This window comes from Rhizobium sp. 10N427 (assembly GCF_056394605.1).
In genome coordinates, this window is the sequence record NZ_JBFTID010000025.1 from 1 (window position 1) to 50,808 (window position 50,808).

The following is a 50,808-nucleotide window of genomic DNA, read 5'->3' on the forward strand; positions in this document are numbered from 1 at the left end:
GCGACCGGCTCGTCGCAGCCGGCAAGCCGAAGATCGTCGCCCTCGTCGCAACCATGCGAAAGCTCCTCACCATCCTCAACGCTATCATCCGGGACGCAAAACCATGGCAAAACGCTTGACGCCGAAGACAGTCGCTCTCCCCGAGGGGAGAAGGGAAGTGTTGCGGCGCCTCCGTCTCTTCTCCCCCTGGGGAGAAAGTGGGCCGGTAGGGCCGGATGAGGGGGCTCCGGTGAGACGGCAACTAAAGGATCAATCGTCCTTCTTGGACCCGACCAAATTCGATGCCACAAGCGCCATCAAGATCCCAGCGGTCAGAAGCGGCTGCGAGCGGATCAGGCCGATGCCGGCGGCGGCGGCGGACTCAAGCGCCAGGCGGCGATCCCTGGCCTGGCGCTTTTCCTGCGCATTCATGATCACCATGGCGATCAGCGCCACCACGGCGATGAACACGGCGCATGCGGCCAGGAACAGGGCTGCCCCGACCGGGCCATAGATTCCCGCAAGCCAGATTGCGCCTGCGGTGACCGCAAGCGCATAGGCCGTCAGCAGGAAAAGCGCGGCAATGGCAATGAAAATACCGTTGCGCTTGGTCCGCGCAACGGTACGGTGAACGCCGTTTCCTACCAGCATACTGAGTAGAGGAAAGAGCATCGAGCCTCCTAGCGGCGGGCGAGGAGGGCAAGGACGAGGCCGAATGCGGCCGCGGCCCCAATCGTCGCAACCGGATGCTTGCGCACCGTGTCGCGCACTTCGGATGCGCCGCGCAGGTAGCCGTCCTGCAGATCGCGCAGCAGGTCTTCACCACGGCCGACGATCTCGTCATAACCTGCAGAGGCCTGATAGCGCAGCTTGTCGGACTGGCGGCGCGAGCTCTTGGCGGCCAGCTTTGTCAGGGCGTCGATCTCGTCGCGAAGGTGCTCGATCTGATCTTCGATCGTGCTTTCGATGCTGTGAAGCGTGCCATTGCCCTTGCGGCTGCCGCGAACGGATTGGAGGATGGATGAAGCCATGATTTTCTCCATGTTTTTGGGCGTGCACATGCGCCGCCTGTTTGAAATCACAGGCCGTCACCGTTGCTGTCTTGAAGAAGCGCCCGGCAATGACCCAAATCATCGACACGGAGAACGCGAAAGACTGGGAAAGGTTCCCGGAAAAGCCTCAGAGCGCGCTGTGGGCAAGCACGAAGGGCGTGCCGTCTGATGGCACCTGATTGATGCGCAGCGGGCAGCCGAAGACCGATTGCATGTTTTGATCCGTCAGCACCTCGCGAACGCTGCCAGCTGCTGCCAGCCGGCCCGACTTCATCAATACGATCTGATCGGCGAAGAGTGCTGTCAGGTTGAGGTCGTGCATGACGGCGATGACGCCGCCGCCGGCTTCGCAGAACTGGCGGGCGAGCCGCATGATCGTCAGCTGGTGGCTGATGTCGAGGCTTGAGACGGGTTCGTCGAGCAACAGCCAGCAGGGCTTTCCGTGGGCCACCGGTTCGGCGATCTGGCAGAGAACGCGGGCAAGCTGGACGCGCTGCTGCTCGCCGCCCGACAGTTCCTGATAGTAGCGGCCCTCGAAACCGTGGAGATCGACGGCACCGAGCGCGCGGGCGGCGGTTTCCTCGGCGCGTTCCGGGTGAAGGTTGACGCCTGTCGTCAGGCCCATGCGGACGATTTCGCGGACGGTGAAGGGAAAGGAGATGGCGTTTGCCTGCGGAAGCACGCCGCGGATGGCCGCGAGCTTCCAGGGCGCCATGCCGCTGACCTCGGCACCGTTGATCTTGACCGACCCCGATGACGGGAGCTCGCCCGATACCGCCTTCATCGTCGTCGTCTTGCCCGAACCATTGGGGCCGGCGATCGCCGTCAGCTCGCCGGCGCAGGCGGTGAAGCTGACGCCGTGGACGATGGTCTTGCCCGACAGATCGACGGAGACGTTGGAAAGCTCGATCATGGAAATGCTCTCAAAGGGCGAGCCGCGAGCGTTGGCGCAGCAGGATCCAGAGGAAGAAGGGACCGCCGACGGCCGCGGTGATGATGCCGATCGGCAGTTCGGCCGGGGCGACGATGGTGCGCGCCAGAACATCGGCAAAGATCAGCAGCGAACCGCCGAGCAGGGCGGAGGCGGGCAGCAGATAGCGGTGGTCGGGGCCGATCACCATGCGCAGCACATGCGGCACGACGATGCCGACGAAGCCGATGCCGCCGCTGACGGCAACTGAGGCGCCGGTTGCGGCTGCGACCGTGACGATGGCGATATTCTTCAGCCGCTGGACCGGCACGCCCATGTGGAAGGCGGCTGCCTCGCCAAGCGTGATGGCGTTCAGGCCGCGGGCCATGAAGGGAAGCACGATATAGGAGGCTAGGATGATCGGCGCGGCTGCGGCGATCTTCATCCAGGTGGCGCCCGCCAACGAGCCCATGCCCCAGAATGTAAGGTCGCGGAGTTGCTGGTCGTTGGCCATGTATGTCAGAAGGCCGGTCAGGGCGCCGGTCAGAGCGCCGAGCGCGATGCCGGCGAGCAGCATGGTGCCGATCGAGGTCTGGCCGTTGCTAGTGGCGACCCTGTAGAGCAGCAACGTCGTGACGAGGCCGCCGCCGAAGGCTGCGAGCGGTAGCGCATAGATGCCGAGCAGATTGAACACCGGCATGGCAATCGAGCCGCCGAGCACGATCATGATCACGGCACCAAAGCCTGCGCCCGAGGAGACGCCGACGAGGCCGGGATCGGCCAGCGGATTGCGGAACAGGCCCTGCATGACCGCTCCGGATACGGCGAGCGATCCGCCGACCAGGAAGCCGAGGATGGCACGCGGCATGCGGATATCGAAGATGATGATCCGGTCGCGCGTGGTCAGCGCATCGGCCTGGCCGCCGAGATTGGCCAGCACGTCGAACATCGAAGCATCCGACGCGCCTGTGGTGACCGAAAACAGCAGCGAAAAGACGGAACCGATGACGAGCAGGGCGATTACGAGGGCAGCGATCCGGGTACGATCGCCGACCCGGTGGCTTTCGCGTAATGCGGCGATCGAAAACATGGAACGCTTGCCGTCCGTCATCACATCCTGCACTGCCATATCAGCCGCCGTAGATCGCCGTGTTCAATTCGCGGACGGCACTTGCCGTGCGCGGGCCGAAGCCGAGCAGATGCAGGCCGTCCATGCGAATGACAGCCTTCTTCTCTGCCGCAGGTGTCAGCGCGATCGCCGGCTGCTTGAACAGATCGTCGTTGGCCGCCGCATGGCCGCCTTCGCGGTCCATCATCAGGATGACATCGGGCTTGGCCTCGATGATCGACTCGTCGGTCAGCGGCTTGTAGCCCGGGAAGGTGCCGACAGCATTGACGGCACCAGCGAGCTTGATGATGCCATCGGCAGCCGTGCCGGTGCCCGAAGCCATGATCTTGCCGCCCTGCATGCTGAGGATGAAGAGCACGCGTTTGCGCTCGCCCTCCGGACGCTTTTCGGCATCGGTGATCGCGGCATCGAGATCGGCGCCGACCTTGGCTTCCAGCGCCTTGGCCTTGTCCTCGACGCCGAGCAGCGAGCCGACGCGATCGATCTTCTTCAGGATGCCTTCGCGGTCGTAGGTGTTCGGCACCGTCTCGAAGGGAACGCTGGCATTCTTCAGAACTGTCAGCGCTTCCGGCGGACCGGCGCCTTCGACGGCGATGATCGCCGAGGGATTGACGGCGAGAATGCCTTCGGGCGACAGCGCCCGCATGTAACCGACGTCAGGCAGTTTCATCGCCGCTTCCGGATACATGCTGGTCGAGTCGCGGGCGATGATGCGGCCCTCTTCGCCGAGCGCGTAGATGATCTCGGTGACGTCGCCGCCGACGGAGACGACGCGCGAGGTGTCGAGCTTCTTCGGTTCAGCGGCATGAGCGGCGCGGACGAAAGAATAGCCGGGCGTGGCGACCGGCGAGGGGATGAGCGGCAGCGCCATGACTGCAGCCGTCAGCGCCAGTTCCCAGAGGCGGATGCGGCGCAGGCTTGAAGGCATTCTCATGATCGGCTCCTTATGCGGCGACGCTTGCCGCGCGCGGCAGGTTTTCCATGATCTCGCGCCAGTCACCGCGCTCATCCGTGCCTTCCTTCCGCTTGCCGAAGAACTGGATGATCATCTCGCCATTCGCGTCATAGGCTTCGAGCGAGGTGACATGGCCGTCCTTAGTCGGCTTGCGCACCGCCCAGGTCTCGGCGATGTGGTCCTGGCGCAGATGGAGGTGGAAGGTTTCGTCGAGAACGTTGATCCACGGACCCATTGGCTGGACGTTATGGATCGGGCCGGAATGGATCTGGACGATGCCGTTATTGGCGACGAAGCACATGATCGGCAGGCCTGATTTGACGGAGGCATGCATCATGTCGGCCGTCGCGGTGTTGTCGAGCTTCCAGGCATAGTCGTCGCCGACGGTGCGCACGGCGGCCTGGCGGCCGATCTTCAGGCGCTTCAGCATGCCGAAGAATTCGTGCGTGTCGGTGAGCTTGCTCCAGCTGTCGCGCAGTTCGCTCTGGTTGACGTCGCCGGTTTCATCGGCACTGAAACTTGCTTCCTGCTCGACGAATTCCTGCGACTGGTCCTCGAGCGTCAGCTCGGCGACGATGGCGCGATAGGCTTCGACATTGGAGGCCGGGCGCAGGTGGATCTTGTGGACGGCATTGCCAGTCTTGTCGAAATACTGGAGGCTGAGGCGCTCGGTGTCGCCGTCCTTCTTGGTGACGGCGAAGGCGTGGGCCCAACGGCTCGGGAAGACGCGCAGGTCGATGTTTTCGCCGAGAACGATGGCATTGTGCTGGCCGACGCTGATGTTCTCGTAAACGCCGATCTTCTCGTGCACGGCGCTTTCGTTGCGCGACAGGGCCATGACCTCGCCGAGTGTCGCCACGCGCTCCAGAAGCTTGGCGGCGCTGGCATCGATGCGGATGGCGGAAATGCCGACTTCGGCGGCAACGAGCGCTGCTTCCGAAATCTTCAGCTGAGCGGCGATATCGCGCTCGCGCATCTTCGGATTCTCGGCGCGGAACGCGCGAATTTCGGCCGGTGCCGGTCTGGTGTTCTCGGTCATGGTCTACCCTTACTTATTGAGAATGAGCTTGCCCTGGCGGGTAATTTTCATGCGATAGACCACGCCGTCATGCCGGATCATGATCTCGTTCGCGCCGCGGAAGATGTCTCCGCTTTCGATCGTGCGCACTTCCGCCGCGTCCTTGACGAACGGCGCATGCTTAAAGGTGTCAGGCTTTTCAACCATCATTTCGGCTGGCAATTTCCGCTTGTGCCGCGGCTTGTTTTCCGGCGGCCTAGATACATTTATCTTGACTTTCATAGTCACCATTTTTTAAAGACGCAATAGAAGAGTTATCAACTCAAGTTTTCGAAATCGCATGGAGAAGTGGTGATGGCGGCACGCAGTTTTGCATCGTTTGTGGCGGGCGGATTGATGATCGTCGGAAGCGTTCTTCCTGCCTATGCACAGGACGCTGCCGCTGCTGCTCCCGCAGCTCCGGCCAACGCTCTCGAAGTCGAGCTGAACGCGCTGGCGCCATCGCAGAAGGGCTGCATGATGACCTTCGTGGCGCTGAACAAGCTGGCTGCGCCCGTCAGCAAGATCTCCTTCGAATTGGCCTTTTTCAACGACAGGAACGCGGTCGACAAGATCACCGTTCTCGATTTCCGCGATCTGCCCGAGGGCAAGAAGCGCGTGCGCCAGTTCGACATGCCCAACATGAAATGCGAGGCGGTGACCCGGATCATCATCAACGACACGCCGGTTTGTGATGGCCCGGCTGCCGGTGCATGCATGAAGGGTCTCGTCACCCGCTCGCAGATTTCTGTGCCCTTCGAAGGGTAAGACATACCGCCGGAGATGATTTCCGGCAGGCTTCAGTTTCAAACTGGCCGAGGCAAGGCAGATGGTAGTTTCAGCGAAATCCACATCGCGGCACGCGTTCCTTGCCGAGCAGGATGCCGGCACGTCGAACGACAATCTGCCGGGGCTGCATCCCGGACACGAGATGCCGGAACTGCGCAACGCGCCGCGCCAGCCGGCCGCCGAAACCGTCGTCCACTATGCCCGCTTCGCCCATATCAGTTCCTTTCCGGAACATGCGCAGGGACCGAAGGCCGGTGCCGCCGACGCGCCGGCCATGGATACTTCGGCGATCGAAAAGCAGGAGGCGGGCGCCAAGCCTGCCAAGCGCAACGTCTTCGTCGCCTGCCTGACCTCCTTTGCCTTCCATGCGATTGTCTTCACCGCGCTGGCCATCGGCTTCGTGGTCGCGCCGCATGAGCCCGAAGAGGAAGCCGGCGAGGCGGTCAGCGTCATCATCCTTGGTGATTCCGAAGCCGACCAGGCTTCCGCCGGCGATCCCGATCTGCAGGTCGAGCCGCAGCCGGAGGAAGTGGTCGCCGAAAGCGTCCAGCCGGAAACCGTGCAGCCGACCGAGGTTCAGCCGGCCGAAGTGCAGCCCGAGATGGCGCAGCCGGTTGAAGCCCAGCCCGTTCCGTCAACTGAGGAAATCACACGCGTTTCGCCTGAAACGGTGACGGCCGCCGAGCCCGAGGTTCTGACCTCCAACGTTCCGGCCGAAACCGCTGTCGTGCAGCCGATGGCGACCGAGATCCCGGAAGAGGTGAAGCCGGTCGAGCCCGTCGAGGCGGCCGAGGCGCTCCCCGATCCGGTGCAGCCCGAGGAAGCGCCGACGCCGATCGCCAAGCCGAAGGCGGTGCAGCCAATCGAAAAGCCGAAGGTCGAGAAGAAAGAGCCGCCGAAGAAGGTGGTGAAAAAGGCTGCGGGATCGCAAGGCGAGAACAAGCAGGATTCACGCCGCGGCGCCAGCGACGGCGAGGAAGTCGCCAATGCCGACCGGAATTCGCGCTCGGCAGGTAGCTCGGGCGGGGCAGGCAGTGCTGCCGTCGCCAACTATCCGGGCAAGGTTCAATCGCGCATTCGCCGCGCCGTGAAGGTGCCGTCCGAATACAAGCGGATGAGCGCGTCGATGAGTGTCAGGGTTCGCCTGACGATCGGTGGTGACGGCTCGCTGAGCGGTCTGTCAGTCGCCCGCAGTTCCGGAATTCCCGAGCTCGATCAGGCGGTTGTCTCCGGCGTTCAGCGCGCTTCGCCATTCCCGCCGCTGCCGCCGGAATGGGGCAAGCCGAGCTGGACATTCACCCAGGAAGTCCAGGTCACTGGCCGCTGAAATAAATATGATCAGAATAGTCAACTTTATACTTTACTCTAAAAATCAAGTTTAATAAGGTCCCGCTTGCACACTGGAATCGTGTGACGATCAACGAGCGAACGGGTGGTAAATGGCTCGGAAGGCGAAGAAGGGATCTAACCGGGACATCCGCGTCAGCGCGGATGCGGCAGCGCAGGCGCAGCAGCCGTCCGGACGATCCAAATTGGATGGCCGCAGTTTTCTCTATGTCGGCGGCCGGGATTGCCAGGTGGCACATCTTCGCGAGATCGCCAGCAGCTTCGGCGCCGAACTGATCCACCACGATGGCGGGCTTCGCGAAGCGGTCTCGCGTATCGACACCGTTCTGCCCTCCGTCGACTGCGTGTTCTGCCCGATCGACTGTATCAGCCACGATGCCTGCGTGCGCGTGAAGACCGGCTGCAAGAAATTCGGCAAGGCCTTCATCCCGCTGCGCAGCGGCAGCAAGTCCAGCCTCGAGCGGGCCTTGAACACCATGAACGAACGAGACACCGCCCGATGAAAGACCAGCGCCCCGAAGGCTTCATGATGATCGGCCTGCACAAGCTGGCCGCACAGAACGGCGACGGCCTTGTGCCCGAACTCTACGAGCTCCTGATGAAGAATGCGGAACGCCAGGCCGATTATCCCAATGTCACCGAATTTCCCTACTGGGAAACGCGGATGCCGGGTGTGGAGCCGGAAAAGCCGCTTGGCCGTGAAGCGGCGAACGGCAATAATGTCGTTGCTTTCCCAAGCGGCAAGCGTGCCAAGGGCTGAGGACGGCGCAATGTATATCGCAATGAACCGCTTCAAGGTGACCGAGGGATCGGAGAGCGAATTCGAGGATGTCTGGCGCAACCGCGATTCCAGCCTGTCCACGGTTCCCGGTTTCGTAGAGTTCCGGCTGCTGCGCGGCAAGGCGAATGTGGAAGAGGGCTATACGCTGTTTTCCTCGCATACGCTTTGGGCGAGCGAAGAGGACTTTCTGAACTGGACGAAGTCCGAGAGCTTTCGCGCTGCGCATCGCAATGCCGGTGACCGCAAGGCGATGTACAAGGGGCCGCCGGTTTTCGAAGGTTTTACCGTCGTCGAGGGTATCTGATTGTCTGACGATCCCCAGCGCATCGAAGTTCTGCCGATCCTGCCGTCGCTGGATATCGCGGAGACGCTGGCCTTCTATCGTGACCAGCTGGGCTTTGCCGCGACCTATGAGACGCCAGACTATCTGATCGTTCGCCGGCAGGAGATGGAGCTGCATTTCCGGCTGACCGGCAATCGTGCATTTTGCGAAAGCAGCGCTGTCTATCTCCGAGGCGGCCGGATCGGCGCGCTGCACCGGGAATATTCCGAAAAAGCCGTGCCAACGCTGACGCCTCTTGAAGTCCGGCCGTGGAACATGGAGGAGTTCTTCATCCATGATCCGCATGGCAACCTGCTGCGGTTCGCCCGGATCCCGGGGCGCTAAGGCGTAAAACCGGCCCTGCGGCATGTTCGTCCCGGCAAGGGTTCGCTATGGCCGGGCCCACTTGCCGTGCTATCCTGTCACAATGACCAAGCCGACCCTCTCCCTGCAACTTTTCTCGCTGCGTGAACTCGGATCGCTCGATGCCCAGCTTTCGGCAGCCGCCAGAGCGGGTTTCCAATCGGTCGAGCCGCTCGGCCATCATCTGCGGGAGGCCGATGATCTCGGTGAGGCGCTTGCCCGGCACGCGCTGACGGCGCCGACGGCCCATATCGGCTTCGAATTCCTGCGCGACGAGCCTAGCCAGGTCACCGAGGCCTGTCAGGCCTGCGGCATCTCCCAGCTCTTCGTGCCGCAATCATCGAGTTTCCTGCCGCCGGAGACCACCGGCGGCTGGCAGCGGCTCGGCGCCGAACTCGGGCGTCTCGCCGAGCAATACAGGCCGCACGGCATTTCCATCGGCTATCACAACAAGATGGCCGGCTTCTCGTTGCTTTCCACCGCCCGCTACGGCTTCGAGGTGATGTTCGAAGCGGCCCGCGGCAGCCCGCTCGTCTGGCAGGCCGATATCGCCTGGATGTCCCGCGCCGGCGTCGATCCGGCAGAATGGTTGCAGCGCTATGCCAAGGTGCTGGTTTCGGCGCATGTGAAGGACAGGGCGCCTGAAGGGGCAAACCCCGATGAGGACGGCTGGGCCGATGTCGGCGCCGGCACGCTGATGTGGCCTTCGCTCTGGCGGCTGGCGCTGGCGAAGGGCGCGCGGACGCTAGTGGTCGAGCACGACAGCCCGCGCAAGCCGTTCGAATTTGCGCAGACGAGTTTTGCCTATCTCAGCCGGTTCATGGCGCATTCGGGGTGAGGGTTTCGCGCGATTATCGAGAAGTTGCGTTGGCAGTTTTATGTCGATTTTGGATGCCTCTGCTGCGAAACAGCCAGCGATGCAGCGTTGTAAAAAGCAGAACAACAAGTTTTGCCTCTATCGAGAGTGTTGAAGCTCCACCAAAACTATGCACTCTCTGAATGGTCATCAGGATCGGCTGGAGGAGACGGCAATGACTGATCAGCAAGGAAACAATCCCTTTGACGGCCCTCAAATGCAGGGGATGCGCTACGAGCGGGCAGATATGTCGGGCGCCAATTTCGATGGCGTTTATCTCGCTGACGCACGATTTTATGCTGTCCTGACGAAAGCAAAATTCATCGACACCAATTTAGGCGAAGCTGATTTCGACGACGTCAACCTTCAAGCCGCGCGCTTTAATAACGTCAATCTGTCTGGAGCGGCTGTCACCAATGCAAACCTGTCGCGATTGACCATAAGCGGTGCCACATTGGCCAATTCTGACATCAGAGACGCCGATTTGACTGGGATGCGCATCAACGGGATTCTGGTAACCGATCTCTTCGACGCCTATGAAAAGGCGAAATGACGAAGGTCCGTTGTCAGGTCTGAGATGCGTGTAACTCGTTGCGCCGGGGATGAGGGGCGCCGAGTTAAAATCAAATACCCGGAAGCCGCAGCACCATACCGGCACGCCTCTCCGGACCCATGCCGTTTGCGACCTCAGCGTCAAGGATCGCCCGCAGACCCGCAGGCATATGTTCGGCCTCAGGCTCCACGAAACCCAGCGACCGGTAGAACGGATAATTGAACACCACGAACCGGTCTGTCGTCAGCACGACGGCGGATAGGCCGCGGCTTCGCGCGGCATCGATCGCAGCCTGCATCAGCAACCGTCCGATGCCCTTGCCTTGCAATCGACGGAGCACATCGATCTCGGCGATGTAAAGCATGCCGCTGATCTCTTCCGCCGCGACGAAACCCACAGGCGTGTCGTCCTCGTCGACGGCCACCATCAGCAGACCATCCGCGCAGTAGGTGGCAAGCTGTTCAGACGACAGCGGATGCGGTTCGCCTGGGAAGGGGACGCCGGCGTCGATAAGGGCGATGACGGCGTCCATCTCAATGGCCCTGAGCGCGTCGAGTTCACCGCAGCGGGCGTTGCGGATGGTGACGCCGTTCACCGGACCGGCCGGCGAAGGAAACCGCCGACGGAAATGGTCAGCCAGCCGAGCATCATGGCCCAGCCGCCTGATGGCGCGGCATAGGGAAACAGGCCGGATCCGGCAAAGCGGAGAGACACGAGATCGCCGGCGAAGAGCGCGGTGCCGATGATCATCAGCGAACCGGCCAGCCAGGCGGTTTTGAGCTTCTCGCCTGCCAGCGCGAGGCCGAGAAGGGCGGGCGCATGCGCCAGGCACATGGCCGCCGCCGAGGCCGCGAGGCTGGCATCGCCGCCGCCATGGGCCGCGACGGCGGCAAGGCCGACGCCTGCGACGCCGAAGAGGCCGGCGAAAAGGAAGAAGAACGGCGCGATGCGTTCGTTGCTGATCATGGCGGCGCTAGTCCTTGTTCTGCATGTGGAAGGCCAGCCTTTCGATCGGCGGCCATATGAGGTCACGGAGTGTGGGATTGGCGATGGTCTCGTCCATCGCCTGGCGAAAGCAGAGCAGCCATTCGTCGCGCTCAACAGGGCCGATTTCGGCGACGAAATGGCGGCTGCGCAGGCGGGGGTGGCCGCGCTTGTCGGTATAAAGCGGCGGGCCGCCGAGATAGCCGGTCAGATATTCGTAGAATTTCTCTTCGCTGCCCGTGAGGCTCGGCGGATGGACGGCGCGCACGTGCCTGGCCTCCGGCAGCGTATCCATCAGCTGGTAAAAGCGATGAGCCAAAGCCTTGACCGTCTCGTCGCCACCGATCGCCTGATAAAGCGTGATCGTCTCTTCCGTCACTGAACCATCCCTCGATACCCCGCAGTCTTCATGCACCGGTGCGCATCGGCGCGCAACACGGCAAGTGCGTAGCGCGGCATTTCATCCAAACGGCTGCGATACCAGCGATTTAAAGTGATTTTAATTGACAAAACCGTCCAGACGGTATTTTTAGAATGCATGGCACTCGCACATCACCGCAAGAAACAACCCGAACTCGTCCGCCGGCAGCTGCTGGATGTCGCCGCACGTCTGGCGACGGAGAGCGGCATGGCGTCGGTGACGCTGGATGCGGTGTCTGGCGCCTCGGGCGTCAGCAAGGGTGGGCTGCTGCATCATTTCCCGACGAAGAATGCGCTGCTCGATGCATTGTTCGAAAGTCTGCTGGAACGCTTCGATGCCGATATCGAGGAGCTGATGCGCCGCGATGCGGTCTCGCACGGCCGCTTCACCCGCGCCTATCTGCTGGCCGTCGCCGATATCCAGAGCGATCGCGACGAATCGCGCCATTGGGCGCAGGTGACGATTGCCATGCTCGCCGAGCCGCGGCTTCGCCAGCGCTGGCGCGAATGGGTGCAGGCGCGCGCCGACGAATATGTCGGCACCGACTCGTCCGTCGATGCGCAGATCGTCCGCTTTGCGGCCGATGGCCTCTGGCTCTCCGATACGACCGAGAGCCACGATCTCGGGCTTGCCGAGCGGCGGGCGCTGATTGCGCGGCTGACCGAACTGACCAAGCGATAATTCCAGGGATAGAAGATCATGAGCCCGGCTGCCGTCTATGCGCTGCTTTTTCTCGCGATCGTGCTCGAAGTGATCGGCACGACGGCGCTGCAGATGTCGCAGCAGTTCACCAAGCTGCTGCCGAGCGCGGTGCTTGTCGTCTGCTATGCGACGGCCTTCTATCTGCTGTCGCTGACGCTGAAATCGATTCCCGTCGGCATCGCCTATGCCATTTGGAGCGCTTTGGGAATCGTGCTGATTTCGGCGGTCGGACTGATCTATTTCAAGCAACGCCTCGACCTGCCGGCGATGATCGGGCTTGGCCTCATCATATCGGGCGTTCTCGTCGTCAATCTGTTTTCCAAATCGGTTTCTCATTGATTTTCATGGGGTTGATTTGGCGTTCCGCGGCGTGCCCCGGCGGCTAATTTTCCCCTTTGTCAAATTGCGGCCAAAGGTCTATGTCTTCTTGTGACTTGGAGGAGGCGAGGCGCAGTTCTGATCATTTTCCCAAAGCGCTTTGAATTCTTCTCGACCCGCCAGTTTTGACAACCCCCGAAGCCTAGAGGAGCACCGGCAATGGCCATTCGTACCGTCGTCTGGGGAGAGAATATCCACGAGAATACCAACGAGATCGTCAGGGGTATCTACCCGGAGGGCATGCACACGACGATTGCCAAGGCGCTGAACAGCGACCCGGCGATCAGCGCGACGACGGCGACGCTGCAGGAAGCCGAACATGGATTGCCGCAGTCGCGTCTCGACGAGACCGACGTGCTGCTGTGGTGGGGCCACAAGGATCACGGCGCGGTGTCCGACGAAGTGGTCGAGCGCGTTGCCAAGCGCGTCTGGGAGGGCATGGGTCTTCTCGTTTTGCATTCCGGCCATTTCTCGAAGATCTTCAAGCGGTTGATGGGTACGCCCTGCGCGCTGAAATGGCGCGAGGCGGGTGAGCGCGAGCGGCTGTGGGTGATCAACCCGCGCCATCCGATCGCCGCCGGCCTCGACGAGAATTTCGTGCTTGAGAACGAGGAAATGTATGGCGAGCAGTTTTCCGTTCCGGAGCCGCTGGAAACGGTATTCATCTCCTGGTTCCAGGGCGGTGAAGTGTTCCGCTCCGGCATGACCTGGCGCCGCGGCGCCGGCAATATCTTCTATTTCCGCCCGGGCCACGAGACCTACCCGACCTATCATGACGCGAACGTCAAGAAGGTGCTGATCAATGGCGTAAAATGGGCGCATAACCCGGCTGGTGCGTTGACTGCCATCCACGATGCCCCAAATGTGCCGGTTGAGAAGGCCCTGGAGCCGATCGAAGAACGCGGCCCGAGACTGCACCAGGCCGGCGAAGCCGGTTACCGCTGAGGAACATCCATGCGACTACTCGTTCTCGGAACGGGCGTGATGGCGAAAAACCAGCTCGACCACTTCACCCGCATTGACGGCGTGACGGTGGTCGGCGCTGTCGATACCGACACCGTCCGCCTTGCGGCCTTCGCCGACAAGTTCAACATCGAAAAGCGTTTCCTGACCCTCGACGAAGCGATCGCCTGGGGCGAATTCGATGCGGCGACCAATGTGACGCCCGACAGAATCCACCACCCGACGACCATGGCGCTGATCGCCGCCGGAAAGCACGTCTTCTGCGAAAAGCCGCTGGCGGAGAATTATCCGAAGGCGCTGGAGATGACGGAGGCTGCGGAAGCCGCCGGCGTCATCAACATGGTGAACCTCACCTACCGCAATGTCGCGCCGCTGCAGCGCGCCCGCGAAATGGTGCTGGCTGGCGAGCTCGGCACTATCAAGCATGTCGAGGCGTCCTATCTGCAGAGCTGGCTGGTGTCGCGCGCCTGGGGCGACTGGCGCACGGAATCGACCTGGCTCTGGCGCCTTTCGACCGGCCACGGCTCGAACGGCGTGCTCGGCGATGTCGGCATCCACATTCTCGACTTCGCGGCCTATGGTGCGGCGACCGATATCGACCATGTCTTTGCCCGCCTGAAGACCTTCAACAAGGCGCCGGGCGGCCAGATCGGCGAATATATGCTCGATGCCAATGACAGTTTTACCATGTCGGTCGATTTCGCCAATGGCGCGCTCGGGGTCGTGCATGCCAGCCGCTGGGCGACCGGGCATCTGAATGAGCTGAAACTGCGTATCTACGGCGAGCGTGGCAGCCTCGAGGTCAATCACAATCCGAACGGCTCGTCGCTGCGCGGCTGCTTCGGAGACGATGTCGAGACGGCGACCTGGAAGGATATCGAGGTTCCCGCGGTTCCGACCAACTATCAGCGTTTCGCAGAAGCGGTGATGACCGGTGTCCAGCCGGATCCGAACTTCCGCCATGCCGCCAACCTGCAGAAGGTGATCGACCTGTCAGTCGTCACCGAGCGCGAGCGGCGGGAATTGAAGGTCTGATTTCCGCGCCACAAGCAAAAAAAGCCGCCCGGGGTGAGGGCGGCTTTTCTGTTTCCAGCTTAGGTCTTCGCGTTACTGGATCACCTGCACGACGCGGTGCGTCTCGGGCTCGACGATCACACGCTGGTTGTTGACCACCGTATAGGCATATTTCGGGTTCTCCGGCACCGGAACGACCTGTACTTCGGCCGGGAGCGGCTTGCCGACGACGATCGGCTGCTGAACGACGACAGCCTGCGGCGGAGCGGGCTGGGCCTCGACATAGGTCACGACTTCGCGCGGCGGCGGATCGATCACGGCACCAGCGACGGCGCCTGCGACACCACCCACGGCAGCGCCGATAGGGCCGCCGACAATCGCACCTGTCACGGCACCACCGGCAGCGCCGGTGACCGCACCATCAGCCAGCGCATTCGTGGCCAGGGACGACAGCGCCAGTGCGCTGGAGACAAGTAGAACCTTGTACATTGTATTTCTCCTTAGCTCGGTTTGCGGGGGAGAAACGGCGCATCCTATTTGTTGTTCCGCGCAGGGAGTCACGCTTTCCGTGCGGTGGTCATATGGCGTGAGGATCGGGATATGGGAGCCTAGTGCACCCGGTCGGTCTCCGGGGCGGGTACCGGGAAGACCGTGTCGAAGGGGAAGCGGCGGGCTTCGCCGTGGGGGGCGGGCTGCAGGGCGGCGGTCTTGCGGGCGCGCAGTTCCTCCTGGATGATCAGTTCCATGCCAAGCTTAAAATTGCGGGTGCTGAAGCGGGCGGCGTGGGCGCGGATGGCTTGCGGGTCGAACATCGCGGCCTGCGCCTCGAAGCTTTCCACGGCATCGATGATGGCTTCCGGTGTCTGTTCGTTAAAGAGCATGCCGCTCAGGCCCGGCACCACCGTTTCCAGCGCGCCGCCGCTGCCGAAGGCGATGACCGGCCTGCCACTGGCCATGGCTTCGACGGGAACAATGCCGAAATCCTCTTCGCCGGGGAAGATCAGGGCGCGGCAGCGGGCAAGTTTTTCCTTCATCACCGGGAAGGGCGTGCGGCCGAGGAAGGTGACGGTCGGGCCGGCAATCGCTTTCAGTGCCGCCAGCTCCTTGCCTTCGCCGATGACGACGAGGTTGCGGCCCATCTTGGTGAAGGCGCGCACGGCAAGGTCTATGCGCTTGTAGGAAACGAGCTGTCCTGCGCAGAGGTAGAAGTCGCCGATGTCGTCAGAGACGGCATAGTCGTCGACCGCAACGGGGGGGTGGATGACCGTGGCCGAGCGGCCGTAATATTTGCCGATACGCGCCTTGACGTGATGCGAGTTGGCGACGAAGCGATCGACGCGCAGGCTGGTGCTGACATCCCAGGACCGGAGCAGCGGCGCCATGACGGGCAGCATCATGCGCGAGGCGAGACCTGCGCGGGCGCGATAGACATGATAGTGGTCCCAGATATAGCGCATCGGCGAATGGCAGTAGCAGACATGAGTCGAGTGCGGCGGGGCGATGATGCCCTTGGCTGGGCCTGACTCGCTGGAGATGATCAGGTCGTAGCCGCTGAGATCGAGGCTTTCGAGCGCAAAGGGCATCAGCGGGAGCAGCGACTGGTAATGCTTCACGGCGCCGGGGATCTTCTGCAGGAAGGAGGAGGTGACCTTATGGCGCTTGATCGTTTCCGACATCCGGCTTTCATCATAGACAAGCGTGAAGATATCCGCGTCCGGATACATGTCGCAGAGCGCTTCGACGACCTTTTCGCCGCCGCGCATGGACACGAGCCAGTAATGTACGATCGCGACGCGCATAATTATCCCCTCAAGTGAAGCGGTGCCATCATCGTTGAGTTCGGTGGCGCACCCTAGCGCCTTCATCGGCGCTGACCGGCGTCAATTGGGGGTAGGAGCCTAGCCGAAAGTCTTACGCGGCCGGGAAACTGGCTCCTCGTGCAGCAGGCCGGGTGGCAGGCATGCAAAAGAACCGGAGCGCGTTGGCGCTCCGGCTAGATCTTCGGAGGAATGGGAGATTATTGAGCGAACTCGCGGATCTTGTAGGCAACTTCCGTCCGGTTGGTCGCGTGCAGCTTCTTCATGATATTGCGAATATGCACTTTGACTGTGCTTTCGCAGAGGTTCATCTCGTAAGCGATGATCTTGTTCGACTTGCCGCGGCGAAGTGCATCCGCCACCGACATTTCGCGTGGCGTGAAGGAATGATCGCCGCATTTCGCTGCCGTGGTGCTTGAGGTGATCATCTCCTTGGCGGCGAGCAGGCTGCTTGCCGGAACGAAAACGCCACCGGCACGGGCCAGAGCGATTGCCTCGGCGGCAACGCCGATGCCGATATTCGCGGGGATGTAGCCCTTGGCGCCACATTCCAGTGCCTTCAGCACCTGCTGGATTTCGTCGCCCTCTGCGCCGACGATGACAGGTACGGACGGGAATTTCTGCGCCAGCTTCGCAATCTTGTCGCTGACATCCGGTTCGGAGACATGCTTTCCGCCGATCATGTAAAGGATCAGTGCCGGTTCGAACCGCATGCGCTTGCGCTGCCACTCCTCGATCGAGGTCGCGGTGATGACCTTGAGATCCTCGTCGTATTCGGAAAGGCTTCTGGAAAGGCACTCGCTCTGCAGCGAGCGGGGATCCAGYAGCAGGACATAATCCATCAGCTCTTCCTGGGAATCTGCCCGGGAGGAAACCTGATAATGTCTCATGGAATCGGATGTGCGAAGAGAGATAAGGTGAGCTGTATCAGATCTGATCTGCTCACTCGATGTTGTTAGACCTTCCATTTCACGCCCCTACATTGGTTGAACTCAATACTAAACGTGTAAGAGAAGTAAGCCCGAGAATTATTACTTAGCACTAGGTGCTATGTCTGTTTGAATTCCATGGCTCCGGAATTGATCTCTTGTATGTAAATATGGAGGAAGCCAAATGAGGCGGCATTAACATAGGTTAATGTTCTGTTAAAATATCAGCGTCTGAAATAATTAGCCCAGAAATGGGCGACTAATTACTTTGAACTATCACTTTATCTCGGAATTATCTGCGGTTGTGCAGCAAGATAACTATCGTCGAATTCAACAAGTTCTTCGAGCTTTCTACGATTGAGAAACTCGACGGTCCCGTTTCTGAACGACAGTAGTCCATTGACCCGAAGATCCTTCAGGACACGGTTGATATGCACCGTGGAGAGGCCGACGGCATCGCCGATATCGGATTGGGTCAGGGGGCACAAGAAGCCATCGAGGCCCGGCCGCTTGCGGTCCGGTCCGATGCGCGCTGCGAGCTCGAGAAGAAGGTGTCCGGTGCGGGCCAGCGCATCACGGCGGCCGACATTGGCGAGACGCTCGGACATGCGGGCATGACAGCGCATCATTTCGGAGAGAATGATGTTCTGGCCGGTGTTGCTGTCGAGATAGCGGGCCAGAACATGGCCGCTGAGCTCATAGAATTGGACATGGGAAATGGCTTCGATCGTTTCCCGGGCGGTCGCCACCGAGGGCGTCCAGATGATGTCGCCGGGAAGGATGAATTCGAGCACGACGCGGGTGCCGTTCGGCAGCGATTTGCAGGACACGGCCCAGCCGCTTACAAGAATAAGCAGCGCCGCCTTCCGGGCTTCGGGGTCGAATACAATGTCGCCGTCATCATACGCGCGGTGAGAACCGCCCGATAACGTGAATCTTTGCCCCTGTATTCTGACCAGCCCAAGATTTTCGTGGTCCGACCCTTCGTATATCGCCACGCCCCGCCTCCAGCAAACTTCGTGGTTTTATTTCCCCTTAGACACCTGTTAACCATTAAATATGAGCACATCGTAACATGAATATTTCATGTTGTCTCGGAATCGGGATTGTTGAAGAGGATAGATTTGCCGGAATGGTTATTTTCAATATTGGTGCAGAATAAATCTCATTTTTATACGTTATGTACCAATTTATTACGTTTTTTGGAGCGGGAAATCGTGTCTGGCCGGTTCAGCCCAAATAAAGTCGAGCACACATTCGTTAGTGCGGACCTGGCCGCAGTCACTTGTTCGTGATGGACCCCGGAAGAGAGACCTTCCTGATCTGCGCGAATGACCATTGCGGCAATCCCGGCGGGGCTGGTTCCAGCGGCGGCGAAGGCGCCGGAGCGGTTCATCTCACGGAAGAAACCCTCGACCTTGCCATCCCAGGCAAGGCCCACCGCCGGGATACGCATGGCGTGTGCGGCGATGCAGGCATGCAGCCTGTGGGCAGCGATGACACTGTTCTGCCTGAGGATCGCCAGCAGCTGCTGCGGATCGCGCGGGCGGTCGGCCAGACGCAGCGTCCCGGCGGTGCCGATACCGGCAGCCCTGCATGACGACAGCACGGTTTCTGCCAGCTTCTGGTCTTCGCCGGCCCCATTCGAAAACAGAGTGACGCGGTAACCGGCGCCGGTCAGATGGCTGATGAGTTCGCTGTAATCGGAGACCGTGGTCAGCGGAATGGAGAGCGCCGGGCGCGAAGCGTGTCGTGCCAGGATCTTCGGCTCGGTGACGCAGAGGCCGACGGATCTATGGACGGCAGGAAGATCCCCCGAAACGAGGCTTGCGGCGAGCAAGCCGGGGTCGGGCTCGATCTGCGGCACCGGGCCTGAGGGAAAATATTCGAGCCAGTTGCGATAGGCGAAGCCGTCACGGACGGAGAGATGTGCAAGCCGGGTGTCCTGCAGCCGCCGGAACAGGCGTTTTGCCGGTTCTGACCAGTGCGGGCCGACGCCGACGGCATAGATGGCAAGGGGCTTTCCCTGCCGTGCGGCGCAATCGAGCAGCGTGCCGACCTTCAGCGGAAAGTTCAGGTCGTCATCCTGAAACAGATTGCCGCCGCCGAGAATGACGGCATCGGCGGCCGCGATCTTCGCGTCCCAGATGCGGCTGCTTTCGCGCAACTGTTTGGCCAGTGCCTTCGAGACGATGGCGCGGCGCATCGGCGCGGGGAGGTGGCGCAGGATATTGAGGATCAGGCTGCGGTTCCTGCTGGTGCCGACGGCGGTGCGCCCGGCGAGATCGAGCGTCTCGACCTCTATGCCTTCGGCGCGCAGCGTGGTTTCGATGCAGTCGGCCAGCAGGCCGTCTCCAAGGTTCTCGCTGTATTTGACGTTGAAGACGACGATTTTCATGAGTGAGCCTGTGCTGCGTCCTGGCTGCTTCGGAAGCGGAAGGCCGGTGCGGCCTGTGCCGGGCGGCTGAGCGCCCGCGGCAGCGTCAGGGCTGCGACGCTGCCTGCGAGGATATAGAAGGTGAGGCCGAGATCGTAGACGGTGCCCGAGATGGTGGCCGTCACCAGCACCGCGAAGAAGCCCAGCTTGGCGGCGCGCACGGCGGCGATATCTTCCGGACGCTCGGCATCATGCTGCGGCAGGCGCGCCAGGACGACGGCGAGCGAGAAGATCACGAAGATCGCCGTCCCGGCAACGCCGAGGTTCGACAACAGCACGAGCACGAAGCTCGATGCGCGGGCGCTGCCCAGTCCGGCGCCGAAGCCATAGGTATTGACGAAGCTTTCGTAGGCGACCGAATTCCACATGAACCGCTCGCGGCCTGACTGGCTGTCGGCCTTTGAGAGGACCATTTCGTCGAGGAAGTCATGCAGGCCGGTGGCGAGATCGGGAAGCGCGACAACAACAATGACCGCCAGAAGCGGCAGGGCCGCAGCACCAAGGGTGATCGCCAGTGCGTGGCGGCCGCGGATCGCCCGGATCAGCAGGAACGGCATGATTGCCGCGACGCCGACGAGGGCGGTTGCCGATGTCGAGAGCAGCAGCGAGGTAAGCAGCGCCAGGGAGAGGATGCCGGTGATCTTCTTGCGCACGCCATCCAGCCAGAGGCTGGAGACGGCGGCAAACAGCACCAGCGTATAGTCGGCAAAGGCGGATGCTTCCGGGAAGGTTCCGGAAATACGCTTCAGTCCGCCTTTTTCCGAGGCGGTCAGCAGCGCGTAGTTGGCGGTGTGCACGAAGCTCATCAACCATTCGGTATGCGAGTAATAGGTGATGATATCGGCGACAGCGAAGGAGAGGTCGACCACGGTCGTCACGATCAGCGCGGTAACCAGCGAGGTGGCGATCCCCTCGCGGCGGAACCAGGCAAAGGTGCAGGCAAAGCAGAGCAGCCCACCGACGGCATAGACTGACTGGGTGATATTGTTGGACGAGAAGCGCAGCGGCTGCAGCGCGATGAAGCTGCGCGCGCCGACCTGGCGCTCGACGATCATCGTCTCGGCCATGCCCTGGAACAGCCGTGGGAAGAAGACGGCGGTGACCAGTCCGAAGACGGTCAGCGCCAGAAGATAGAAACCGATCCTGGAGGGTGCGAAGGCCGCCAGTATCCGGCCTTCGCCGCAGCTCATCAGCACGCGGATGAAGAAGAAGACCAGGAAGAGATTAGGAACCAGAACCGATGCGCCGCCGAGACCCGACAGGTTGAAGGCGGCGGCAGAACCGAAAACCGTCGAAACGAAGATCAGCAGGAACGACCAGACCGGCGGCATGTAAAGTGCCGCCGCGCCCAATACCAACGTCAGAAATCCCATGATCTGAAAGTGCATGGAAGTCGTTGCCCAGCCCTATTTTCAGAAACAGTAGCATGCAGGAAAGCACCGCGTATTTACGCCCGCGGCTACTTCTTTCGGGCAGGGGCTCGGCCGAACGTGGTTCTTCACCCGGTTTCAGGGTCTGCCTATCGTTGCGCCATGTTCAATATATTCAAGACATCTCGCAACGAGCATCTGACCGGCGGGCGGCGTCCGTTGCTGCTGGCCATGTGCGCGGCTGCGCTCGCTGCAACCACGGCGGCACCGATCTTTGCAGACGATGCGGCGTCCGGCGATACGGGCGACGCTCTCGACCTCGACAAGATGAAGATCACCTTCGCCGACGAGTTCGACGATCTCAGCGTCTCGGCCTGGGGGCCGGGAACGCGCTGGATTGCGCATACGCCGTGGTCGGGAGATTTTGGCGGCGCGCGCTTTGCCAATCCCAAGGATGGCTTCCCGTTCACCATCGATGACGGTGTGCTGCGCATCGAGTCCTCGAAGGACGGCGAGGGCGAATGGCGATCGGGGCTGCTTGCCTCGGTTGATCCAAAAGGCAACGGCTTTGCGCAGCAATACGGCTATTTCGAAACGCGCGCCCAGCTGCCGACCGGTCCGGGTCTGTGGCCGGCCTTCTGGYTGATCGGCAAGGACCGCTCGAAATCGACGGCCGAGATCGACGTCATGGAATATTACGGCGACAAGCCGGACGGTTATTCGTCGACCGTGCATGTCTGGTACAAGACCGGCGAGCATTATTCGAAATTCTCGCGGATCAACGCCTTCCTGAAGGCCAAGCCCGGCGACTTCCATACCTATGGCGTGAAGATCGACCCGAAATACATCCGCATGTATTTCGACCGGAAACTGGTCTGGAAGACCGAGACGCGGCCCGAGCATCAACAGCCCATGTATGTGCTGCTCAACCTCGGCCTCGTCGATAATGTGACGAAGGCCAGTGCACCCGATCCGTCGCATATGTTCGTCGATTACGTGCATGTCTACGGGCTGCCCTGAGCGGCAGCTTGGAAAGCAGGTCAACAGCACCAGAAATGGATAGCGGGAGCGGCAGAGATGCCGCTCCCGCTGCGTTTTGCCACCAGCGGCAAACCTAATTCTTTCGGCTAGGTCCGGTGCGGCCGCCTAGCCCTTTGCGGCCACTCCTCTACACCCTCTACCGCCAGATGGCGCCGATTTCATCCCAATGATCATCTGGCGGAATCCCTGTGAAATGGGAAGGTCGGCTCACGGATGCCGCTCAGCAGACACCCGCCAGCGGGGTATGAAGGGGAAAAGGCGATGACGGGCCTTGCTTACACAGAAACGGCCGAGACGCAGGACATCGGCCACTACGACAGGGATCGCGGACTGCCGGCGATCGTCCACGGTCATGCGCTCAGAAATCCGGCCGCTACCGCGCTGGTTTTCGGCAACAGCCAGCTGAGCTATGGCGAGCTCGATACCATTTCGGATGCGCTCGCCGTCATGCTCCAGGAGCGCGGCGTGGTCCGCGGCGATGTCGTCGGGCTGCTGCTTCCCCGCAGCCTCGAAACCGTGGTCTGCATGCTGGCCATTCTCAAGGCGGGTGCCGCCTATCTGCCGCTCGATCCGGCCTATCCAGCCGAACACCTCGATTATGTGATTGCCGAATGCGCGCCGAAGATTATCTTCGCCGAGACGTCCTCGGTTCCGAAGCTGGCGCTGATCCCGGGTCTCGAGACCAAGACGCTGGATGCCCGCGCGGCGATTGTCGACGCTTCGGCCGCGCGCCCTGCCGCTCAGCCGGCCGGCCAGCCCTGCGGCTGCGATGCCGCCTATGTCATGTTTACCTCCGGCTCGACCGGCCGGCCCAAGGGCGTTGTCGTCCCGCATCGCGGCCTCAGCAATCTGATCCTCGATCAGCGCCACAACATCCTCACCACCAAGGATGTGGTGCTGCATGCGCTGACGATCTCCTTCGATGCATCGATGCTGGAAATCTGGAGCGCGCTGCTGAACGGCTGCAAGCTGGTCGGCATGCTGGATGTCAATTTCTCGGTCAGCCGCCTCTGCGAGCTGATCGAAGAGCATGGCGTCACCTTCCACGCCTCGACGCCGGGTCTCTTCAATCTCATGGCCGACTACGGGCAGGAGCGCATGCAGTCGCTGCGCCATGTCATCTATGGCGGCGATGTCGGCTCGGTCACCCATTCGCTGCGCTTCATGCAGTCGCATCCGAATTGCCGCGTCTCGAATGTCTATGGACCGACCGAAGCGACTGTTCTCGTTACCGCCTATTCGATCCCTGCCGATTTCAAGGGCTCGGAGCTGCCGATCGGCAAGGCGATCGCCCATACCGAAATCCGCATTCTCGACGACGAGCTCCGCGAAGTCGCCTACGGCACCGAAGGGCAGATCGCGATTGGCGGCGATGGCCTGGCGCTCGGCTATTTCAACCGCCCGGAGCTGACGCGCGAGCGTTTCGTCATCGTCGATACGCGTGACGGCCCGGTACGCTGCTATCTGACCGGCGATCTCGGCACGATGGACGCTGATGGGATGGTCTATTTCCGCGGCCGTCGCGACCGGCAGGTCAAGATCAACGGCAAACGCATCGAGCTCGACGAGATCGAGACTGCGCTACGCAGCGACACCCGGCTCGCCGAGGCGGCCGTCGTCTGCCAGGTGATGGGGCCGGAACTGAAGCAGATGATCGCCTATCTCTGCCCGCGCGAGGATTTGCGGGGTAGGGACCAGGAACTGACGCGGGACGTGATGGCTGCTCTGCGCGGCCGGCTGCCTGCCTTCATGATCCCGAATTCTATTGTCGTCATCGATGAGATGCCGCTCACCCGCTCCGGCAAGATCGACCGTTCGAAGCTGCTTGCACCGCCGCCCGAAGCCGTCCCCGGCAGTCTCGACATCGCCGCCAAGAGCGGCGGCGAGGCAATGCTGACGCGGCTGTGGCGCGAGGCGCTCGGCAACAAGCCAGTCGATGCCGACACCAATTTCTTCGATCTCGGCGGCACCTCGCTGCAGCTGATGCAGGTGCACGCGCGGATCGAGGCCGAACTCGGCCGTGCGATCCCGGTCGTCCTGCTCTTCAAACATTCGACGATCCGGGAACTGTCCCGGTTCCTGGACGGCAAACTCGACAGTTCGGCCCGGGGAACCGCCGCAGCCCAGCGCGCCGAGCAACAGCGCAACAATATGGCTCGCTTCCGGAGGAATACGAAATGATGGGGGATCGCGGGGGCGATGCTGACGAAGCCTTGCAGGACGCCGGGCAGATCGCAATTGTCGGGATGTCGGGACGGTTTCCGGGGGCCAAGAACGTCGATGCGTTGTGGCAGCTGGTAACATCCGGCCGGAATGCCTTTTCCAAATTCACGCAAGAAGAACTCGAGGATTCGTTCACGGACGAAGAGCGGGCTCTTCCGAATTTCGTTCCGGCACGTCCGAACCTGACCGATGTCGACATGTTCGATGCCGAGTTCTTCGGGATGTTTCCGAAGGAAGCCGCCGTCACCGACCCGCAGCACCGGATCTTCCTGGAAATCTGCTGGGAAGCGCTCGAGGATGCGGCCTATGATCCGGCCGCCTATGACGGCCTGATCGGCGTTTTTGCCGGCGCTTCGATGCCGACCTATCTGATCAACAACATCCTCCGCGACCGGGCGACGGCCGAGGAAATGACCTCGAACTACCAGATCGGCTTCTACCAGCAGATCGTCGGTTCGCTGAACGATGCGCTGGCAACGCGCATCGCCTACAAGCTCGACCTGCATGGTCCGGCCTTCTCGCTGCAATCGGCCTGCTCGACCTCGCTGCTCGCCGTATCTCAGGCTTGCCAGAACCTTCTTACCTATAGCTGCGACATGGCGCTGGCCGGCGGCGTGTCGATCACGCTGCCGCAGAAGCGCGGCTACATCTACCAGGAAGGCGGCATGGTGTCCGCCGACGGCGTTTGCCGCCCGTTCGATGCCGATGCCACCGGCACCGTATTCGGCAGCGGCGCCGGTGTCGTGGTGCTGAAGCGTCTGGAAGATGCCCAGCGCGACGGCGACGACATCTACGCCGTCATCCGCGGCTATGCCGTCAATAATGACGGCTCGGAGAAGGTCGGCTTCACGGCACCGAGCATTGCCGGTCAGGCGAATGTAATCTCCTCAGCCATCGCCAATGCCGGCGTCGATCCGGAGACGATCGGCTATATCGAATGCCACGGCACGGCGACACCGCTCGGCGATCCGATCGAATTCGGCGGCCTCAGCGAAGCCTTTTCCGGCATTGCCGGGCACCGGCGCAATGTTGCGCTCGGATCGGTCAAGGGAACGGTCGGCCATCTCGATGCGGCCGCCGGTGTCTGCGGCCTGATCAAGACGGCTCTGGCGCTGAAGAATGCCAAGATCCCGGCAATGCCGAACTTCCGGGCGCCGAACCCGCGCATCGATCTTGCCAACAGCCCGTTCTATATCCTGAGCGAGACCGCCGACTGGCCGGTCTCCGAGACGCCGCGTCGCGCCGGTGTCAGCGCCTTCGGCGTCGGCGGCACCAATGTTCACGTCGTGCTGCAGGAAGCCCCGGTTGCCGAGACGGTGCCGGCCGAAGGTCCCTTCATCATCCCGCTGTCGGCCCGTTCGCCGGAGGCGCTTTCGGCGATGCGCGGCAAGCTTCACGCGCATCTTGAAACCCACCCGGACACGGCGCTCGCCGATGTCGCCCACACGCTGCAGAGCGGCCGCCGCACCTTCAATCACCGCAGCGCCTTTGCTGCCGGCAGCCGCGACGACGCGATCGAGCGGCTGAAGTCGGAGCGCTATACCTCGATGGTGGCCGAAGACGCGGCACCGCCGATCGCCTTCATGTTTCCGGGGCAGGGCGCGCAATATGTCGGCATGGGTGCAGCGCTCTACAGCCGCGAACCCGAATTCACCCGCTGGATCGACCGCGGCGCCGAGCTGTTGAAGATGTCGCTGAATGCGGATCTGCGCGAATATATCTGCCATTCCGGAGCGGTGACGCAGGCGATGATGGACGAGCAGCGCGAGACGCAGATCGCCCAGCCTTGCCTTTATCTCGTCGAACATGCGCTGGCCCGCCTCTGGATGAGCCGCGGCGTACGCCCCTTCGCGATGATCGGCCACAGCGTCGGCGAGTTCGTCGCCGCAACGCTTGCCAATGTCATCTCCTTCGAAGATGGCCTGCGCCTGGTCGCCACCCGCGGGCGGCTGATGCAGAACCAGCCGCATGGCGCCATGGTTTCGGTGCGCTCCGATGTCGATACGGTCTCGGCCTTTCTTCGCGAAGGCGTCGAGATCGCTGCCGTCAACGCGCCGAAGCTCTGCGTCATCTCCGGCACCTTCACAGCCGTCGATGCCGTCTGCGCCTCGCTCGACGGGGCCGGGATCGCCTATAGCCGCCTTCACACCTCGCATGCCTTCCATTCGGCGATGATGGACAATGCCGCCGATGCGCTGCGTGACGAGACGGCGCGGGTGACCTACGGCACGGCGACGCTGCCTTACATCTCCTGCGTCACCGGCGACTGGCAGACCGGCGAACGCGGCACGTCCCCGGACTATTGGGCACGCCACTGCCGCGAAACCGTTCGCTTCTCGGCCGGCCTCGAAACGCTGTGCCGCGGCGTCAAGCCGGTGCTGATGGAAATCGGCCCCGGCCGGGCGCTCTCGACCTTCGCATCGCAGACGCTGCCCAAGGAAGGCGTTGCGACGATCATCCAGTCGCTGCCGGAACATGACCGTGCCGACGCTGCCGCCGAAACGCTCGGCGAAGCCGTCGGCAAGCTGTGGATGGCCGGCTGCAATATCGACTGGCAGGCATGGTCGCATGGCGGCAGCAAAACGCACCTGCCGACCTATCCCTTCCAGCGCAAGCGCCATTGGGTCGATGCGCCTCCTTCCACGCGGCGGGCAGCAACAACTGCCCCCGTACAAGCCCAACCAGCAACCGTATCAGCCCCCGCTGCGGTGACGGCATCCGTCGCCGGAGTTCAAGAACTGCAAACGCAACCTACCGGTGAGAGTAAATCCATGACCGTTTCTTCCGTTGTCGATCGTGTTCCTGTTCTCGAAGCCTCGCTGCTTCGGATTTTGAGCGACATCTCGGGTGAGTCGCTCAGTGCGAACGAGACTGCTGCGACCTTCCTCGAACTTGGCTTCGATTCACTGCTGATCGGCCAGTTCGCTCAGAAGGTGGAGCGCGAATACAAGGTCAAGATCTCGTTCCGCGAGTTGCTGAGCAACATCCCGTCGATCGCCGATCTTGCCCGCCATCTGGACCGCGAAATGCCGGCGCAGGCCGCACCTGTTGCCGCCGTTGCCGCAGCCCCCACCGCAGTAGCCGCACCGGCACCGGTTCAGGCTGCCGCACAGCCGGTGATGATCAGCGCGCTGCCGCTTGCCAACCCGCTCTCTGCCGCACCCGGTAGTCTCGAAGCCCTGATGCAATCCCAGCTGCAGGTCATGCAGTCGCTGTTTGCGCAGCAGATGAGCCTGATGCAGGGCGGCACGGCGCTGGCCGCACCCGCGCCGGTGCAGAGTTTCGCGCCGGCCGCTGCCGCAGCACCCCAGCCGGTCGAGGCCGCACCGGCGCCTTCAGCGGCACCCGCTGGAGAAGGTGCGTCCGCCGATGCACCGGTGGAATCCCGGCGCATGAAGCTCTACAAGCCAGGCACGAAGAGCACCGTCAACGAGCTCTCGCCCGAAAAGCGCCAGTTCATCACCGATCTGATCGCGGCATACGAGACCAAGACGCGCCGCTCCAAGTCCTCGACCGCCCGCTACCGCCGCCGTCTCGCCGATCCGCGCACCGCCTCCGGCTTCCGTCCGGAATGGAAGGAAATGGTGTTCCCGCTGGTCTGCGACCGCTCCAAGGGTTCGCGCATCTGGGATATCGACGGCAACGAATATATCGATCTGGTCAACGGCTTCGGCCAGACGGCCTTCGGTCACGCACCTGATTTCGTCGTCCGCGCCGTCAAGGACCAGGCTGACGATGGCTTTGCGATCGGACCGCAGACGCCGCTCGCCGGCGAAGTGGCCGACATGATCGCCACGCTGACCGGCCATGAGCGCGTCACCTTCTGCAACACCGGCTCGGAAGCCGTGATGGCCGCCATGCGTCTTGCCAGAGCGGTCACCGGCCGCGACAAGATCGTCGTCTTCTCGAATGACTATCATGGCCAGTTCGATGAAGTGCTGGTCAAGGGCCGCAACCGCGCCGACAATCCGACGGCAATTCCGGTTGCCTCGGGCATTCCGGCGGCGTCGGTTTCGAACATGATCGTGCTGCGCTACGGCGCTGCCGAAAGCCTCGAATATATCCGCTCCAACGCCGACGATATCGCTGCCGTGATCATCGAGCCGGTGCAGAGCCGCCATCCGGAACTGCGCCCGGTCGAGTTCGTCCGCTCGCTTCGCCAGATCGCCACCGATGCCGAATTCGCGCTTGTCTTCGACGAAGTCGTCACCGGCTTCCGCGTCGATCCGGGCGGCATGCAGGCCATCTGGGGCATCAAGGGCGATATGGCGACCTACGGCAAGGTCATCGGCGGCGGCATGCCGATCGGTATCCTGACCGGCAGCAGCCGCTTCATGGACGCGCTCGACGGCGGCAACTGGAATTATGGCGATGACTCGGTTCCGATGACGGCACCGACCTTCTTCGCCGGCACCTTCGTCCGCCATCCTCTGGTTCTGGCCGCTATGCGTGCGGTCATCGACCATATCAAGGGCGATGGTGCCATTCTTTATGATTGGGTTGCCGAACGCACCCAGGCGCTGATCGCCGAAATGAACGCCGACCTTGCCAAGCGCGGCATCGGCATTGTCATCCAGGGCTACAAGAGCTGGTTCATCACCGATTTCGGCAGCGAGGATCCACTTGGCTCGCTGATCTATGCCCATATGCGCCTCAACGGCATCCATATCCAGGAGGGTTATCCCTGCTTCCTGACCACGGCGCATGTCGAAGAGGACTTCAACGCCATTGCCGCCGCCTTCCGCAAGAGCCTCGATGCGCTGCAGGGTGTCGGCATCCTTGCGCCGGCGGAGCGCAAGACCAACGGCGCTTCCAACCCGTTCTACAAGTCGGAGAGCGAAAGCCAGCCGAAGCTGCAGTCCGCACCGCTGACGGAAGCGCAGAAGGAAGTCTGGCTCGCCGCTCAGGCCGGTGACGAAGCCTCCTGCGCCTTCAACGAATCCTTCCTGCTGACGCTGGAAGGCGAGTTCGACCATGCGATCTTCCAGCAGGCGGTCGATCGCGTCACGGCACGCCATGACGCGCTCAGCATCCGCTTTGCCCGCAGCGGCGAAAGCTTCGAATTCATCCCGAACTTCCGCCTCGAAGTGCCGCTGATCGACATGTCCGGCGACAGCGATCCGGACGCTCGGCTGCAGGAAATTCTCGACGGCGAGGCGCGCACGCCCTTCGATCTGGTCGAGGGCTATCTTGCCCGGGCCGCCATCATCAAGCTTGCCAAGGACAAGCATGTCTTCGTCTTCACCGGCCACCACATCATCTGCGACGGCTGGTCGCTGAATATCTTCGTCGGCGAGCTGTCGACCGTCTATTCGGCAATCAAGGAAGGCACGGACGTGGCGCTGCCGAAGGCTATGTCCTTCGCCACTTATGCGACGCAATATGCGCCGACCACGGAAAGCTCGGCTGCGACCGAAGCCTTCTGGCTCGATCAGTTCAAGACCATTCCGGGCCTGCCGGAACTGCCGCTCGACCGTCCACGCCAGGAGCCGCGCACCTTTGCCGGTGGCACCTGCACAGGCTTCATCAACACCAAGTACTACAAGGCGCTGAAGAAGGCCGGGGCGAAGTCGGGGGCGACATTGTTCTCGACGCTGCTTGCCACGCTGCAGGTCATGGTCTCCCGCCTGTCGGGCGAGCAGGATATCGTCATCGCCATTCCATCGGCGGGCCAGACGCTTGCCGGCGACGACGTGCTCTTCGGCCATTGCGTCAATCTTCTGCCGCTTCGCCAGACCGTCGATGCGCATGAAAGCTTCCTGACGCATCTGAAGGCCACCCAGCAGCTGGTGTTCCAGGCTTTCGAAAACCAGGGCTATACCTACGGCACGCTGGTCCGGAAGCTCGGCGTCAAGCGTGACGCACGCCGCCTGCCGCTGACTGAAATCCAGTTCAATCTGGAACGTGTTGCCGGGGGCGAGAGCTTCGGCGATCTGAAGGCGCAGATGGCGCCGAATGCCAAGGCCTTCTCCAACTTCGACCTGTTCTTCAACATGATCGAAGGCCGCGACGGCGTGCGCATCGACGTCGACTACAATGCCGATGTCTTCGACCGCGAAACGGTCGAGCGCTGGATCGGCCATTTCGATACGATGGTCAGTGCGCTGGCCGACGATTTGACGCTGCCGATCGAGAACGTGCCGATGCTGACGGCGGCCGAACGCTCCTGGCTGATCGGCGGGCTCAACGACACGGCCGCACTCTACGACCAGGAAGAGCTTGCTGTCTCGCTGTTTGCCAAGCGCGCTGCCGAGCAGCCCGATGCAACGGCGGTCCAGTATGGCGCCGAGACCATCAGCTACCGCGACCTCGAGGCCCGCTCCAACGCCCTTGCGCTGGATATCCAGATGGCTGTTCCGCAGCCCGGCCAGCGGGTAGCGCTGCTCTGCGAACGCTCGATCGGCATGGTTGTGGCTCTGCTTGCGATCATGAAATCGGGACATGCCTATGTACCGATGGATCCCGGCCATCCCGTCGAGCGCCTGCGCCAGACGATCGATGCGGCCCGGATCGGCGGCATGGTCTGCGACAGCGACGATCTGGCGGCCCTTGCCTCGGGTGTCCCGGTTATCCGCCTCGACAAGCCACAGACCGCATCGATGACGGAGGCAGTCCTAAAAAACTCCGTTGAGGCCGGCGCGGCCGCCTATGTGATCTTCACATCGGGTTCGACCGGCGTGCCGAAGGGCGTCGAAGTCTCGCATGGCGCTCTGGTCAACTTCCTCTTGTCGATGCAGCGCGAGCCTGGCTTCACGGCCGATGACAGCATCGTTGCCGTTACGACGATCTCCTTCGATATCGCGGCGCTGGAGCTTTACCTGCCGCTGATTTCGGGCGGCAAGGTCATCATCGCCGATCGCCAAACGGTTCAGGACGGCTTTGCGCTGGTCGATCTCGTCAACAAGAGCGGCGCGAATGTTCTGCAGGCAACGCCAACCCTCTGGCAGATGCTTGTCGAGGCCGGGCTGAAGAACAAGCCTGCTCTCAAGATGCTCTGCGGCGGTGAACCGCTGCCGAAGGATCTGGCGAAGTCGCTGCTGTCGATCGGCGGCGAGCTCTGGAACATGTACGGCCCAACTGAAACCACCATCTGGTCGTCCGTCCAACAGGTCACCGATGCGGCAAAGCCGATCACGATCGGCCATCCGATCGCCAATACGCAGCTCTACATCCTCGACGATACCGACCAGATCGCACCCATCGGAGTTACCGGTGAGCTCTGCATCGGTGGTGACGGCCTGGCGAACGGCTACTTTGACCGTCTCGACCTGACCGAGAAAGCCTTCGTCCCGGTTGCCTTCGATCAGGGCAAGCCACAGCGTCTCTACAAGACGGGGGATGTCGGCAGGCGTCTGGTGGATGGTTCGCTGCAGCTGCTCGGCCGCCGCGACCAGCAGGTCAAGCTGCGTGGCTTCCGCATCGAGCTCGGCGACATCGAATCCGTCGTCGGCCAGGTCCCGGGGATTGCGCAATGCGCGGTGGTGGTTGCCGAGAACGACAAGGGCGACAAGTCGCTGGTTGCCTATGTGGTGCCGGCAGCAGGTGCAGGCGAGCCGTCTCCGGCAGAGCTTGCAGCCCATGCCAAGGCCAAGCTGCCGGGCTACATGGTGCCGTCCTTCTGGGTGCCCGAAGCCCAGCTGCCGCAGACGGCCAACGGCAAGCTCGACCGCAAGACCTTGAAGCTGCGGGGTGTGCCGAAGCGTGAGGCGCAGATCATCACCGTGCAGCCGCGCACCGAGATGGAGCGCAAGCTGCTCGCCATCTGGCAGGATGTTCTCAACCTTCCGGATGTCGGCGTCGAGGACAACCTCTATGCGCTCGGCACCGACTCGCTCGCCATCTTCCGCATTGCGGCCCGCATGCTGGATGCCGGCCTGCCGCTCGAAGCCAAGCACCTGCTGCGCCATCCGTCGATCGCCGAACTTGCGGCCTTCGCCGAGCAGCAGGACGTGATGAGCCAGACGGCGGCGCAGTACCACGTCCCTTCACTGAAGGATTTCCGTAATGGCGCACGCCGCGGCTTGGGGAGAGCATGATGAGCGCATTCGAAAAGACACCTGCGCAGCCTGAGGACGGCCAGCAGATCATCGGTGAGTTTCCGTGCACGCAAACGCAGCTGCGCTGCTGGATCCTGAACCAGCTCAATCCCGGCAATCCGGGGCTGAACGTCGCGGTGCGCTGGGAAATCCGCGGGAACTTCAAGGCGGCAACACTCGAAGCGGCATTCCGCAAGATCATCCAGCGCCATGAAGTGTTGCGCACCAGGATCGTCGAAAAGGACGGCCGCCCCTATCAGCAGGTCGTCGATAGCGTCGACTTCAAGATGCCTGTGATCGATCTGCGCAACATGCCGCCGGAAACCCGCAAGAGCCGCGTGCCGTCGATTGGCGAGGAAACCGCGCGGGTGCCCTTCGATCTCAGCAAGGCAGGGCTCTTCCGCGTCACCCTGCTGATGATGGAAAACGATGTCGGCGTTCTCCTGATCACCGCGCATCAGAGCTGCTTCGACGGCTGGTCTATCCGCGTGCTCGGCCGCGAACTGGGCGAGATCGCCTCGGCAATCGATGCCGGACGCCAGCCCGACGTGCCGGAGCTTGCCCTGCAGTATGGCGACTACGCGCTGTGGCAGACCGAATATCTGGCGAGCTACGGCTTCGAGACGGAAAGCACCTTCTGGCGTGAAAAGCTGACGGATGCGCCGTATTTCGAAGTCTCTCCCGACCGGCCGCGTGGCCCGGTCAAGACCACCAGCGCCGACCTGATCTCGGTCCTGCAGCCGATGGATTTCGGCGACAAGATCGATGCCGCCGCGCGCAAGGCACGCGTCTCGCTCTACAGCTACGGCACCGCGGTGATCAGCGCCATGCTGCAGCGGCTGACTGGGGAAAACTGCGTGCTGTTCGGCTCGAACGTCGCGGGACGCGAGGATACCGACCTTGAAAACCTGATCGGCGTCTTCATCAACACGCTGGTCCTGAAATACGACATGGGCGGCGATCCGACCTTTGCCGAGCATATCCGTTCGTCGAACGAGATGCTGGAAGGCGTTCTCAACCATCAGCGCATGCCGTTCAACGAACTGGTCGGGATGATCAATCCGCCGCGCGATCCGTCGCGCAATCCGCTGATCTCGGTCAATTTCAACCTGTCCAAGGCTTTCCTCGAAGACCGCCGCTATGGCGAATTCGAGTTGATCAGCGCGCCATCGCAATCGCCCGGCGTCATCTACGATCTGAGCTTCATGATGGTCGGCCGTCCGAGCGGCTGGCGCATGTCGATCGAATACAACACCGATCTTTTCGACAAGGAAACCATCGAGCTCTTCCTGCGCTATTGGAAGGAGACCTATGATGCGGTGCTTGCCAATCCCGACATGCCGCTTTCGGCACTGACAGTGCCGCGCCGCGGGGCTGCTCCGGTTGCGGTTCACCGCTTCGATCCGCATGATGTCGAGGGCGTGCTGCGCGCGCATCCTTCCGTCGGCGAGGCTGCCGTCGTTTCCGGCGGGGGGCAGATCGGCTCGCAGGCCTTCGTCGTTCCGTCGCCGAACTGCGAGGATGCGCTCGACCGGCTGCCGGCGATCCTCATGCGCCATCTGGAAGCGCATATTCCCGGTGACAAGCTGCCGAAGGAAATCAGCGTGCTGATGCGGCTTCCGAAGTCGGCCGATGGATCGATCGACCGTTCTGCGGTGCGTCTGCCGGCATCCGCTCCGGCCAAGGCTGTCCAGGCCGTTGCCACCGGTGGCGCCGCCATGAAGGCTGATCCGGAAAAGATGGCGGCGGTTGCCGCCCTCTGGAAGCAGATCCTCAATGTTCCCACGGTAGCGCCGGAGAGCGATTTCTTCGCGCTTGGCGGTCATTCGCTGCTGGCGCTGCGGATGCTTGCTGCCGTGCGCGAAAAGTTCAACGAAAAGCCGAACCTCGAGCTGCTGTTCCGCGAACCGACGCTCGAGCGGTTCACCGCATCGGTGTTCGGCGTGTCGACGGCGCCTGTGAAGGCAGAGGTTCAAGCTCCTGAAAATCCCTGGGAAATGATCACCTGCAAGCCGGGAACGGGAACGGAAGCGGTCTATACGCTGAATCACCCGTTCCTCTACTACCGGCTGGCAAGCGAGCTGCCGGAAACGGTCGCGGTCTACAACGTCAACATGTTCAACGCGCGGCTCGATGATGCGCTGGAAAGCAAGTCGTTCGAGGAGATTGCCGCCCTTGCCATCGACGCAATGCAGATCCCGCCGCAGGTCACCTCGGTTTCCATCGTCGGCCTTTGCGTCAACGGCGTTCTCGCCTTCGAGATCGCCAGGCAGCTGCGCGAAGCGGGCAAGAACGTGCAGTTCACGGCGATGATCGACGCCTGGGCGCCGGGCTATTTCCGCTCGCAGCCGAAGTTCCGCCAGAAGCGCTGGACGATAGAGCGGCGCGTCAAGCGGTCGATCTACTTCACGCAGAAGGTGCTCGGTGGCCGCATGCCTGTCATCGATTACCTGAAGGAGTTCAACGTCACGCTCGGCCTGCTGCGTCTCTTCGGCGTCCGCAAGGGCGAGTATTCGCCCGAGGAAGTCGCCAATGAGGCGGTGACCGGCCTGCTGGTCCGTGCTTCCAGGCAGTACAAGCCGGCGCAGACGCAGGATCCGTCGATCGTCTTCCTGCGTAGCCAGGCACATCACCCGCGGGCCCGCAAGTTGCGGTTCGGCTGGGGCGAGGCGGTTGCCAAGGATACGGCATGCGTCGATCTCAGCGGCTGGCATGAGGACTCGCTCAGCAGCGACGGCATCCGCGAACTGGCTTCGGCAATCTCGAAGAAACTGCAGTCAGCAGATCAGAAATGACCCGCAACCCGTTGAAACGGAGCGACATCATGGGACAAGACAGACCGCTGAGGATCGGCGTTCTGGCCGGAAGCAAGGACGGGCTGGAAAGCTGGCAGCTGGCCGTGCTCGACCGGATCAAGGCCGACAGCCGTTTCGTGCTCGAGACCGTCATCGTCCACGATCGTCCCGACGGCACGGCGCGGGCATCGCGCCTGTTCCGGCTGCAATGGCAGATCGAGAACCGGCTTTTTGCCCGCCAGCCCGCCTATCTGCCCGGCAGCTTCCAGGCTGCCGAGCAGCGCTTCGACGTCATGCATGCGATGTCCGACGATACGGCGCGCGGCAATTATGTTGCCCGGCTCGCGGTCGAACTGGGGCTGGATCTGATCATCAGGATGACACCGGCATGGCTACCGGCAACGGTGGCGAACCTTCTCCCGTTCGGCGTCTGGTCGTTCAATTTCTCCGACGAATGCTCGGCAGACGGCAGCTGGTTCGGATACCGGGATCTGCTGTCGAAGGCACCGGCGACCGAGCTTATCCTGTCGGCCGACCGCGGCGGGGCGGGCAAATCGACGATTGCCGCCTGCAGTTTCAACATCAAGATTTCAGCAGCGCGCAATACCGCCTTCATCAAGGAGCGTTCGGTGACGCTGTTGATGCGCGAGCTGCGCAAGGCGGCTGCCGGCGAGCTCAACATCGAGGCCGCCCGGGTGCGCAAACCTGCGACACCACCGAAGCTTGCGACTGTGCTGCATTATGGCGCGGCGCTCGGCCTGCATCTCCTCGAACGCGCGGCGAGTGCGGCCGGCCGGCGCATGCATCTGCGCGCCGCCGTCTGGACGCTTTATACCGGCCGGGGAAAGATCGACGATTTCGATCCGTCGCAATCAATCGAGGTGCCGCCGACCAAGGACGACATCAAGGCGGACCCCTTTCTCTTCGAGCATGATGGCAACTGCTATCTGTTCTACGAATCCTATTCGACCGGCGGTCACAAGGCGCATATCTCGGTCGGGCGCTTCGAGGGCGACAAACTCGTTCCTGTCGGTATCGCGCTGAACTGTGAGCACCATCTCTCTTATCCCTACGTCTTCCGGGATGGCGACGACATCTTCATGATGCCGGAGACGCATGCCACCAAGCGGATCGAGATCTGGCGCTGCGTGGAGTTTCCGCTGAAATGGGAGCTGCATTCGACGGCGCTCGAAGGGCGGTCCGCCGCGGACAACATGCTGGTCCAGCATGGTGGCAAGTGGTGGCTGTTCAGCAATCTATCCGACTATCACGCCTATGAGGATCACTGCAGCGAGCTCTATATCTACGAGGTCGATGGCCCGGATCTGAAGGGTCTGAAGCCGCACCGGCACAATCCCGTGGTGATCGGCAGCGTCGCGGCCCGCAACGGCGGGCGGATGTTCGAACGCGGCGGGCATCTCTACCGGCCGTCGCAGCGCAACACCAACGGCGTCTACGGCTATGGTCTGAATATTATGGAGATCGATGAGCTCAGCGAAGATGCCTATCGCGAGCGGTGCGTCCGGGTGATCACGCCTGATTTCAAGGCCGGCCTGCACGGCTGCCATCATTTCGACGAGGCAGGCGGGCGCTACATACTGGATGCGCGGCTGACGGCGTAGAGTTCCTCCAGGCTGCGCCATTGCAGCCGGGGGTTCCTGTCGCCCGTCAACACTGCCAGGGCGCCGGCAAAGCCTGGCGCCGGGGCGAGATTGAAAAGCTTCCATTTCCGGGGGCCTGATGGATCGGAGTCCAGCCTCTTGAGAAGAGGCGTGGCTTCCGTGCCGATAGAGACGTCGAAGGATTGCAGCGGCAGCGACAGGCCTTCGCCATGCGCCTTGACGAAAGCCTCCTTGCGTGTCCAGCAGCGATAGAAGCCGTTCAGATACTCCTCTTGCGGCAAGGCTGCGAGATCGCGCCGCTCGGCATAGGAGAAGCAATAGGCGGCCACGTCTTCCTTTAACGGCGCCGCCTGTTCGATATCGGCGCCAAGCGGATAGCGGTCCGAAACGGCCAGCAGCGCCAGGCCGGCGCTGTGGCTCAGATTGAAATGCAGAACCCCGTGAAGCCCGGTATCGAGACCAGGCTTTCCGTATTCGTTGTAGGTGAAGCGGATGTCCTGCGGCGGCAGGCCGAGATAGTGCGCCAAGATTTCGCGCAGCCGCCCGCGCCCGGCAATGTAACGGTTGCGGTCGGCGTCGAAGACGAAGGCGGCGGCGCGGGTCCGCTCGTCGCCGCTGAGCAGCCGTTCGAGATCGTGGACGTCAGGCAGCGGCGGTTCGAGATCGAACAGCCAGAGGTCGATGGTACCGTCGCTGCCAGCCGTCTCAGGTCGCATAGGCGAGCTGTCCGCCGGCCGGACGCTGCTGCACCATCCGCTTGGCAAGATGGGCCATCAGCATCAGCGGATAGTTTTCGCCGAGGCTGATGCGGCAGGTGCGCTTCAGGATGTCGAGCGACTGGGTGCAGGTGTCGCCGCCGTAATCGACGCTCTTGTCGGCCCACTTGTAGGGGTTCATGCCCGGATGGGCGGTACGCTTCTGCAGGATCGGCTGCCAGTTGGTGAAAACGTGGCGGCTGGAATCGTAGAGACGGTAAACGCCACGCTTGTGTTCGGCGGCAAAGCGCTTGGCGTCGTCCTCGGTGTCGAACATCACATGCAGGCCGGCGGCATTGCCGACATCGTTGTGCGGGCCCACGCGCAGCACGTCGCTATGCGACAGGATGTCGGTCATCACATCATAGCGACGGCGCATCTTGGCGATCATCGGATCGAGCTTCTTCAGCTGGACATTCAGCATCGCGCCCTGGATCTGGTTGGCCTTGAAGTTGACGCCGAGGATCGGCGGCTCCTTGATGAATTCGAGATGGCCGCGGAACAGCGCGCCGATATCGTGATACATGCGCGCCCGGGCAAAGAGGGTGGCATCGTTGGTGGCGAGAGCACCGCCTTCGCCGATATTGATGTTCTTGAACTGATTGAAGCTGTAGGCCGCCGCATCACCGAACGAGCCGGTGCGCTTGCCCTTGTAGGTCAGGCCGACCGCCTGGCAGGCGTCCTCGATGACCAGGAGATTGTGCTCACGGGCGATCCGCATGATGGCATCCATGTCGCAGACCATGTTGGCCATGTGAACCGGAATGATCGCCTTGGTCCGCGGCGTGATCTTGCGCACGATATCGGCCGGATCCATGGTCAGCGTCTGGTCGATATCGACAAGCACGGGAACGGCGCCGGCAGCGAGCGGGGCGGCGGCGGTGGCGATCCAGGTATAGGCGGGCACGAGCACCTCGTCGCCGGGGCCGATGCCGGCGGCGGCAATCGCCGAAATCAGCGCTGCGGTGCCGTTGCACATCGTCAGCGCGTGTGACAGGCCGAACTTCTCGCAGAAGTCTGTTTCGAAACGCTTCAGCGGCCCGCCAGTGTCATCGCTGTAGCGGGCGAGCTTGCCTGATAGCATTACCGGCGCAAGCGCCAGCCATTCACGAACTCCGACACGGGCCATCTGCTGAAATCTCCTGCGCTCCCAATTCGCGGCGCTTATAGCCGCGCGACACCGAACCTTAAAACGGAGCGCCGGGCCGTTCAGCATATCCTTCCGGCTTAGGAGAGGGTGGCCGGGGGTGGGAGCCTAGCCGAAGTCGGTAGGCGATCTAATCCGCGGGACCTCATTGGACGATTTATGTCGCGGGCGCGGTCTTGCTATCAAAGGGGACGCTATCGAAGGGGAAAAGACCTTGAGCATTCTCGATCTCAGATCCATGCCCGTGCACACCTTGCTGCAGGTCGATGTCGCCGTCATCGGCGGCGGGCCTGCCGGGCTTACGATCGCGCGCGAGCTGACTGGAAAGGCGGATGTGCTGGTACTCGACAGTGGCGGCTCGTCCTACGAACCGGGCCCGCAGGCACTGAATGCGGTCGAGAATACCGGTGAACCCTCCGGCGGCCGTCAGGCGCCGGAGGGACGCGGCTATAACGGCTCTCTTTCCTGGCTGAACGCCATTCCGGCTTTCGAACTTCGCAACCGCATGCTCGGCGGCAGCACCCATACCTGGATCGGCAAATGCGCAGCCTTCGACGATATGGATTTCGCATTGCGGCCGTGGCTCCGGCTGTCCGGCTGGCCTTTCGAGCGCAATGAATTGATGCCGCATCTCGGCCGTGCCGCTGAACTGCTCAATCTCGGGCCCAACGTCTATGACGAGAAGCTGCACGATTTACTGCGCACGGCGCCGGAAGAGCTGAGGCTCGACGCCAAGAGCCTGCGCTATTTCTTCTGGCAGTTCAGTCATGAGCGGAAGAAGCGCGGCGAGCCGATGCGCTTTGCCAATGTGGCGCGGGGGCTGGCGCAATCGGGCACGAAGTTCCTGACCAATGCCAATGTCACCGAGATCCGGGCCGAACAGCGCGGTTGTCATTCGCTGAGCGTCGCCAGCGCCGAGGGTAATACGGCGACAGTGCGGGCGAAGATGGTGGTGCTCTGCTGCGGCGGCGTCGAGAATGCGCGGCTGCTTCTGGCGTCGAATTCGCTGTCGCCCACCGGTCTCGGTAACAGCCGCGGCACGGTCGGCCGCTATCTCGCCGATCATCCGCGCACGACGCTGATGCGTTTCCGCAAGAGCCGGGATATCGACGCGGTGACGCGCCACTTCAATTTCTACGGGTTGAAGCATGACGGCGCGCCGCATTTTTATCTTCGCGGCCTGTCTCTGAGCCCGGCGATCCAGGCGCGGGAAGGGCTGACGAACTGTGCCGCCTATCCGGTGCAGATCCACGCTGCCGACGATCCCTGGGCGGCGCTCAAGCGGCTGGCAAAGGGCGGCGGCAAGCGCGCGCTCGGCGATCTGCTGACGGTCGCCGGTTCTGCCGGCATGGTCGCATCCGGCGCCTATCAGCGTCTCGTCAAGATGCGTGGCCTGCCGCATCGCTCCGCCGAGTTGCGCTTCGACGTGATGGCCGAGCAGCAGCTTGATCCGGAAAGCCGCGTGACGCTGTCAGAGAAGCTCGACTGCTTCGGCAAGCCGATTGCCCGGGTCAACTGGAAGATCGGCGAGACCGAAGTCGAGAGCATCGCGCGGCTGGCGCAGACCATTGCCGGCGAGTTTCAGCGGCTCGGATTGCCGGAGCCGGAGCTTGCCGAATGGATCGCCTCCGGCGACCGGTCGGCCGCGGCCTTCATGGACATGGCCCATCCGTCCTGCACGACGCGCATGGGGAGCGACCCGGCGACCAGCGTCGTCGATCGCAACGCGATGGTGCATGGCGTCGATGGTCTTTACGTTGCCGGCAGCTCGGTGTTTCCGACAGCAGGTCACGCGAACCCGACGCTGATGCTGGTGGCGCTATCGATGCGACTTGCCGATCATCTCAGCGAGCGGCTTGCCGGCGAGCGGCGGCCGGCCTCCGGCCCACAGCAATCGCGCCAGGTCGTCTGAGGTTCCATTTCGGTCTGGAAATGAAGACGCCGCGCAATGCGCGGCGTTTTGGATTCGTGGCGATCCCGTTCAGATCTTGCGGAAGTAGAAGCCGGCACTTTCGCTGGCGCCGAGTTCCGGATGGGTGTCGATCCGGGACGAGAGCGAGGGGATCGCCCAGCGGTCCACCAGCTCGTATCCGAGGCCGGTCAGATGATGCATGAACTCGGCTTCGTTGCGGATCTGGTAGGGCACCTTGGCAGGCCCGATCTGCTCCAGCGTCACGACGGTCGGCCCCTTGCGCAGGGCGACCTTGTTGAGCAGCAGATGTTTCGGGGCTTGCGGCATGTCACCGATCAGTTTGCCGAGCGGGATGTCGAGATATTGCATCAGCCCGGAACCGAGGAACAGCGGCGCGGGACCGGCGTCGGCCATGCGGTCGACGAAGGAAAGCCGCGTCAGTTTGTCCTTCTCGGCGAGACGCTGCCCGGCACGGATGATCGACGGCAGGTCGTAGACAACCCAGCGGAAATCGGGGCCGAGCGGCAGGTGCGAGCGGAAGGCCCGGTATTTGGTGCCCATATGGCCGCCTGCATCGACCAGGCTGCCGGTCTCGCGGACCAGATCACGCATCCAGAAGAGGACCGGATAATCCCAGGCGGCGATCTTGCACATCTGCTCGAAGGCAACAGGGGCGATCTCGTCGTGATCGTAGCCGGCAAGCGGGCCGGTGCTGGCTGCGGCCAGCGCTTCGGCATAGCTGGAATAGGCGCCGGTGAAGCGGCGCGGGATCGGAAGGAAATATCGCAGGCGCCCGCTGAGGGCTTGCAATGGCACAATAAGCTTTTCAGCACGCCGCCTTGCTTCGCGCAAAGTCGATGTGCGGCCTTTCAGCGTCACAGTCGTCGTCATCGGCTTTTCCCCGGCCTTGATGGATGGTCACTAAGTCTTGTGTTGATCTTTCACCTCCCAGATCGGAACGACGCCGCCGTGGAACCGATGCATCACCCCCAGTGCTGCAAAATAGGTCACGGCGCCTGACAGCACCTGAAAGGCAATCATCTCGATGCGGGTCATCGCCGTCGCTTCGCCGATATAGCCGAAGGCATAGACGATGGCCGACATCGCGAGGATCGCGATGAAGACATAGCCGCAATCGCGGAACACCCGCTTCCAGTCGAGGCCGCCGTAGCGACCTTGCAGATGGGCGGAGATTTTCAGGCTGATCAGCGCGGCGATGCACTGGCCGAAGGCGGCGGCCTCGACTCCGAACGGCGCTGCGGCGATGATCAGGGCGATCGCCACGACGCCGTTCAGCAGCATCAGGCGCGGCATCCGGGCAATATTGCCGGTGATCGACAGCAGCGGCTCGGTGACATAACCCGGGATCAGCAGAACCTGCTTGATGGCGAGGATGGAGACGAGCGCCGCGGTCGGCGCCCAGCTGTCGCCGAGCGCGATGTCGACGAGCGCGGGAGAGACCAGCGCCAGGCCGATATAGACGGGTGCCGAGACGATCATCAGCGCCGTCATGAAATGCGTTGCCGTACGGCCAAGCTCTTCGAATTTCTGCGGGTCGGCGGGCTGGCCCTTGATCTTGCGGAAGGCCGTCCAGGCCAGCATGCGGGCCGGTTCGCCGAGCAGCTCGGAGATGGCGCCGACGATCCGTTCGGCAGCGCGGTAGTAACCGGCTTCTGCCAGGCCCAGGAAGCTGCCGAGTGCCAGTGTGCCGGAATAGGAGCGCAGGTAGAAGATGATCCGGTTGGACAGGATATGCCGCGAGAATTCGAGGATATCGAAGAGGAAGGCGCGCGTGAGATGGAAACGCGGATACCAGCGCACGACGATGAACGAGCCGATCAGGCAGGTGGTCTGCATCACCAGCCGGCCGATGATCAGCGAGGCGACGTGGAAGCCGGCATCCAAGCCGGCGATGGTGACGGCGAGCCCGAAGCCCTCGGCGACGATGCGGATGATCGACTGCTGCTTCAACTGCCCGCGATTGACGAGGAGGCCGTCATAGACGACCGATAGCGAGGAGGGCAGGAACCAGCAGCTGTAGAGTGCGATCAGAATGCCGAGCCATTGCTCGTTCCAGACATGCAGGGCGCCGGAAATCAGGAAGCCGACCCCGGTGCAGAGAACGCCAGACATCACCGCGATCGTGCCGATCTGGTCGAGCTCGCGGCCGGTGCTGTGGGACTTCATGACATATTCGCCCCAGCCGCCCTCGGCGCAGAGGACAAGCAGGATGGCGATTGCCGAACTATAGGCATAGAAGCCGAATTGCGCCGATTCCAGGATGCGGGCGGCGAGCAGGAATGCCAGCAGCTGGGCGAGCTGCGAGACGATCTTGGCAGAGAGCGTCCAGAGCCCCGCACCGACGAAGGCGGGCATCTTCATGCGCCTGGCTTTCTGCTGCGGATTCTGGCTGTCCGGTCTTTCCTCCCGCTCGTTCATCTCACCGAACCTCGCGGCGGATTGAACAACAAGGCGGCTGCGGTGTTATTACTGCAGCCCGGAAAGATGCGGCGCCGCCTTGCCAGCCCGAGAAACAATCGTTGGACAAGGTTTGCGCGGTATGCGATTCCCGGCAGGACGGAGAGCTTGTACTGAGTCGGCTGCCGAATAGGTAGGGAGACAATGTCATGATCACAGAGTCAAAGGCGGCACGCAAATCTGCATATGCGCAGAGCGCGGCCAGCTTCAGTGATCTTTCCAAGGATGCCGGCCCCGGCCAGGCGCCGGATGGCCGCCCGTCTTTCCTGAAATACAAGCTCCGCTGGGGCTTGGCGCTGTTCTGCCTCGCCTGCTGGGTCATTCTCGCCGCCATTTTCATTTGGTGAGCCGCTCTTTCTCGTTGTGAGCGAGAAAAACCACCCCGACCGTTTTCCAGAGAATGCTGATATCCGTCGTGAATGAACACGAGCGGTAGTAATCCACGTCATACTGGACGCGTTCCTCGTAGGAGGTGTCCTGGCGGCGGCTGACCTGCCACATGCCGGTCAGGCCAGGGGTCATCGCCAGATAGACATGGGCGTTGGCGCCGTAACGCTCGATTTCCTCGGCGATGATCGGGCGCGGGCCGACAAGGCTCATCTCGCCGCGCAGCACGTTGAACAGCTGCGGCAGTTCGTCGGCGCTGGTCATTCTCAAGAGCTTGCCGAGCCAGTGGACGCGCGGGTCATTCATCAGCTTCTGGGTTTCCTGCCATTCGGCCCGGCGCACCGGATCGGTCGCCAGGATTTCGGCCAGGCGCTCGGCGGAATCGGTGCGCATCGAGCGGAATTTCAGGCAGCGGAACGGGCGGCCGTATTTGCCGACACGGGTATGGCTGAAGGAGATGGGACGGCCATCGACGATCAAAAGGGCGATGACGATCAGGATCAGGGCCGGGGCCAGAAACAGCAGGCCGAGGCTAGCGAAAACGATGTCGAGGGTACGCTTGAGCCGGTAGCCGGCTGCAACGACACGGATCTCCGGCGTGACCTGGTCACCGCGGGCAAAGCCGTCGAAAGCAGATAACATATCAAACCCCATTTACCCTTGAACCCATGATCAGGTTGCCAGCGCCTCTGGCCATTTACAATTCATCCTGAGGGTAGTCGGCTAGTCACATAGAGGTAATCGGGCGCGTCCAATCGTTGCCTTGCGATGCGGGATTACCCTGCAAGTGCAGCTTCTTGGCCAGCATGTGCCCGTTCGAGGATCTCATCGTAGAGTTCGAACAGGGCCTCAGCCCAGGAGAGGGAGGTATGTGCCATGCCGGAGCGCTGGCGCAGGCAATTTGCACTCATGGTGCGAATGAGGGTGTCATCATCGGCAAGCCGCCGCATGGCGGCTGCCAGGGTTTCGATATTGCCGTTCTCGAAGGTCAATCCGCAGCCGAGATCGGCGATCTCGCGGGCGAGCAGTGCGGCCTGCGGAATGATCACGGGAATGCCACTGGCGACCGCCTCGACCGCGGCAAGACCGAAGGGTTCCGGCACGCGCGAGGAGATGACGATGCAGCGCGCGTCGGTGACGAGGCCCGCGATCTCTTCCTTGCTCTTCCAGCCGTGCAGGACGGCTTCGGGGTAATCGCGTTCGAGCACCGCGCGGCCGGCGCCATCGCCGATGACATGCAGCGGGATATTGGCGAGACGCGCTGCGCGCGCCGCGTCCTCGAAGCCCTTTTCCGGCTCCAGCCTGCCGATGAAGAAGAATTTTTTCGTCTCCGCCGGACTGGGCGGCAGGTGCAGGAAGGGCTCCACCGGATTGCGGATGGTGCGGATGAATTCGGCATTGATGCCGGCCCGGGTGAAATATTCATGCATGTGCTGGTGCACGATGACGATATTGGCCGGAACGTAGCGCGTCGGGAAGAAGTGCTGGCGGATGAGATGGCGGGTCGAGCGCCAGACTTTCTCGTGATAGCCGCGTTTGTCGCATTGCGTCGTCAGGCAGCGCGCCGACATCGGCGTCAGGTTGCAGACGCGGTGGCTCTGATAGTTGGCATAGCCGCCGTTCGGGCAGGAGAGGAAATAGTCGTGGGCATGCAGTACCACCCGCGAGCGGACGCGCCAGAGCGCCCGGAAGATCGACGGCGAGAGGATCTTCGACCAGCCGTGGACGTGATAGATCGTGCCGGGTGAATCCGTACGGGCGATGACGCCGCGCAGGCTGTGGTAGGCTGCCTGATTGTAGAGACCGCCGATCGTTGCCGCCAGCTTGTGCTGGTTGACGAGCGGCATGCCGCCGACGCCGACCATCTCGGCCGAAGCGATACCGTGCTCGACGCCGTCGCCGGCGAAGTAGGTGACCGGAATGCCCCGGTCACGGATCAGTTCGGCGGAGAGGACCGCCAGATTGGACGCGCCGCCGACCCGTTCGGAACGGTCATTGATGATCACGACGCGATCGGGCTGACGGTGCCGCATCCGCTATTCCAGACTTTCGATCCGGCGCGGGGTCAACCGGCCGCGGAAAAGGTCGAGCATCGCAAGCATGTTGCCCTTCAGCCGGCCGCGGCGATCGACCCAGGGTTCCGGGCGCAGGCATTTGGCGACGTTCGCCGCGACGTTGCGGCCGATCTGGACTGTGCCGTAACGCGTGCCCATCGTTTGCTTGCGCATCAGATAGATCGGGTTGGCGATCTGCGAGTAGCCGAGCTTCAGCCCCGCCGTGCGGGCGACCTTGACGCCGAGATGGACGCCTTCGAGGCTGTCGGCGGAGACGATGCTGCCATATTCGGCGATGCGGCGGCTGAAATCGACGTCCTCGAGCCAGCCATAGGCCGGCAGGTTTTCGTCGAAGCGGATATCGCCGGCCTTCACCGCCGACATGCGGATTGCCATGTTGCAGCCGTATGCGTTGTAGATCGGGCTGATGGTCATCGGCAGGTTCGACGATTGCCGGGCGCGGTCGCTGACCAGCTTCAACCCGTCGTGGACGGAGATGCCGGGGCCGATGATGCCATCGGCCAATACCCGGCCGGTGCACATCGCGACATCCGGATGGGTCTGGAAGATGGTTTCCAGCCGTTCGATGTAGTTTGGCACCATGATGAAGTCGTCGTCGAGGAAGAGCACCACACCGGCGTTTCCGGCATTGGCGACGATCTCGTTGCGCTGTCTGCAGAGGCCGCGCTCGGAAATGATGATGCGGACGGGGCAGGCGAGCGAGGAGAGCGACACCTGGTCGATATCGGTGGTCGAGGTGACGCAGACGATGACCTCGTCGGGTTGGCGCGTCTGCTTCGAGATCTGCGGCAGGATGGCCGAGAGGATGTCGCGGCGCCCGGAGCTGGCGATCCCCACCACCATGTTCAGCGGCGCTGCCGTAGCGCGGTTGATGATTGCCGGTACCGAGGCGGTCCGGGTGGGGCCGGTTGGTTTCAGGAGCTTGTGGCGGCCGCCCGATACTTTCGGCTTTGCGGCGCTGATCTGTGTCGTGACGACGCCGAGAAGATTGATGCGGCCGCTGCTGAATTCGCTGAGGGCGTTCTGGATACGGTCGTTGGTCACGTCGCTGCCATTGTCGAGGACCAGCAGCACGCCGTCCATGAAGCTGCAGATCTGGCGCGTATCAGCCGACCCTTCGAAGGGCGACATGTCGACGATGACGATCTTGAACTTGCGGCGCAACGCCTCGATTTCCTGGCGCAGTGCCATCAGGTGGCCGAAGCGCTGATGCGCGCCTGCCGAGCGCATGATGTCGGGTACGGTAACGGTCGCGAGCGCGCCCTCGCTATCCACCACCGGCTCGAGATCGTTCGGACGCTGGTTGTTCTTGCGGGCGGCGTGATCGGAGCCGAGCAGCTTCAGGCCGAAGGCCGGGCCGGAGTCGGCTGCGACTGTGCTCAGGCGTGCGTTGATGAAGTCGGCATCGACGAGAACGACATTGCTGCCTTCATGCTGGTAGACTTGAGCCAGATTGACGCTGAGCGTCGTCTTTCCGGCGCCAGGCGTGATCGAGGTGATGCCGATGACGGTCGAGTTGTTGGAGCGGAATGCGGCGTCGATGGCGCCGCGTATGCTGCGCAAGGATTCCGTGAAGCGTGAATAGGGTGCATCGAGAACCCGCCGGTAGGCGACGTCGATGCTGACAGGCGAGACGCTGGCGGCGAGATTGCCATCGCGGCCGATCAACGGGATGGTCCCGAGCGAATTGATGCCGAGCTCGCTGCGCAGCCGCCCGAGGACATTGAGGCGGCGGCGGTAACCGTCGTTGAACAGCGCCATGCCGAGACCACCGGCAAGGCCGAGCATGGCGGTCAGCGGAATGATGAGGCTGGGTTTCGGCCAGTTCTTGGAAAGCGGAGCGGTGGCCGCCGTGACGATACGGGCGTTGCCGATCGGGAAGGACTGGCGCTGGATGGCGCCGGTCACCTGCTGCAGGATGGTTTCGTAAATCCGGCGGTAGGTGGTGGCCTGGCTTTCCATCTCGGTCAGTTCGACACGCGCAAGGTTCTTGTCAGTCCCGGCGGCGGTCAGCGTTTCCAGCTGGTTCTTCAGTAGCTGCTCGCGGTTCTTTGCGACTTCCAGATTGGTGGCATAGAGCGACTGGATGCGGGTATATTCGTCGTCGATCGCCTTCTTCAGTCCGGCGACCTCGTCCTGTGCCGCAACGACGGCTGGATTGCCGGCGTCGTAACGGCCGGTCAGATTGTTGAGCTTCGACACGGCGATGCTCAGATCCTCCTGAAGCTTCTGGATGCGCGGATTGTTGACGGCTTCCTGCACCGTTGCATCGGGCTCTCCACCGTTCTTCAGGCGGGCGAGCGCGTCGTATTTTGCGGCTTCAGCCGCCGTCTGGGTACGGGCGCTGAGTTCCTGGGTGCTGATTTCGGAGAGCTGCTGCTGGTCGAGCGAAGATGTGGCATTGATCTCCATGATGCCGTTCTTGGCGCGGAATTCTTCTGCCTGCATCGCCGTTTCGCGGGCTTTCCGGCCAACTTCGATCAACCGGCTTTCGAGCCACTTGGCGCCGCTCTGCGCGGCGGCGGCGCGCTCGGCAAGGCCGGAGCGGATATAGGCGTCGGCAATGGCATTGGCGACGCGGGCCGCCTTTTCCGGATCGGTGGAGCTGTAGCCGATTTCGAGAATATAGGACTGGCCGACGCGGGTCACCGTGACGCGGGAGAGGAAAGACGCCATCGTGCGGCGCATCAGGGCTTCCTCAGCCGTCTCGGTTGGGGATTGCGGCGCAGTCTCCGGCTTGTGCATGCCCGGGATGATGCTCTTGATGGCGCCCGTTATCATGCCGCGCCAGGATTCGCCGCCGATGATTTCAGGGTCGTGATCGAGCTTCAGCTTGGCGATGACGTCGCGGGCGATCGACTCCGACTTGACGATTTCCACCTGGCTGGCGATTTCGGCGGCTTCGATGATGATGGTGCCGGTGAAGGCGTCCTGCGAGGCGATGCGGCCCTGTTCGGGGTCCATGACCAGACGGGTCGTTGCCGAGAAGATCGGCTCGGTGCTGAAGATATAGAGCCCGCCGACCGACACGCCGAGTGCCGTGCAGATCGCCAGATGCGCGGCGTGGCGCTTCAGGAATGCCCAGATGTCACGGAAGGATATGTATTCACGCTGCGTCTCATCGAAAGCGTGATGATTGCCGGGAACGATTTTGCCGATCTCCTGAATGACCATGTCTATCCTCGCAGCTCCCTAGGGCGTTTGTTTTTGTTCAGGTTCCAGGGCGGAAATGACCGTTCCCTGGAAGCTGGTGGATACGTTGTAGCGAACATCGAGAACGTCACCGGGCTGCAGTTCCTCGGTGTCCTGAACTTCGCTCGTCGTCGGAATGTCGCTCGCGGTGCGCGTCACCCAAAACTCCAGCGGCTGCAGGTCGACAGCCTTGAGGCTCTGGTAGCGGGACACCGTTGCACCGGCGATCTGCAAGAGCTGGAGCGTGGTTGCCCGCTTCAGCTTGGTATCCTCGATGTCGGATTCAGTGGTCTGCAGCTCCTGACCGGCTTCGGTGGTGCGCTGGCTCTTCAGGGTTTCGGCGTCTCGCTTGGTTTCGCTGAGCTTCTGCTTGGCCTGCATCGAGGCGACGACGAGGTCGAGCTTGCTGCCCTGCATTTCAGCGACCGTGCGCTCGAGCGCGGTCTTGCGCGATGTGGTCAGGATCTTGGTATCGACGAGCTTGGAAATGTCGCTCAACTCGTCCTGGGCGATGGTGACCTGCCGGTCCTGCGTCGACATCTTCTCGTCGAGGACGCTGATTTCGCTGGTCAGCAGGGTTTCTAGCTCGGTTGCCGATTGCAGCGCGCGGCTCAGCGCATCGGCACGGGCCTTGAACAGGGCCGTTTCGCTCTGGATGATCTGGCCGATGATCGGATCCTGGCTCCCCGCGGCGATCTCTGGCGGAAATTCGATCGCATCCTTGCCGGAAAACTCGGCCATCAGCCGGGCGCGCTTGGCCATATATTGCTTCAGTTGCAGTTCGAGGCGGCCGAGATCGCCAGCATAACGGATCTGCTCGGCGTCGGAATATTCACCCTGCGGGCTGCTGCGGCGTTCCTTGCCGCCGGCCATGGCCATCGCCTGCTTGACGGTCAGTCCCGGGCGGAATTCGAACTCGCCGGAGCGCTCGACGGCGCCGCTGACATAGACCATCGGATATTTGACCACCTCGACAGAGGCGGTCGGCGCGGTCGCCAGTCCGGTGATGCGCTTCAGATTGGCGCCGATCAGCTGCGAGATCTCATCGACGGTCTTGTCCTCGACATTCATCTGGCCGATCATCGGGATGAAGATGTTGCCGGCCGGCGTGACAGTGAATTCGCCGTTGAGCGCGGTCCATTCCTTGTAGTCGCCGGTCGATGCCACCCATTCGACCACGGTGACCTTCAGCTTGGTTTCGGGACGGACCTGGTAGCCGCTCTCATCCGCCAGAACGCCTGACGGGGCGGCTGCAAGCAAGAGTAGGGCGGCGCCCGCAACCTTCGCGGAGAAACGTCCGCGTCCTTTTGCGCCAATGGTCATCTGACAGCCTCATGGTTCGCATCGTCCTGGCGGAGGGCCGCCGGGCATACTGGCACGGATGATCAGGCGAAACGCCCGCGAGCGAAATCCCCTGGAGGCGGTAGGCGCAGCTAGTTCTTTTGGCCGCTGGGGTAGCTCGCGCGCATGGGACGCACTGAAGCGTCCGCGCGGCGGGCCCCGGAATGCTTCATTCGGATTAGCGTGAAAAAGGAGAGGCGGACAGCATCACGAAGCGGGCCGAAACCGCACCCGCCGCGCAAGATCCCTGGATATCAACGAAACCGGGCTCGCTCCGTGTTCCGAAGCGAGCCCTTCCGCAAGGAGCCAGGTCGCGGCTCTATAGTCCGCGAGTATTAGCTGCCGCATTTGGAATAGGTTCTACTCGCTACTTTCCCCAATCCCGAGGTCAGGATGCCATATCGATGGTCGAAATCAACTAATCCCTTTGGGTTAAGGGCTTAAACCGGGGCAAAATAGCCGGTTTTCGGGCAGATGATCCGCATTTTAGCGCCTTCTGTTGCACGCTTGCCGCGGTTCAGCTTCCCTTTGGCGGAGCGATTGTTTCCACCTTCGCGACGGCACTCGGCTTTGCGCCATCGGGCGCATAGCCGCCGCCGACGGCGACGTTGAGCGAGACGTAGTCCTTGGCCATCTGCTGGACGGCAGCGGCCAGGCTTGCCTGGGCCGTCGAGACGTTGCGCTGGGCATCGAGAA

43 protein-coding genes and 2 pseudogenes are annotated in these 50,808 nt (G+C 62.4%); 20 read left to right on the forward strand and 25 right to left on the reverse strand.

Translation table 11 applies throughout. The features are described 5' to 3' along the window. A pseudogene (locus tag AC1DIJ_RS29490) lies at nucleotides 1-119 on the forward strand (IS110 family transposase); the annotation flags it as partial. Nucleotides 120-249: 130 nt separating this feature from the next. Here the strand turns inward: AC1DIJ_RS29490 and AC1DIJ_RS29495 are convergent. The 7 genes from AC1DIJ_RS29495 to hemP all read right to left on the reverse strand — a co-directional run bounded on the left by AC1DIJ_RS29495 (nucleotide 250) and on the right by hemP (nucleotide 5,253). Continuing rightward, nucleotides 250-651 carry a hypothetical protein gene (locus tag AC1DIJ_RS29495; protein WP_112390095.1) on the reverse strand — a complete coding sequence of 134 codons (402 nt, stop codon included), beginning with the start codon at nucleotides 649-651 and terminating at the stop codon, nucleotides 250-252. A gap of 8 nt (nucleotides 652-659) precedes the next feature. Further along, a complete protein-coding gene (locus AC1DIJ_RS29500) occupies nucleotides 660-1,010 on the reverse strand; it encodes an ElaB/YgaM/YqjD family protein (protein WP_112390096.1) in 351 nt (116 codons plus the stop codon). A gap of 148 nt (nucleotides 1,011-1,158) precedes the next feature. Further along, a complete protein-coding gene (locus tag AC1DIJ_RS29505; protein ID WP_112390097.1) occupies nucleotides 1,159-1,944 on the reverse strand; it encodes a heme ABC transporter ATP-binding protein in 786 nt (261 codons plus the stop codon). Nucleotides 1,945-1,954: 10 nt separating this feature from the next. Then, nucleotides 1,955-3,070 (reverse strand): iron ABC transporter permease, encoded by a 1,116-nt coding sequence (locus AC1DIJ_RS29510; protein WP_112390098.1) that lies wholly within the window; start codon nucleotides 3,068-3,070, stop codon nucleotides 1,955-1,957. A 1-nt stretch (nucleotide 3,071) separates the two neighbouring features. Beyond that, nucleotides 3,072-4,004 (reverse strand): heme/hemin ABC transporter substrate-binding protein, encoded by a 933-nt coding sequence (locus AC1DIJ_RS29515; protein WP_112390099.1) that lies wholly within the window; start codon nucleotides 4,002-4,004, stop codon nucleotides 3,072-3,074. A 10-nt stretch (nucleotides 4,005-4,014) separates the two neighbouring features. Continuing rightward, nucleotides 4,015-5,064 carry a ChuX/HutX family heme-like substrate-binding protein gene (locus AC1DIJ_RS29520; RefSeq protein ID WP_112390100.1) on the reverse strand — a complete coding sequence of 350 codons (1,050 nt, stop codon included), beginning with the start codon at nucleotides 5,062-5,064 and terminating at the stop codon, nucleotides 4,015-4,017. A gap of 9 nt (nucleotides 5,065-5,073) precedes the next feature. After that, nucleotides 5,074-5,253 (reverse strand): hemin uptake protein HemP, encoded by a 180-nt coding sequence (hemP, locus tag AC1DIJ_RS29525; protein WP_112390101.1) that lies wholly within the window; start codon nucleotides 5,251-5,253, stop codon nucleotides 5,074-5,076. A gap of 144 nt (nucleotides 5,254-5,397) precedes the next feature. Between hemP and AC1DIJ_RS29530 the strand changes: the two genes are divergently transcribed. From AC1DIJ_RS29530 to AC1DIJ_RS29565, 8 genes are all read left to right on the forward strand, one after another. Then, nucleotides 5,398-5,850 carry a hypothetical protein gene (locus AC1DIJ_RS29530; protein ID WP_112390102.1) on the forward strand — a complete coding sequence of 151 codons (453 nt, stop codon included), beginning with the start codon at nucleotides 5,398-5,400 and terminating at the stop codon, nucleotides 5,848-5,850. 61 nt (nucleotides 5,851-5,911) lie between these two features. Beyond that, on the forward strand, nucleotides 5,912-7,198 hold the full coding sequence (locus AC1DIJ_RS29535) for a TonB family protein (RefSeq protein ID WP_112390103.1): 1,287 nt from the start codon (nucleotides 5,912-5,914) through the stop codon (nucleotides 7,196-7,198). A gap of 112 nt (nucleotides 7,199-7,310) precedes the next feature. Then, nucleotides 7,311-7,721: a DUF2325 domain-containing protein gene (locus AC1DIJ_RS29540; protein ID WP_112446130.1), complete on the forward strand. Its 411-nt coding sequence runs from the start codon at nucleotides 7,311-7,313 to the stop codon at nucleotides 7,719-7,721. Next, complete coding sequence (locus AC1DIJ_RS29545) at nucleotides 7,718-7,978, forward strand: hypothetical protein (protein WP_112390105.1); 261 nt, start codon at nucleotides 7,718-7,720, stop codon at nucleotides 7,976-7,978. Before AC1DIJ_RS29540 ends, AC1DIJ_RS29545 begins: the two co-directional genes overlap by 4 nt. Nucleotides 7,979-7,988: 10 nt before the next feature. Next, entirely contained in the window at nucleotides 7,989-8,303 is a 315-nt protein-coding gene (hmuQ, locus tag AC1DIJ_RS29550) for a heme-degrading protein HmuQ (protein WP_112390106.1), read from the forward strand. Continuing rightward, nucleotides 8,304-8,666 (forward strand): bleomycin resistance protein, encoded by a 363-nt coding sequence (locus AC1DIJ_RS29555; RefSeq protein WP_112390107.1) that lies wholly within the window; start codon nucleotides 8,304-8,306, stop codon nucleotides 8,664-8,666. Between the two features lie 82 nt (nucleotides 8,667-8,748). Next, a complete protein-coding gene (locus tag AC1DIJ_RS29560) occupies nucleotides 8,749-9,522 on the forward strand; it encodes a sugar phosphate isomerase/epimerase family protein (RefSeq protein WP_112390108.1) in 774 nt (257 codons plus the stop codon). Between the two features lie 193 nt (nucleotides 9,523-9,715). After that, nucleotides 9,716-10,093: a pentapeptide repeat-containing protein gene (locus tag AC1DIJ_RS29565; RefSeq protein ID WP_112390109.1), complete on the forward strand. Its 378-nt coding sequence runs from the start codon at nucleotides 9,716-9,718 to the stop codon at nucleotides 10,091-10,093. 70 nt (nucleotides 10,094-10,163) lie between these two features. Here AC1DIJ_RS29565 and AC1DIJ_RS29570 read toward each other — a convergent pair whose 3' ends face one another. Genes AC1DIJ_RS29570 through AC1DIJ_RS29580 form a run of 3 tightly spaced genes read right to left on the reverse strand, consistent with a single transcriptional unit; the run spans nucleotide 10,164 to nucleotide 11,456 of the window. Further along, entirely contained in the window at nucleotides 10,164-10,688 is a 525-nt protein-coding gene (locus AC1DIJ_RS29570; protein ID WP_477831738.1) for a GNAT family N-acetyltransferase, read from the reverse strand. Continuing rightward, entirely contained in the window at nucleotides 10,685-11,059 is a 375-nt protein-coding gene (locus AC1DIJ_RS29575; protein ID WP_112390110.1) for a DUF423 domain-containing protein, read from the reverse strand. The genes AC1DIJ_RS29570 and AC1DIJ_RS29575 overlap by 4 nt, the downstream gene beginning before the upstream one ends. Before the next feature lie 7 nt (nucleotides 11,060-11,066). Then, nucleotides 11,067-11,456, reverse strand: coding sequence for a group II truncated hemoglobin (locus AC1DIJ_RS29580; RefSeq protein ID WP_112390111.1), 390 nt, complete (start codon nucleotides 11,454-11,456; stop codon nucleotides 11,067-11,069). Between the two features lie 159 nt (nucleotides 11,457-11,615). On the opposite strand from AC1DIJ_RS29580, the gene AC1DIJ_RS29585 reads away from it, so the two are divergent. The 4 genes from AC1DIJ_RS29585 (at nucleotide 11,616) to AC1DIJ_RS29600 (ending at nucleotide 14,576) form a co-directional block, all read left to right on the forward strand. Further along, entirely contained in the window at nucleotides 11,616-12,179 is a 564-nt protein-coding gene (locus AC1DIJ_RS29585) for a TetR/AcrR family transcriptional regulator (protein ID WP_112390112.1), read from the forward strand. An 18-nt stretch (nucleotides 12,180-12,197) separates the two neighbouring features. Beyond that, nucleotides 12,198-12,539, forward strand: coding sequence for an SMR family transporter (locus AC1DIJ_RS29590; protein ID WP_112390113.1), 342 nt, complete (start codon nucleotides 12,198-12,200; stop codon nucleotides 12,537-12,539). Between the two features lie 198 nt (nucleotides 12,540-12,737). Next, nucleotides 12,738-13,523: a ThuA domain-containing protein gene (locus AC1DIJ_RS29595; RefSeq protein ID WP_112390114.1), complete on the forward strand. Its 786-nt coding sequence runs from the start codon at nucleotides 12,738-12,740 to the stop codon at nucleotides 13,521-13,523. 9 nt (nucleotides 13,524-13,532) lie between these two features. After that, a complete protein-coding gene (locus AC1DIJ_RS29600; RefSeq protein ID WP_112390115.1) occupies nucleotides 13,533-14,576 on the forward strand; it encodes a Gfo/Idh/MocA family protein in 1,044 nt (347 codons plus the stop codon). Between the two features lie 72 nt (nucleotides 14,577-14,648). On the opposite strand, the gene AC1DIJ_RS29605 is transcribed toward AC1DIJ_RS29600, so the two are convergent. The 6 genes from AC1DIJ_RS29605 to AC1DIJ_RS29630 all read right to left on the reverse strand — a co-directional run bounded on the left by AC1DIJ_RS29605 (nucleotide 14,649) and on the right by AC1DIJ_RS29630 (nucleotide 21,126). Continuing rightward, nucleotides 14,649-15,044 carry a DUF1236 domain-containing protein gene (locus tag AC1DIJ_RS29605; protein ID WP_112390116.1) on the reverse strand — a complete coding sequence of 132 codons (396 nt, stop codon included), beginning with the start codon at nucleotides 15,042-15,044 and terminating at the stop codon, nucleotides 14,649-14,651. 119 nt (nucleotides 15,045-15,163) lie between these two features. After that, complete coding sequence (locus AC1DIJ_RS29610; RefSeq protein WP_112390117.1) at nucleotides 15,164-16,354, reverse strand: glycosyltransferase; 1,191 nt, start codon at nucleotides 16,352-16,354, stop codon at nucleotides 15,164-15,166. 218 nt (nucleotides 16,355-16,572) lie between these two features. After that, nucleotides 16,573-17,214: a response regulator transcription factor gene (locus AC1DIJ_RS29615; protein ID WP_310294071.1), complete on the reverse strand. Its 642-nt coding sequence runs from the start codon at nucleotides 17,212-17,214 to the stop codon at nucleotides 16,573-16,575. A 368-nt stretch (nucleotides 17,215-17,582) separates the two neighbouring features. Further along, nucleotides 17,583-18,260, reverse strand: coding sequence for a Crp/Fnr family transcriptional regulator (locus AC1DIJ_RS29620; RefSeq protein WP_477831742.1), 678 nt, complete (start codon nucleotides 18,258-18,260; stop codon nucleotides 17,583-17,585). A gap of 212 nt (nucleotides 18,261-18,472) precedes the next feature. Then, nucleotides 18,473-19,699, reverse strand: coding sequence for a polysaccharide pyruvyl transferase family protein (locus tag AC1DIJ_RS29625; protein ID WP_112390119.1), 1,227 nt, complete (start codon nucleotides 19,697-19,699; stop codon nucleotides 18,473-18,475). Then, the gene (locus tag AC1DIJ_RS29630; protein WP_477831739.1) at nucleotides 19,696-21,126 is read right to left on the reverse strand and encodes a hypothetical protein; all 1,431 of its coding nucleotides are present in this window, start codon (nucleotides 21,124-21,126) and stop codon (nucleotides 19,696-19,698) included. Before AC1DIJ_RS29630 ends, AC1DIJ_RS29625 begins: the two co-directional genes overlap by 4 nt. A 144-nt stretch (nucleotides 21,127-21,270) precedes the next feature. Here AC1DIJ_RS29630 and AC1DIJ_RS29635 point away from each other — a divergent pair, with 144 nt between their 5' ends. The 5 genes from AC1DIJ_RS29635 to AC1DIJ_RS29655 all read left to right on the forward strand — a co-directional run bounded on the left by AC1DIJ_RS29635 (nucleotide 21,271) and on the right by AC1DIJ_RS29655 (nucleotide 36,825). After that, the gene (locus AC1DIJ_RS29635) at nucleotides 21,271-22,128 is read left to right on the forward strand and encodes a glycoside hydrolase family 16 protein (RefSeq protein ID WP_310294078.1); all 858 of its coding nucleotides are present in this window, start codon (nucleotides 21,271-21,273) and stop codon (nucleotides 22,126-22,128) included. Between the two features lie 282 nt (nucleotides 22,129-22,410). Next, nucleotides 22,411-24,330, forward strand: a complete 1,920-nt coding sequence (locus AC1DIJ_RS29640) for a non-ribosomal peptide synthetase (RefSeq protein ID WP_162706069.1) — start codon at nucleotides 22,411-22,413, stop codon at nucleotides 24,328-24,330. Further along, nucleotides 24,327-32,408, forward strand: coding sequence for a non-ribosomal peptide synthetase/type I polyketide synthase (locus AC1DIJ_RS29645; RefSeq protein WP_112390121.1), 8,082 nt, complete (start codon nucleotides 24,327-24,329; stop codon nucleotides 32,406-32,408). Before AC1DIJ_RS29640 ends, AC1DIJ_RS29645 begins: the two co-directional genes overlap by 4 nt. Then, the gene (locus AC1DIJ_RS29650; RefSeq protein ID WP_112390122.1) at nucleotides 32,408-35,203 is read left to right on the forward strand and encodes a condensation domain-containing protein; all 2,796 of its coding nucleotides are present in this window, start codon (nucleotides 32,408-32,410) and stop codon (nucleotides 35,201-35,203) included. Before AC1DIJ_RS29645 ends, AC1DIJ_RS29650 begins: the two co-directional genes overlap by 1 nt. 29 nt (nucleotides 35,204-35,232) lie before the next feature. Further along, on the forward strand, nucleotides 35,233-36,825 hold the full coding sequence (locus tag AC1DIJ_RS29655) for a glucosamine inositolphosphorylceramide transferase family protein (protein ID WP_112390134.1): 1,593 nt from the start codon (nucleotides 35,233-35,235) through the stop codon (nucleotides 36,823-36,825). Here AC1DIJ_RS29655 and AC1DIJ_RS29660 read toward each other — a convergent pair. Together AC1DIJ_RS29660 and AC1DIJ_RS29665 are read right to left on the reverse strand one after the other, a co-directional pair. Beyond that, the gene (locus tag AC1DIJ_RS29660) at nucleotides 36,795-37,541 is read right to left on the reverse strand and encodes a 4'-phosphopantetheinyl transferase superfamily protein (RefSeq protein WP_112390123.1); all 747 of its coding nucleotides are present in this window, start codon (nucleotides 37,539-37,541) and stop codon (nucleotides 36,795-36,797) included. The two genes, AC1DIJ_RS29655 and AC1DIJ_RS29660, sit on opposite strands and share 31 nt — an antisense overlap. After that, on the reverse strand, nucleotides 37,531-38,709 hold the full coding sequence (locus tag AC1DIJ_RS29665) for a DegT/DnrJ/EryC1/StrS family aminotransferase (protein ID WP_112390124.1): 1,179 nt from the start codon (nucleotides 38,707-38,709) through the stop codon (nucleotides 37,531-37,533). The genes AC1DIJ_RS29660 and AC1DIJ_RS29665 overlap by 11 nt, the downstream gene beginning before the upstream one ends. A 232-nt stretch (nucleotides 38,710-38,941) precedes the next feature. On the opposite strand from AC1DIJ_RS29665, the gene AC1DIJ_RS29670 reads away from it, so the two are divergent. Beyond that, nucleotides 38,942-40,639 (forward strand): FAD-dependent oxidoreductase, encoded by a 1,698-nt coding sequence (locus tag AC1DIJ_RS29670; RefSeq protein WP_477831740.1) that lies wholly within the window; start codon nucleotides 38,942-38,944, stop codon nucleotides 40,637-40,639. A gap of 69 nt (nucleotides 40,640-40,708) precedes the next feature. On the opposite strand, the gene AC1DIJ_RS29675 is transcribed toward AC1DIJ_RS29670, so the two are convergent. After that, entirely contained in the window at nucleotides 40,709-41,530 is an 822-nt protein-coding gene (locus AC1DIJ_RS29675; protein WP_112390125.1) for a methyltransferase, TIGR04325 family, read from the reverse strand. A gap of 30 nt (nucleotides 41,531-41,560) precedes the next feature. After that, nucleotides 41,561-43,021 carry an oligosaccharide flippase family protein gene (locus tag AC1DIJ_RS29680; protein WP_162706070.1) on the reverse strand — a complete coding sequence of 487 codons (1,461 nt, stop codon included), beginning with the start codon at nucleotides 43,019-43,021 and terminating at the stop codon, nucleotides 41,561-41,563. Between the two features lie 245 nt (nucleotides 43,022-43,266). Here AC1DIJ_RS29680 and AC1DIJ_RS29685 point away from each other — a divergent pair, with 245 nt between their 5' ends. Further along, nucleotides 43,267-43,464, forward strand: coding sequence for a hypothetical protein (locus AC1DIJ_RS29685; protein WP_112390127.1), 198 nt, complete (start codon nucleotides 43,267-43,269; stop codon nucleotides 43,462-43,464). Here the strand turns inward: AC1DIJ_RS29685 and AC1DIJ_RS29690 are convergent. The 5 genes and pseudogenes from AC1DIJ_RS29690 to AC1DIJ_RS29710 form a co-directional block, all read right to left on the reverse strand. Next, the gene (locus AC1DIJ_RS29690) at nucleotides 43,454-44,146 is read right to left on the reverse strand and encodes a sugar transferase (RefSeq protein ID WP_112390136.1); all 693 of its coding nucleotides are present in this window, start codon (nucleotides 44,144-44,146) and stop codon (nucleotides 43,454-43,456) included. The genes AC1DIJ_RS29685 and AC1DIJ_RS29690 overlap by 11 nt on opposite strands. A 134-nt stretch (nucleotides 44,147-44,280) precedes the next feature. Next, on the reverse strand, nucleotides 44,281-45,537 hold the full coding sequence (locus AC1DIJ_RS29695) for a glycosyltransferase family 4 protein (RefSeq protein ID WP_112390128.1): 1,257 nt from the start codon (nucleotides 45,535-45,537) through the stop codon (nucleotides 44,281-44,283). Nucleotides 45,538-45,540: 3 nt separating this feature from the next. Further along, nucleotides 45,541-48,753, reverse strand: coding sequence for a glycosyltransferase (locus tag AC1DIJ_RS29700; RefSeq protein WP_477831741.1), 3,213 nt, complete (start codon nucleotides 48,751-48,753; stop codon nucleotides 45,541-45,543). Nucleotides 48,754-48,771: 18 nt separating this feature from the next. Beyond that, on the reverse strand, nucleotides 48,772-50,094 hold the full coding sequence (locus AC1DIJ_RS29705) for a polysaccharide biosynthesis/export family protein (protein ID WP_112390129.1): 1,323 nt from the start codon (nucleotides 50,092-50,094) through the stop codon (nucleotides 48,772-48,774). A 535-nt stretch (nucleotides 50,095-50,629) separates the two neighbouring features. After that, a pseudogene (locus tag AC1DIJ_RS29710) lies at nucleotides 50,630-50,808 on the reverse strand (efflux transporter outer membrane subunit); the annotation flags it as partial.

Bases quoted from the DNA above. Each gene is read 5' to 3' on its own strand.
- AC1DIJ_RS29690 (WP_112390136.1), bottom strand. From the start codon at position 44,146: ATGTTATCTGCTTTCGACGGCTTTGCCCGCGGTGACCAGGTCACGCCG.
- AC1DIJ_RS29650 (WP_112390122.1), top strand. From the start codon at position 32,408: ATGAGCGCATTCGAAAAGACACCTGCGCAGCCTGAGGACGGCCAGCAG.
- AC1DIJ_RS29510 (WP_112390098.1), bottom strand. From the start codon at position 3,070: ATGGCAGTGCAGGATGTGATGACGGACGGCAAGCGTTCCATGTTTTCG.
- AC1DIJ_RS29500 (WP_112390096.1), bottom strand. From the start codon at position 1,010: ATGGCTTCATCCATCCTCCAATCCGTTCGCGGCAGCCGCAAGGGCAAT.
- AC1DIJ_RS29530 (WP_112390102.1), top strand. From the start codon at position 5,398: ATGGCGGCACGCAGTTTTGCATCGTTTGTGGCGGGCGGATTGATGATC.
- AC1DIJ_RS29695 (WP_112390128.1), bottom strand. From the start codon at position 45,537: ATGCGGCACCGTCAGCCCGATCGCGTCGTGATCATCAATGACCGTTCC.
- AC1DIJ_RS29625 (WP_112390119.1), bottom strand. From the start codon at position 19,699: ATGAAAATCGTCGTCTTCAACGTCAAATACAGCGAGAACCTTGGAGAC.
- AC1DIJ_RS29540 (WP_112446130.1), top strand. From the start codon at position 7,311: ATGGCTCGGAAGGCGAAGAAGGGATCTAACCGGGACATCCGCGTCAGC.
- AC1DIJ_RS29655 (WP_112390134.1), top strand. From the start codon at position 35,233: ATGGGACAAGACAGACCGCTGAGGATCGGCGTTCTGGCCGGAAGCAAG.
- AC1DIJ_RS29640 (WP_162706069.1), top strand. From the start codon at position 22,411: ATGACGGGCCTTGCTTACACAGAAACGGCCGAGACGCAGGACATCGGC.
- AC1DIJ_RS29520 (WP_112390100.1), bottom strand. From the start codon at position 5,064: ATGACCGAGAACACCAGACCGGCACCGGCCGAAATTCGCGCGTTCCGC.
- AC1DIJ_RS29700 (WP_477831741.1), bottom strand. From the start codon at position 48,753: ATGGTCATTCAGGAGATCGGCAAAATCGTTCCCGGCAATCATCACGCT.
- AC1DIJ_RS29645 (WP_112390121.1), top strand. From the start codon at position 24,327: ATGATGGGGGATCGCGGGGGCGATGCTGACGAAGCCTTGCAGGACGCC.
- AC1DIJ_RS29515 (WP_112390099.1), bottom strand. From the start codon at position 4,004: ATGAGAATGCCTTCAAGCCTGCGCCGCATCCGCCTCTGGGAACTGGCG.
- AC1DIJ_RS29545 (WP_112390105.1), top strand. From the start codon at position 7,718: ATGAAAGACCAGCGCCCCGAAGGCTTCATGATGATCGGCCTGCACAAG.
- AC1DIJ_RS29610 (WP_112390117.1), bottom strand. From the start codon at position 16,354: ATGCGCGTCGCGATCGTACATTACTGGCTCGTGTCCATGCGCGGCGGC.
- AC1DIJ_RS29675 (WP_112390125.1), bottom strand. From the start codon at position 41,530: ATGACGACGACTGTGACGCTGAAAGGCCGCACATCGACTTTGCGCGAA.
- AC1DIJ_RS29585 (WP_112390112.1), top strand. From the start codon at position 11,616: ATGGCACTCGCACATCACCGCAAGAAACAACCCGAACTCGTCCGCCGG.
- AC1DIJ_RS29605 (WP_112390116.1), bottom strand. From the start codon at position 15,044: ATGTACAAGGTTCTACTTGTCTCCAGCGCACTGGCGCTGTCGTCCCTG.
- AC1DIJ_RS29495 (WP_112390095.1), bottom strand. From the start codon at position 651: ATGCTCTTTCCTCTACTCAGTATGCTGGTAGGAAACGGCGTTCACCGT.
- AC1DIJ_RS29680 (WP_162706070.1), bottom strand. From the start codon at position 43,021: ATGAAGATGCCCGCCTTCGTCGGTGCGGGGCTCTGGACGCTCTCTGCC.
- AC1DIJ_RS29660 (WP_112390123.1), bottom strand. From the start codon at position 37,541: ATGCGACCTGAGACGGCTGGCAGCGACGGTACCATCGACCTCTGGCTG.
- AC1DIJ_RS29590 (WP_112390113.1), top strand. From the start codon at position 12,198: ATGAGCCCGGCTGCCGTCTATGCGCTGCTTTTTCTCGCGATCGTGCTC.
- AC1DIJ_RS29575 (WP_112390110.1), bottom strand. From the start codon at position 11,059: ATGATCAGCAACGAACGCATCGCGCCGTTCTTCTTCCTTTTCGCCGGC.
- AC1DIJ_RS29505 (WP_112390097.1), bottom strand. From the start codon at position 1,944: ATGATCGAGCTTTCCAACGTCTCCGTCGATCTGTCGGGCAAGACCATC.
- AC1DIJ_RS29705 (WP_112390129.1), bottom strand. From the start codon at position 50,094: ATGACCATTGGCGCAAAAGGACGCGGACGTTTCTCCGCGAAGGTTGCG.
- AC1DIJ_RS29600 (WP_112390115.1), top strand. From the start codon at position 13,533: ATGCGACTACTCGTTCTCGGAACGGGCGTGATGGCGAAAAACCAGCTC.
- AC1DIJ_RS29630 (WP_477831739.1), bottom strand. From the start codon at position 21,126: ATGCACTTTCAGATCATGGGATTTCTGACGTTGGTATTGGGCGCGGCG.
- AC1DIJ_RS29665 (WP_112390124.1), bottom strand. From the start codon at position 38,709: ATGGCCCGTGTCGGAGTTCGTGAATGGCTGGCGCTTGCGCCGGTAATG.
- AC1DIJ_RS29595 (WP_112390114.1), top strand. From the start codon at position 12,738: ATGGCCATTCGTACCGTCGTCTGGGGAGAGAATATCCACGAGAATACC.
- AC1DIJ_RS29565 (WP_112390109.1), top strand. From the start codon at position 9,716: ATGACTGATCAGCAAGGAAACAATCCCTTTGACGGCCCTCAAATGCAG.
- hmuQ (WP_112390106.1), top strand. From the start codon at position 7,989: ATGTATATCGCAATGAACCGCTTCAAGGTGACCGAGGGATCGGAGAGC.
- AC1DIJ_RS29535 (WP_112390103.1), top strand. From the start codon at position 5,912: ATGGTAGTTTCAGCGAAATCCACATCGCGGCACGCGTTCCTTGCCGAG.
- hemP (WP_112390101.1), bottom strand. From the start codon at position 5,253: ATGATGGTTGAAAAGCCTGACACCTTTAAGCATGCGCCGTTCGTCAAG.
- AC1DIJ_RS29685 (WP_112390127.1), top strand. From the start codon at position 43,267: ATGATCACAGAGTCAAAGGCGGCACGCAAATCTGCATATGCGCAGAGC.
- AC1DIJ_RS29560 (WP_112390108.1), top strand. From the start codon at position 8,749: ATGACCAAGCCGACCCTCTCCCTGCAACTTTTCTCGCTGCGTGAACTC.